This is a genomic window from Nitrincola iocasae (assembly GCF_008727795.1).
GTDB classification, from domain to species: domain Bacteria; phylum Pseudomonadota; class Gammaproteobacteria; order Pseudomonadales; family Balneatricaceae; genus Nitrincola; species Nitrincola iocasae.
This window is the reverse complement of record NZ_CP044222.1, coordinates 3,397,094-3,453,676: the sequence shown is the minus strand read 5'-3', so window position 1 is coordinate 3,453,676 and position 56,583 is coordinate 3,397,094. Positions and strand designations below refer to the sequence as shown.

Annotated in this window: 57 protein-coding genes (1 of these 57 running past the window's edge); 31 read left to right on the top strand and 26 right to left on the bottom strand. The window is 51.6% G+C overall.

Annotated features, from left to right (window positions below; translation table 11 throughout):
- The 6 genes from recJ to nfo all read left to right on the top strand — a co-directional run bounded on the left by recJ (position 1) and on the right by nfo (position 5,952).
- Positions 1–1,737, top strand: coding sequence for a single-stranded-DNA-specific exonuclease RecJ (gene recJ, locus F5I99_RS15920; protein WP_151057699.1), 1,737 nt, complete (start codon positions 1–3; stop codon positions 1,735–1,737).
- A gap of 104 nt (positions 1,738–1,841) precedes the next feature.
- Positions 1,842–2,405 (top strand): alkyl hydroperoxide reductase subunit C, encoded by a 564-nt coding sequence (ahpC, locus tag F5I99_RS15915; RefSeq protein ID WP_151057697.1) that lies wholly within the window; start codon positions 1,842–1,844, stop codon positions 2,403–2,405.
- Between the two features lie 92 nt (positions 2,406–2,497).
- Positions 2,498–4,066: an alkyl hydroperoxide reductase subunit F gene (gene ahpF, locus F5I99_RS15910; protein ID WP_151057695.1), complete on the top strand. Its 1,569-nt coding sequence runs from the start codon at positions 2,498–2,500 to the stop codon at positions 4,064–4,066.
- Positions 4,067–4,144: 78 nt separating this feature from the next.
- The gene (locus F5I99_RS15905) at positions 4,145–4,420 is read left to right on the top strand and encodes a hypothetical protein (RefSeq protein ID WP_151057693.1); all 276 of its coding nucleotides are present in this window, start codon (positions 4,145–4,147) and stop codon (positions 4,418–4,420) included.
- Between the two features lie 262 nt (positions 4,421–4,682).
- Positions 4,683–5,048 carry a glutaredoxin family protein gene (locus tag F5I99_RS15900; RefSeq protein ID WP_151057691.1) on the top strand — a complete coding sequence of 122 codons (366 nt, stop codon included), beginning with the start codon at positions 4,683–4,685 and terminating at the stop codon, positions 5,046–5,048.
- A gap of 52 nt (positions 5,049–5,100) precedes the next feature.
- Entirely contained in the window at positions 5,101–5,952 is an 852-nt protein-coding gene (nfo, locus tag F5I99_RS15895; RefSeq protein ID WP_151057689.1) for a deoxyribonuclease IV, read from the top strand.
- Between the two features lie 115 nt (positions 5,953–6,067).
- Here nfo and F5I99_RS15890 read toward each other — a convergent pair whose 3' ends face one another.
- Positions 6,068–6,505 carry a hypothetical protein gene (locus tag F5I99_RS15890; RefSeq protein ID WP_191905875.1) on the bottom strand — a complete coding sequence of 146 codons (438 nt, stop codon included), beginning with the start codon at positions 6,503–6,505 and terminating at the stop codon, positions 6,068–6,070.
- Complete coding sequence (locus F5I99_RS19995; protein ID WP_225307672.1) at positions 6,502–6,783, bottom strand: T6SS effector amidase Tae4 family protein; 282 nt, start codon at positions 6,781–6,783, stop codon at positions 6,502–6,504. The genes F5I99_RS15890 and F5I99_RS19995 overlap by 4 nt, the downstream gene beginning before the upstream one ends.
- Before the next feature lie 685 nt (positions 6,784–7,468).
- Here F5I99_RS19995 and F5I99_RS15880 point away from each other — a divergent pair.
- The 6 genes from F5I99_RS15880 to F5I99_RS15855 all read left to right on the top strand — a co-directional run bounded on the left by F5I99_RS15880 (position 7,469) and on the right by F5I99_RS15855 (position 14,553).
- On the top strand, positions 7,469–10,366 hold the full coding sequence (locus F5I99_RS15880) for a bifunctional diguanylate cyclase/phosphodiesterase (RefSeq protein WP_151057683.1): 2,898 nt from the start codon (positions 7,469–7,471) through the stop codon (positions 10,364–10,366).
- Positions 10,363–11,007: an NUDIX domain-containing protein gene (locus F5I99_RS15875; protein ID WP_151057681.1), complete on the top strand. Its 645-nt coding sequence runs from the start codon at positions 10,363–10,365 to the stop codon at positions 11,005–11,007. Before F5I99_RS15880 ends, F5I99_RS15875 begins: the two co-directional genes overlap by 4 nt.
- Complete coding sequence (locus F5I99_RS15870; protein WP_151057679.1) at positions 10,997–11,437, top strand: DUF1249 domain-containing protein; 441 nt, start codon at positions 10,997–10,999, stop codon at positions 11,435–11,437. Before F5I99_RS15875 ends, F5I99_RS15870 begins: the two co-directional genes overlap by 11 nt.
- A complete protein-coding gene (locus tag F5I99_RS15865; RefSeq protein ID WP_225307440.1) occupies positions 11,434–12,093 on the top strand; it encodes a YqiA/YcfP family alpha/beta fold hydrolase in 660 nt (219 codons plus the stop codon). Before F5I99_RS15870 ends, F5I99_RS15865 begins: the two co-directional genes overlap by 4 nt.
- Before the next feature lie 12 nt (positions 12,094–12,105).
- Positions 12,106–14,004: a DNA topoisomerase IV subunit B gene (gene parE / locus F5I99_RS15860; RefSeq protein WP_151057677.1), complete on the top strand. Its 1,899-nt coding sequence runs from the start codon at positions 12,106–12,108 to the stop codon at positions 14,002–14,004.
- Positions 14,005–14,085: 81 nt separating this feature from the next.
- Positions 14,086–14,553, top strand: a complete 468-nt coding sequence (locus F5I99_RS15855; RefSeq protein ID WP_225307439.1) for an LEA type 2 family protein — start codon at positions 14,086–14,088, stop codon at positions 14,551–14,553.
- 3 nt (positions 14,554–14,556) lie between these two features.
- On the opposite strand, the gene F5I99_RS15850 is transcribed toward F5I99_RS15855, so the two are convergent.
- Positions 14,557–14,700: an entericidin A/B family lipoprotein gene (locus F5I99_RS15850; protein WP_191905874.1), complete on the bottom strand. Its 144-nt coding sequence runs from the start codon at positions 14,698–14,700 to the stop codon at positions 14,557–14,559.
- Positions 14,701–14,816: 116 nt separating this feature from the next.
- Between F5I99_RS15850 and F5I99_RS15845 the strand changes: the two genes are divergently transcribed.
- Together F5I99_RS15845 and F5I99_RS15840 are read left to right on the top strand one after the other, a co-directional pair.
- Entirely contained in the window at positions 14,817–15,653 is an 837-nt protein-coding gene (locus F5I99_RS15845; RefSeq protein WP_151057675.1) for a Rossmann-fold NAD(P)-binding domain-containing protein, read from the top strand.
- A 102-nt stretch (positions 15,654–15,755) separates the two neighbouring features.
- Entirely contained in the window at positions 15,756–16,298 is a 543-nt protein-coding gene (locus F5I99_RS15840) for a rhodanese-like domain-containing protein (RefSeq protein ID WP_225307438.1), read from the top strand.
- Here F5I99_RS15840 and F5I99_RS15835 read toward each other — a convergent pair.
- From F5I99_RS15835 to F5I99_RS15815, 5 genes are all read right to left on the bottom strand, one after another.
- Positions 16,295–17,215: a helix-turn-helix transcriptional regulator gene (locus tag F5I99_RS15835; RefSeq protein WP_151057673.1), complete on the bottom strand. Its 921-nt coding sequence runs from the start codon at positions 17,213–17,215 to the stop codon at positions 16,295–16,297. The two genes, F5I99_RS15840 and F5I99_RS15835, sit on opposite strands and share 4 nt — an antisense overlap.
- A gap of 104 nt (positions 17,216–17,319) precedes the next feature.
- The gene (locus tag F5I99_RS15830; RefSeq protein ID WP_151057671.1) at positions 17,320–18,486 is read right to left on the bottom strand and encodes an MFS transporter; all 1,167 of its coding nucleotides are present in this window, start codon (positions 18,484–18,486) and stop codon (positions 17,320–17,322) included.
- 176 nt (positions 18,487–18,662) lie between these two features.
- Positions 18,663–21,407 (bottom strand): DUF2339 domain-containing protein, encoded by a 2,745-nt coding sequence (locus F5I99_RS15825; protein WP_151057669.1) that lies wholly within the window; start codon positions 21,405–21,407, stop codon positions 18,663–18,665.
- A gap of 93 nt (positions 21,408–21,500) precedes the next feature.
- Positions 21,501–22,679, bottom strand: a complete 1,179-nt coding sequence (locus F5I99_RS15820; protein ID WP_151057667.1) for a vWA domain-containing protein — start codon at positions 22,677–22,679, stop codon at positions 21,501–21,503.
- A gap of 18 nt (positions 22,680–22,697) precedes the next feature.
- Complete coding sequence (locus F5I99_RS15815; RefSeq protein ID WP_151057665.1) at positions 22,698–23,543, bottom strand: AAA family ATPase; 846 nt, start codon at positions 23,541–23,543, stop codon at positions 22,698–22,700.
- Between the two features lie 174 nt (positions 23,544–23,717).
- Between F5I99_RS15815 and F5I99_RS15810 the strand changes: the two genes are divergently transcribed.
- Positions 23,718–24,797, top strand: coding sequence for an NAD(P)-dependent alcohol dehydrogenase (locus F5I99_RS15810; RefSeq protein ID WP_151057662.1), 1,080 nt, complete (start codon positions 23,718–23,720; stop codon positions 24,795–24,797).
- A 44-nt stretch (positions 24,798–24,841) separates the two neighbouring features.
- On the opposite strand, the gene F5I99_RS15805 is transcribed toward F5I99_RS15810, so the two are convergent.
- From F5I99_RS15805 to F5I99_RS15760, 10 genes are read right to left on the bottom strand one after another with little or no spacing between them, the layout of a single operon-like run.
- Positions 24,842–26,539 carry a complex I subunit 5 family protein gene (locus tag F5I99_RS15805; RefSeq protein ID WP_151057660.1) on the bottom strand — a complete coding sequence of 566 codons (1,698 nt, stop codon included), beginning with the start codon at positions 26,537–26,539 and terminating at the stop codon, positions 24,842–24,844.
- The gene (locus tag F5I99_RS15800; RefSeq protein ID WP_151057658.1) at positions 26,536–28,032 is read right to left on the bottom strand and encodes a complex I subunit 5 family protein; all 1,497 of its coding nucleotides are present in this window, start codon (positions 28,030–28,032) and stop codon (positions 26,536–26,538) included. Before F5I99_RS15800 ends, F5I99_RS15805 begins: the two co-directional genes overlap by 4 nt.
- Positions 28,029–29,492, bottom strand: coding sequence for a complex I subunit 5 family protein (locus F5I99_RS15795; RefSeq protein ID WP_151057656.1), 1,464 nt, complete (start codon positions 29,490–29,492; stop codon positions 28,029–28,031). Before F5I99_RS15795 ends, F5I99_RS15800 begins: the two co-directional genes overlap by 4 nt.
- The gene (locus tag F5I99_RS15790; RefSeq protein ID WP_151057654.1) at positions 29,489–29,794 is read right to left on the bottom strand and encodes an NADH-quinone oxidoreductase subunit K; all 306 of its coding nucleotides are present in this window, start codon (positions 29,792–29,794) and stop codon (positions 29,489–29,491) included. The genes F5I99_RS15795 and F5I99_RS15790 overlap by 4 nt, the downstream gene beginning before the upstream one ends.
- Complete coding sequence (gene mbhE, locus F5I99_RS15785; protein WP_191905873.1) at positions 29,784–30,740, bottom strand: hydrogen gas-evolving membrane-bound hydrogenase subunit E; 957 nt, start codon at positions 30,738–30,740, stop codon at positions 29,784–29,786. Before mbhE ends, F5I99_RS15790 begins: the two co-directional genes overlap by 11 nt.
- Positions 30,733–31,089 (bottom strand): monovalent cation/H(+) antiporter subunit G, encoded by a 357-nt coding sequence (gene mnhG / locus F5I99_RS15780; RefSeq protein ID WP_151057649.1) that lies wholly within the window; start codon positions 31,087–31,089, stop codon positions 30,733–30,735. Before mnhG ends, mbhE begins: the two co-directional genes overlap by 8 nt.
- Positions 31,086–31,364 (bottom strand): monovalent cation/H+ antiporter complex subunit F, encoded by a 279-nt coding sequence (locus F5I99_RS15775; protein ID WP_151057647.1) that lies wholly within the window; start codon positions 31,362–31,364, stop codon positions 31,086–31,088. Before F5I99_RS15775 ends, mnhG begins: the two co-directional genes overlap by 4 nt.
- Positions 31,361–31,864 (bottom strand): Na+/H+ antiporter subunit E, encoded by a 504-nt coding sequence (locus F5I99_RS15770; RefSeq protein WP_151057645.1) that lies wholly within the window; start codon positions 31,862–31,864, stop codon positions 31,361–31,363. Before F5I99_RS15770 ends, F5I99_RS15775 begins: the two co-directional genes overlap by 4 nt.
- Before the next feature lie 21 nt (positions 31,865–31,885).
- Positions 31,886–32,788, bottom strand: a complete 903-nt coding sequence (locus F5I99_RS15765) for a ChaN family lipoprotein (RefSeq protein ID WP_151057643.1) — start codon at positions 32,786–32,788, stop codon at positions 31,886–31,888.
- Positions 32,788–33,114, bottom strand: coding sequence for a hypothetical protein (locus F5I99_RS15760; protein ID WP_151057640.1), 327 nt, complete (start codon positions 33,112–33,114; stop codon positions 32,788–32,790). Before F5I99_RS15760 ends, F5I99_RS15765 begins: the two co-directional genes overlap by 1 nt.
- Before the next feature lie 108 nt (positions 33,115–33,222).
- Between F5I99_RS15760 and parC the strand changes: the two genes are divergently transcribed.
- Positions 33,223–35,499, top strand: coding sequence for a DNA topoisomerase IV subunit A (parC, locus tag F5I99_RS15755; RefSeq protein WP_151057638.1), 2,277 nt, complete (start codon positions 33,223–33,225; stop codon positions 35,497–35,499).
- 18 nt (positions 35,500–35,517) lie between these two features.
- Here the strand turns inward: parC and F5I99_RS15750 are convergent, their stop codons facing one another.
- A complete protein-coding gene (locus F5I99_RS15750; RefSeq protein ID WP_151057636.1) occupies positions 35,518–37,167 on the bottom strand; it encodes a hypothetical protein in 1,650 nt (549 codons plus the stop codon).
- 166 nt (positions 37,168–37,333) lie between these two features.
- Here F5I99_RS15750 and F5I99_RS15745 point away from each other — a divergent pair, with 166 nt between their 5' ends.
- The 11 genes from F5I99_RS15745 (at position 37,334) to lipA (ending at position 47,227) form a co-directional block, all read left to right on the top strand.
- A complete protein-coding gene (locus tag F5I99_RS15745) occupies positions 37,334–38,590 on the top strand; it encodes a glutamate-5-semialdehyde dehydrogenase (protein ID WP_151057635.1) in 1,257 nt (418 codons plus the stop codon).
- A 3-nt stretch (positions 38,591–38,593) separates the two neighbouring features.
- A complete protein-coding gene (nadD, locus tag F5I99_RS15740) occupies positions 38,594–39,253 on the top strand; it encodes a nicotinate-nucleotide adenylyltransferase (RefSeq protein WP_225307437.1) in 660 nt (219 codons plus the stop codon).
- A gap of 7 nt (positions 39,254–39,260) precedes the next feature.
- Entirely contained in the window at positions 39,261–39,608 is a 348-nt protein-coding gene (gene rsfS, locus F5I99_RS15735; protein WP_151057633.1) for a ribosome silencing factor, read from the top strand.
- A 2-nt stretch (positions 39,609–39,610) separates the two neighbouring features.
- On the top strand, positions 39,611–40,078 hold the full coding sequence (rlmH, locus tag F5I99_RS15730; protein WP_151057631.1) for a 23S rRNA (pseudouridine(1915)-N(3))-methyltransferase RlmH: 468 nt from the start codon (positions 39,611–39,613) through the stop codon (positions 40,076–40,078).
- A 9-nt stretch (positions 40,079–40,087) separates the two neighbouring features.
- Positions 40,088–41,977 carry a penicillin-binding protein 2 gene (gene mrdA / locus F5I99_RS15725; RefSeq protein ID WP_151057629.1) on the top strand — a complete coding sequence of 630 codons (1,890 nt, stop codon included), beginning with the start codon at positions 40,088–40,090 and terminating at the stop codon, positions 41,975–41,977.
- The gene (rodA, locus tag F5I99_RS15720) at positions 41,970–43,112 is read left to right on the top strand and encodes a rod shape-determining protein RodA (protein ID WP_151057627.1); all 1,143 of its coding nucleotides are present in this window, start codon (positions 41,970–41,972) and stop codon (positions 43,110–43,112) included. Before mrdA ends, rodA begins: the two co-directional genes overlap by 8 nt.
- 67 nt (positions 43,113–43,179) lie before the next feature.
- The gene (locus F5I99_RS19905) at positions 43,180–44,058 is read left to right on the top strand and encodes a septal ring lytic transglycosylase RlpA family protein (protein ID WP_151057625.1); all 879 of its coding nucleotides are present in this window, start codon (positions 43,180–43,182) and stop codon (positions 44,056–44,058) included.
- A gap of 85 nt (positions 44,059–44,143) precedes the next feature.
- A complete protein-coding gene (locus F5I99_RS15710) occupies positions 44,144–45,301 on the top strand; it encodes a D-alanyl-D-alanine carboxypeptidase family protein (protein WP_151057623.1) in 1,158 nt (385 codons plus the stop codon).
- 19 nt (positions 45,302–45,320) lie between these two features.
- Positions 45,321–45,596: a YbeD family protein gene (locus tag F5I99_RS15705; protein WP_151057621.1), complete on the top strand. Its 276-nt coding sequence runs from the start codon at positions 45,321–45,323 to the stop codon at positions 45,594–45,596.
- Positions 45,597–45,659: 63 nt separating this feature from the next.
- Positions 45,660–46,244 (top strand): lipoyl(octanoyl) transferase LipB, encoded by a 585-nt coding sequence (lipB, locus tag F5I99_RS15700; RefSeq protein WP_233282136.1) that lies wholly within the window; start codon positions 45,660–45,662, stop codon positions 46,242–46,244.
- Positions 46,245–46,252: 8 nt separating this feature from the next.
- On the top strand, positions 46,253–47,227 hold the full coding sequence (gene lipA / locus F5I99_RS15695; protein ID WP_151057616.1) for a lipoyl synthase: 975 nt from the start codon (positions 46,253–46,255) through the stop codon (positions 47,225–47,227).
- Positions 47,228–47,291: 64 nt separating this feature from the next.
- On the opposite strand, the gene F5I99_RS15690 is transcribed toward lipA, so the two are convergent.
- The 7 genes from F5I99_RS15690 to F5I99_RS15660 are packed head-to-tail and all read right to left on the bottom strand — an operon-like array spanning position 47,292 to position 51,891.
- A complete protein-coding gene (locus F5I99_RS15690) occupies positions 47,292–47,678 on the bottom strand; it encodes a CBS domain-containing protein (protein ID WP_151057614.1) in 387 nt (128 codons plus the stop codon).
- A 15-nt stretch (positions 47,679–47,693) separates the two neighbouring features.
- Positions 47,694–48,047: a P-II family nitrogen regulator gene (locus F5I99_RS15685; RefSeq protein WP_151057612.1), complete on the bottom strand. Its 354-nt coding sequence runs from the start codon at positions 48,045–48,047 to the stop codon at positions 47,694–47,696.
- On the bottom strand, positions 48,044–49,531 hold the full coding sequence (locus tag F5I99_RS19900; RefSeq protein WP_151057610.1) for a DUF1538 domain-containing protein: 1,488 nt from the start codon (positions 49,529–49,531) through the stop codon (positions 48,044–48,046). Before F5I99_RS19900 ends, F5I99_RS15685 begins: the two co-directional genes overlap by 4 nt.
- Before the next feature lie 54 nt (positions 49,532–49,585).
- Entirely contained in the window at positions 49,586–49,990 is a 405-nt protein-coding gene (locus F5I99_RS15675) for a CBS domain-containing protein (protein ID WP_151057608.1), read from the bottom strand.
- Positions 49,991–49,993: 3 nt separating this feature from the next.
- Entirely contained in the window at positions 49,994–50,347 is a 354-nt protein-coding gene (locus tag F5I99_RS15670; RefSeq protein WP_151057606.1) for a P-II family nitrogen regulator, read from the bottom strand.
- Positions 50,337–51,137 (bottom strand): DUF1538 domain-containing protein, encoded by an 801-nt coding sequence (locus tag F5I99_RS15665; protein ID WP_151057604.1) that lies wholly within the window; start codon positions 51,135–51,137, stop codon positions 50,337–50,339. Before F5I99_RS15665 ends, F5I99_RS15670 begins: the two co-directional genes overlap by 11 nt.
- A 10-nt stretch (positions 51,138–51,147) precedes the next feature.
- Entirely contained in the window at positions 51,148–51,891 is a 744-nt protein-coding gene (locus F5I99_RS15660; RefSeq protein ID WP_151057602.1) for a DUF1538 domain-containing protein, read from the bottom strand.
- A 271-nt stretch (positions 51,892–52,162) separates the two neighbouring features.
- On the opposite strand from F5I99_RS15660, the gene doeB2 reads away from it, so the two are divergent.
- From doeB2 to F5I99_RS15640, 4 genes are all read left to right on the top strand, one after another.
- On the top strand, positions 52,163–53,332 hold the full coding sequence (gene doeB2, locus F5I99_RS15655) for a N(2)-acetyl-L-2,4-diaminobutanoate deacetylase DoeB2 (RefSeq protein ID WP_151057600.1): 1,170 nt from the start codon (positions 52,163–52,165) through the stop codon (positions 53,330–53,332).
- 156 nt (positions 53,333–53,488) lie between these two features.
- Positions 53,489–54,763, top strand: coding sequence for an aspartate aminotransferase family protein (locus F5I99_RS15650; protein ID WP_151057598.1), 1,275 nt, complete (start codon positions 53,489–53,491; stop codon positions 54,761–54,763).
- The gene (gene doeA / locus F5I99_RS15645; RefSeq protein ID WP_151057596.1) at positions 54,760–56,079 is read left to right on the top strand and encodes an ectoine hydrolase; all 1,320 of its coding nucleotides are present in this window, start codon (positions 54,760–54,762) and stop codon (positions 56,077–56,079) included. Before F5I99_RS15650 ends, doeA begins: the two co-directional genes overlap by 4 nt.
- A protein-coding gene (locus F5I99_RS15640; RefSeq protein WP_151057594.1) for an NAD-dependent succinate-semialdehyde dehydrogenase crosses the window boundary here: on the top strand, positions 56,079–56,583 show its start. Its footprint extends 857 nt past the window's final position; 505 of the gene's 1,362 nt are visible here — the first part of the coding sequence; the start codon lies at positions 56,079–56,081; the stop codon falls past the right edge of the window. The genes doeA and F5I99_RS15640 overlap by 1 nt, the downstream gene beginning before the upstream one ends.

Below are 56,583 nucleotides of genomic sequence, written 5' to 3'. Positions count from 1 at the left end.
ATGTCTTCTGCATTGATACAACGCCGCACCTCAACTGTTGATTCCGTTGCTGCACTGGATGCCCTTCATCCTGTTCTGGCACGGGTGTATGCGGCACGGGGCATTACTGATCCAACCCAGATCGGGCGTAACCTGCATGAGTTGTTGCCCGATACCCGGATGAAGGGGATGGCGACCGCTGTCGCGCGTCTGGTCGATGCCTTGCACAAGCAGGAGTCGATCCTGATTGTTGGCGATTTTGATTGTGATGGAGCGACCAGTACGGCCTTGGCAATGCTGGCACTGCGGATGATGGGTGCAAAGAAAGTCAGCTATCTGGTGCCTAACCGTTTTGAATTTGGTTATGGCCTGAGCCCAGAGATAGTCGAGGTGGCGGCCCGGCAGCAACCGCAACTGATCGTCACGGTCGATAACGGTATTTCCAGTGTAGACGGCGTTGAGCGGGCCACACAGCTCGGGCTGGATGTAATTATCACTGATCATCACCTACCTGGGGATAAGCTTCCGGCGGCCTGTGCCATCGTCAACCCCAATCAGTACGGCTGTGAATTTATCGCCAAGTCCACTTGCGGTGTCGGGGTGATTTTTTATGTCATGATTGCCTTGCGCCGGTCACTACTGCAGCAGGGCTATTTTGAACAACGGGGTATTCAGGCGCCCAACCTGGCGAGTCTGCTGGATTTGGTTGCTTTGGGTACTGTGGCTGATGTGGTGGCGCTGGAGCACAATAACCGCACCCTGGTTCATCAAGGCTTGTTACGTATCCGTGCCGGCCAGGCTCGTCCAGGCATTCTGGCACTGCTGGAGGTGGCCGGACGGCGTCGGGAGCAGTTGATGGCGGCGGATCTGGGCTTTGCTATCGCGCCTCGGCTGAATGCAGCTGGGCGCCTGGAAGATATGTCGATTGGTATTGAATGCCTGTTGTGTGATGATCCGCAGCAGGCGCAGGAGTTCGCTCAACTGCTTAATGATCTGAATATTGAGCGGCGCAGTATTGAGCGTGAGATGCAGCAGCAGGCTCTGGATATACTCGCCGACTTGCCGTTGAGTGAGACCGAAATGCCCTGGGGCGTTTGCCTGTTTGATCCTGGGTGGCACCAGGGGGTTGTGGGTATCCTGGCATCGCGTATCAAGGAGCGACTGCATCGCCCGGTCATTGCGTTTGCCCCGGGAGAAGGGGATGAGGTTAAAGGATCAGCACGTTCCATTCCAGGGTTTCATATTCGTGATGGACTGGATGCTATAGCGGCGCGTCATCCTGGGTTGTTACGTAAATTTGGCGGCCATGCGATGGCGGCTGGCTTATCCCTGGCACAACAGGATCTGGGGGCTTTTCGTCAGGCGTTTGATCAGGAGGTCAGAGCACGTTTGGCATCACAGGATCTTCAGCGTATTCTGATGACAGACGGCCCCCTGGCTGAAACTGATTTGAATCTGGAACTGGCGGCATTGCTGCAGGATGCCGGTCCCTGGGGGCATCAGTTCCCGGAACCTGTGTTTGATGGCGAATTCCGGGTGTTGCAGCAGCGTATAGTCGGTTATCGTCACTTGAAACTGGTGGTTATGCCAGTCGGAGGCTCGCTGGCAGTAGACGCGATTACCTTCAATGTGGATACTGAACTTTGGCCAGATGAGTCTGTTCAACAGGTTCGCATGGTTTATCGCCTGTCTCGCAATGAGTTTCGCGGACAGGTCAGTCTGCAATTGATGGTGGATACAGTGATCCCGATATCCTGATAAATAAAATCAATCGATCTGTTAATATATATTAATTTCCCAAAGCTGGAAAAGTTTCCTATTATGGTGTTGTTGAATAACGACAACCTTAACAGGAGAACAAAATGTCACTGATTAACACTGAAGTTAAACCTTTCCACGCCACGGCTTACCATAAGGGTGAGTTTGTTCAGGTCTCTGATGCTGACCTGAAAGGTAAGTGGTCAGTCGTATTCTTCTACCCAGCTGATTTCACCTTTGTATGCCCGACTGAGCTGGGTGATCTGGCAGATTTCTATCCGAAACTGCAGGAAATGGGCGTTGAAGTATACTCTGTGTCTACTGATACTCATTTTACCCACAAAGCCTGGCATGATGCGTCCGACACCATCAAAAAAATCCAGTTCCCGATGCTTGCTGACCCAACAGGTGTTATTTCACGTAACTTTGATGTGATGATCGAGGAAGATGGTCTGGCACTGCGTGGTACTTTCGTGATCAACCCTGAGGGTGAAATCAAAGTTGCTGAGATTCACGATCTGGGTATTGGCCGTTCGGCTAAAGAACTGGTGCGTAAAATCCAGGCTGCTCAGTATGTAGCTGAACATGATGGCGAAGTTTGCCCTGCTTCCTGGCAACCAGGTGAAGAAACGCTGTCACCTTCTCTGGACCTCGTTGGCAAGATCTAAACTCTGATCTGCTGCTAACTCAGCCGGTCCAGTACCTGGGCCGGCTTCTATCCCCGCCGAATTTAATTTCCTTATCGTTAAAGGACGGTCTCATGTTGGATGCGAATCTTAAGAAACAACTGGACACTTATCTGCAGAATATCGTTAATCCGATTGAGATTACTGTGTCCACTGACGAAAGTGCAAAATCGAAAGAGCTGCTTGGCTTGTGTCAGGAAATAGCTGAGCTGAGTGACAAAATCAGCCTTAAGCAACTGACCGATGGCAGTGAAAGAACCCCGAGCATGGCAATTGCGCCGGTCGGTGAAACTCCACGGGTACGTTTTGCCGGTATTCCGATGGGGCACGAATTTACCTCGCTGGTACTGGCTCTGTTACAGAGCGGTGGTTATCCTTCCAAAGCTGAAGCGGCGTTGATTGAGCAGGCCAAAAGCCTGCAAGGTGAGTTTCATTTTGAAACCTATATTTCGCTCTCCTGCCAGAACTGCCCGGATGTGGTTCAGGCACTGAACCTGATGGCAGTACTTAATCCAAATGTCACCAGTGTGATGATCGATGGCGCCTTGTTTCAGGATGAAGTGACCGAGCGGGAAATTATGGCCGTGCCAACGGTTTTGCTGAATGGCAAGCCCTTTGGTCAGGGACGTATGACGCTGAAAGAAATACTGGGTAAGGTCGATGCCGGTGCTTCCAAGCGTGAAGCTGCCGACCTGAATAAAAAAGAGCCTTATGATGTGCTCATCGTCGGTGGTGGGCCCGCCGGTGCTGCGGCTGCCATCTATGCTGCACGTAAAGGTATACGCACAGGTCTGGTTGCCGAGCGTTTCGGTGGACAGGTTATGGACACGGTGGGTATTGAGAACTTTATCTCGGTGAACTACACCGAAGGCCCCAAACTGGTTGCCAGCCTGGAACAGCATGTTAAAGAGTATGACGTTGAGGTTATGGATAATCAACGTGCGAGCAAGTTGCGTCGTGAAAAGCTGATTGAAATCGATCTGGAAAATGGCGCAACGCTGAAGAGCAAGTCCGTCATCCTGGCAACCGGTGCGCGCTGGCGCGAAATGAACGTACCGGGTGAGCAGGAATACCGTGGTAAGGGTGTCGCCTACTGCCCGCACTGTGATGGTCCGCTGTTTAAAGGCAAGCGTGTCGCGGTGATTGGTGGCGGAAATTCCGGTATTGAAGCGGCCATCGACCTTGCTGGTATTGTTGAGCATGTGACCGTGCTGGAGTTTGGTGACACGCTGCGTGCTGATGCCGTGCTGCAAAAGAAAGCGGCTTCCATGGCCAATATCACCATCATTAAAATGGCACAAACCACACAAGTGCGTGGTGATGGCAAAAAAGTGATCGGTCTGACCTATAAAGACCGTAACGATAACCAGACCTATGATCTGGATGTGGCGGGTATCTTTGTGCAAATCGGACTGGTACCGAATACCGATTGGCTGAAAGACACTCTGGAACTGTCACGTTTTGGTGAAATCGAAGTTAATAGCCACGGCGAAACGCATATTCCGGGAGTGTTTGCCGCCGGTGATGTCACAAACGTGCCTTATAAACAGATTATCATTGCCATGGGCAATGGCTCTGCAGCGGCGTTAGGTGCTTTTGATTATCTGATCCGCTCATCAGTGGAAGACGAAGCCGCTGCCTGATCGTAACAGCGTTCCCCCCCTTTATAGCCCGGTTGCCCAGTCTTCCGGGCTTTTTCTTTAAAGGGGGGCGATTGCTCAGTGCCACGCGGGGTAGTGGTATCGCTTTGGTGTGACACGCTGTTCGTCATCCATGACCGCTCGGCTGCCACCTTGACCGCCATGGACGGCGGGAATGCCGAAAATGCAGGAGCATTTTTCGGCCCTGGTGGCAGACGGTCTCACCAAAGCGATATCACCACCCAGCCCACAGCCCTGTGCCAGTTTCAGGATAAAAATCACCGTTATGGCATGGAACACCGAATTAAGCCCATGATTCGGAGATATGGCAAAGAGCTTTGGCAAGTGCCAGTTTGAAACCGGCTTTCCGCTGGCACCCAAGTTGATGAGGGCTGATGGGATCGAATTTGGCTGACCCTGTGCGCCATGGATGGCGCGCTGGAGCCTCCAGGGATGGGTTTACGGCGAGTCAGACAGATCCGATCCCATTGGCCCTCTAAGCCACGTCGTTATGAGTGCAAGATAGTGAGATTACCCTGGATGAGCCTCGGTTTGCCTGCTAAAACCACCAGATTCTGTTAAACTCTGCGCCTTCGATTTAACGGCAGGTGAGACGATTATGTTAGTAAAAGCGTTACGAAATGGCTTGGGGAATTTGATTATCTTTATCGACTTTATTACCCGTCCGCGCAAGATGCCTCGTCCGGCTGAGTTGCAAGCTGAGGTTGACCAGGCCACACAGAAGCTGGCGCTGTATCAGTTCCGTGCCTGCCCATTTTGTGTAAAAACCCGTCGCTCACTGCACCGACTGAATCTGAATGTGGCTTTACGTGATGCCAAGAATGATCCACAGGCACGTGAGGAACTGCAACAGCAGGGTGGCAAAATTCAGGTGCCTTGTCTGCGAATTGAAGAAGCTGACCGGGTTACCTGGTTGTACGAATCAGCGGCTATCAATACGTACCTTGAACAACGTTTTGGCTAATAGGCTATTTACCAGGTCAGTGTAATCAACATCCAGGTGACAGGAGATTTTTGTGAGTGAGTACTGGATCGGCGCGCATGTCAGCGCCTCAGGGGGTGTTGAAAATGCACCTGAGAATGCGCAGGCCATCGGGGCTAATGCCTTTGCTCTGTTTACCAAAAATCAGCGCCGCTGGGACGCCAAACCCTTAACTGAAACCAGTATCTCCGCCTTTAAGCAGCGCTGTGCTCAGTATGGTTTTAGTCCAGAGCAGGTGCTGCCGCATGATAGCTATCTGATTAACCTCGGGCACCCTGATGCCGAGGCGCTGGCTAAATCACGGGCGGCTTTTGTGGATGAAATACAGCGCTGTAAACAGCTGGGACTGGTCTGGTTGAATTTTCATCCCGGCAGTCACCTGCGTGAGATCAGTGAGTCGGAATGTCTGACCCGGATAGCAGAATCAATCAACCAGGCCTTGGATCAGACTGTGGGTGTGACGGCGGTACTAGAGGCAACCGCTGGCCAGGGAAGCAATTTGGGCAATCGTTTCGAGCATCTGGCAGAGATTATAGAGCAGGTCACAGATAAAACGCGCATCGGCGTTTGCATCGATACTTGTCATATCTTTGCGGCTGGTTATGATCTGCGCACCCCTGAAGCCTGTGAGCAAACCTTTGCTGAGTTTGAACGACTGGTGGGGTTTTCCTATTTGAAGGCAATGCATCTGAATGACTCCAAGGGAGGCTTGGGAAGTCGTATTGATCGCCACCACTCACTGGGGCAGGGCGAAATTGGCTGGCCGGTATTCGAGTACCTGCTACAAGATCCACGTTTTCAACGCATGCCCTTGATACTCGAAACCATTGAGCCAGCCATCTGGCCTGAAGAAATTCAGCAGTTACGAAATTTTTCAGCTGTTTGACCTGATAAACTCATATAGGGCTTTACTATTTATGTCATCTTTTATGTAGGTCCTGCATGGTTTGGTTGTCTAGCTATGAAAATAAAGGTGCCATGTGAGCTTCAAAACTTGAGTGTTAGGGTGACTGGAGAGCGGCTGTAAGGTGTTTTTCCAATTGTAGAGAAGACTCAAAGTGATAGCCTACATCGGGAATGATAAGATGGTTCCCTTTCCAAACGAAACTGACGAGATGGCGGCTTCCTTGTTGCGTTGTTTCAAGGTCAGTTTCTACAGTTCGAAAATATTCGATATTTTCGCCTGAGGTAAGTTTCCCTTTGAAAGATTTAACAACAGTTGCGTTGATTTTCCACGTTGCATAAGAATCATCCTCTTGGACTTTGGTCATTCCTTCGACTTCCAAAACGACGGTTTCATCTGTTGAATTGACATTCTCCATGATTAAGTCAATAGGAGGCCCCGAGTAATTCGTGGATAGCGAACAACCCGCTATGATTAGAATCATGATCACCCACAAACTAAAAGAAATCAGTCGAGTGTAATGCGAACCAATCATAAGCACCTCCAAAGATTAATACTCTGGGCTCTTGCGAAATACTCGCTAAATCGTATTTGGGAACCATTCCAAATGTCGAAATGTCCGGTTGCATCTGACCAATCAGAAACATTAAACTGAATTATACCTTGGTGTCCTCTAACAGCAGCCCGGAAATCGCTTACATCGCCCCTCGTTAATTCGATTTCGGGGCTTCCGTAAACAGTCCGTAAGTATCTTTCCATTTCGAGAACGCGGTACCCGTACCATTTTCCATCAGCACCGGATACAGTACTCAGACCAGCAACCCCCCCCTTTGGATTGGGTCTCCCGCATAATTAAATCCTCGACTCAGTCGAATCACGCAAGTGTTGGTAATCCAACTAGCATCTACTCGCCCTCCGATATCTTTTTTGACTTGTGCGGCGGTACCGTTGGGGTAGTTATCCCACATCTTTTTGAGTGATGGCAGTGGTTTTGGCATGAATTACTCCTTTTATACACTTATAGTTATATAAATGAGGCAAAGGCGGATATCTGCTAAGACTTAGGTTTGCTGATGCGGTTACCCATTTCAGACTTTAAACCCATTCAACAATTCGCTATGGCTGTCCTCTTTCAACAGTTAATTACTATTAGAGTAACCACAGTTGATTTTCCCATGTCGGGGTGAGGTATCATGAATAGAAAATACGTTGATTGTAGATTGGCCAGTTTCCCATTTGCGGGTGACCAATATTAAGTGAGTCCTTGGCATATAGCGTCCTTATAGCCGATCCTTGTTTACAGTGTGTCTGATCTTATTTCGTTAACACCGCAGCATACTTACTTCCTATGCTTTGGAAACTTTAACACCGCTGTGGCCTGACTCGCAAGGGCGATCTAAGGAAAGTGCGTGGGGGAGGGTGAAACCTCTTGTCTGGTCAGCATTGCCATAAAAGCTTATGATGCAGGGATTTTTCCGTTAGTGTCGGTTGGTGAAGTATGCAGCTGTCAAAAAAATCCCGTACCCTACCGCGCCTGCATCTGATAGGCACGCTGTTGATTGTGACGCTGCTGACACTTATCCTGTCGGGCTTCTTTACCTGGCAGAAAATTGTTGAACATAATGCTTCCATTCATCGCCTAGAGGCATCTTCGTTACTGCAGTTGCAGGAGCGTTTGCGGCGAGAGATGCAAGCGGTTAAATCCTCCATTGCTTTTACTCAGTCTCAGACAGAAAACCTGTTGCGCCAGCGTCTGGTGGAGCAGGTGGATATGGCCTGGAATATGGCGGATGCGCTGTACAGACAACAACAAGGTAAGCAGTCTGAGGCTGAGTTGCAGCAACTGATAGTGGAAGCACTTCGGCCCATACGCTTCTTTAATGGGCGCGGTTATTATTTTATTGATGAAATGACTGGCCGGTTTGTGCTCTTGCCTACAGCTCCCCACTTCGAAGGACAGTTGCTGCCGGATAATCAGGATGATACCGGTCGTTTTATTATGCAGGGGTTGATTGATGCGGCACGCCAGCCAGTAGGCGAGGGCTTTTCCGCCTATCGCTGGTATCGGCCGGATAATCCGGATGCCATGGCGGATAAGTTGGCTTATGTGCGTCACTTCGAGCCTTATGACTGGTTGATCGGTGCCGGTGATTACACCTATGAATGGGATCTTCTACAGCAGCAGATGATGATCAAACAGATACGTAACCGGCGTATTGGTGAGACAGGCTATACGGCCATTATCAATACATCAGGGCAAGTATTGCTGTCGATTGACAGTGCACATCTTGAGCAACAGACCTCGGTGCAGCATAGTGATTTGGAACAGCAGGCCATCAGTCAGATGCTTGAAATAGCTGGACAGGGTGGTGGGTTCATGCGCTATCTCTGGTCTGACCCAAATACCGGTAATCCAGCCTGGAAAGTAGCACTGGTGGAACCGGCCGGACACTGGGGCTGGATACTTATATCGACCATTTTTGAAGATGAAGTCAAGGGTATGCTGCAGAATGAAGTGCAGGCCTTTGAATCCTTGGCAACTCACTCATGGAAAACTTACCTCATAGCAATTACTTTTTCACTAATTGTGGCTTTGCTGGGATCACTGTTTTTTTCCCGCTGGTCGTCGGGTTTGTTCAAAGCTTACCATGCCGAACTGGATGCTCAGCGTAAAGCGCTTAAAGATAAAGCCACTGAACTGAGCCGCAGTGAGAACAATCTGTCGACCATATTAAACAGTGTGGAGGCATATATTTTTATTAAGGATACCGGCTATCGTTACTCCTATGTAAATCGAAACATGGAGAAACTACTGGGCTTGCCGATTGAGCAGATACTGGGTCAGCAAGATGCGACTTTTTTTGATACAGAATCTGCTGCACAGACGGCTGAAGATGATATCAGAGTCATTCAGCATGCCCAGCGAGTGGCTACAGAAGAGGTGCGCACCCTGCGGGGCAATGGTAACAACCATGTTTTTATGACGGTTAAATTACCACTGCGAAGTGATGCCGGTAAGGTCTATGGCCTTTGTGGTATTTCTACCGATATTACCGAACGCAAAGCCATGGAGGATAAAATCCGCCATCTGGCCTTTTATGATGCCCTGACTGGTTTGGCTAACCGACGCTTATTGATTGACCGGCTGGAACTGCAGCAGCGGAGAAATGAGCGCAATCGGGATTATGGAGCTTTGTTGTTTATCGATTTGGATAACTTTAAAACGCTGAATGATACGCTTGGTCATGATACCGGTGACCAGTTGTTACAACAGGTTGCTCACCGCGTGAGTTTCTGCGTTCGTGAAGAAGATACCGTTGCCCGTTTCGGTGGCGATGAGTTTGTGGTGATGCTAGGTAGTCTAAGCACTGATGAGTCTGAAGCGGGCGCCATTGCGCGTAAAGTGGCCGATAAAATACTCGATACGCTGCGCCAGGAGTACCGCTTTGAGGGACAGTATCATTACAGTACCCCGAGTATCGGCATCACCCTGATTAATGGCAGTGTGGCAGCTGATGACTTGCTTAAGCAGGCCGATCTGGCGATGTATAAAGCCAAGGAGGCGGGACGTAATCGTCTGTATTTCTATGATCCGGCCATGCAAGAGGCTATTTCCTCAAGGGCTCAGATGGAATCTGAATTACGTGTGGCTATTGAGCAGGAGCAGCTAGTGCTCTACTACCAGCCACAGGTCAATGCGGTTGGCGAATTGACTGGTGCTGAAGCTCTGGTTCGCTGGGAGCATCCGCAACGTGGGTTAGTAGGGCCAGTTGAGTTTATCTCTGTAGCTGAAGCTTCCGGGCTGATTTTGCCGCTGGGTCACTGGGTACTGGAAGCCGCCTGTCGGCAGTTGTCTGACTGGGCTGAACGAGAACAGACCCGAGACCTGACGCTGTCAGTTAATATCAGCACACATCAGTTTAAACAGGCTGATTTTGTCGATCAGTTATTGGCGTTGGTGGCGCAGTATGCAATTAATCCACAACGGCTTAAACTGGAATTGACAGAAAGCCTGTTGATTGATGATATAGACTTTGCTATTGAGCGTATGCGCTTTCTGAAACAGCAAGGCATAGGTTTCGCCTTGGATGATTTTGGTACGGGTTATTCGTCTCTGGCCTATATCAAACAGTTGCCTCTGGATCAGTTGAAAATCGATCGTTGCTTTATTGATGGCTTGCCCTCTGATGCCAACGATGCGGCAATTACACGTATTATTATTAGTCTGGCCAGTGAGTTAAAACTCTGGGTAGTGGCAGAAGGGGTGGAAACCCAGGCGCAGCGAGACTTTTTACTCGATGTGAACTGTACCGGTTTTCAGGGTTACTGGTTCGGTCGTCCGGTATCTGCCGAAGATTTTCTGCTTAATGCACTTGAACAGCAGGAGGGAATATGAAGCATTGGCAGCCAGCGTTTACGCGGCAGGATGTAAGCGTTAATGAAGATCGTTGTGTTTATAACGGTTTTTTCAAAATGCATCAGTTGCAACTCATGCATGCGCGTTTTGATGGCGGCCAGGAAAGCGTGACGCGGGAAATCTTTCGCCGCGGCAATGCTGTTGCTGTGCTGTTGCTGGACCCCCTGCGTGAAGAACTGGTATTGATAGAGCAGTTTCGTCCCGGCGCCTTAGCTGCTCCAGGTGGTCCCTGGTTGCTGGAACTGGTCGCTGGCATGATTGAAACTGATGAGACAGCCAAGGCGGTCGCTGAGCGTGAAACTCAGGAAGAAGCCGGACTGGCCGTACAGCACCTGACCCCTATCATGGGCTATCTTCCCAGTCCTGGTGGTATGGATGAATGGATTCATCTGCTGTATGGTTTTGTTCATGCCAATGCGGCTGAAGGTTTGCATGGTCTGGCTGATGAAGGTGAAGATATTCGTGTGCTTCGATTACCTGTTACCGCCGTATTTGAACTGCTTGATGCTGGACAGTTGAACAATGGTGCGATCATCATCGCGGTCCAGTGGCTGAAGCTTAACTACCCGAGTATCCGTGAACGCGGTATCGAGTTAATGCAGAGAGATAATGAAGCGTAAATATGTACCCGACCTGACCCGTCAGATGGCGATCTGTCAGGGAAACTATGCCCGCCTGCTCAAACTGCTTCCGCAGCAGCAGGTGATGTGCCGAGAATTCGACCTGTGTCACAATGCACAGCAGGTGCACGTGACTCTGCAGGTCGATGAAGTGTTTCGTTATACCAGCACGGTGATTATGCGCCAGTCACAGCCAGGCGGATCACGCTGGCTTGAAGCACCGGAACTGGTGATCCGTCTTTATCATGATGCCGGTATGGCCGAAGTGATCTGTGCCCGTCGACGCCGTCAACTCAGTGGTGTGTATGGTTATCCCAATCCGGATATGCACCAGCCGGATGAAAAGCATCAGTTAAATCTTTACCTGAGTGAGTGGCTCAATCAGTGCCTGCGTTATGGTAAAGAACAGGAGCAGGTACTGCTTTCATGAGTCCCGCATCACTGATGTCAAATGCTACGCATAAACCTCTGTTGATCTATGTACACGGCTTTAACAGCTCGCCTGAGTCCTGGAAAGCACAACTATTGCAACAGCATCTGTCAGCACCGGACGGACCTGCCGACCTGTTGGTGCCTAGTCTATCGCACTGGCCCGCTGAAGCCGTTCGTCAGTTAGGTTTGTTGATAGAAGCGGCGTGGGATCGTGACATTACTCTGATTGGCAGTTCCCTGGGAGGCTTTTACAGCACTTGGTTGACTGAGCAGCAGCCGAGACTACGCAGTGTGTTGGTGAATCCGGCGGTGAATCCGGATCGTCTGCTGGCAGATTGGCTGGGCGAGAACGAAAATATTTATACCCATGAGCGCTATCATCTGACCCGTGAGCATCTGAAACAGTTGCAAGCATTGCGCGTTGAGCAACTGAATCATTCTTCACGCTATCTGTTGCTGGTGCAAACGGCAGATGAAACACTGGATTACCGTGAAGCTGTGGAAAAATACCAACACGCGGTGCACTATGTGCAACCAGGGGGCAGCCACGGTTTTGAGGCGTTTGATAGACTCATTCCGGCCGTAGTGGCTTTTGCCCAGGGCCGTGTCGAGTTACCGCCCCTTATCTCTTTACCTGATGTAGTCGAAGGTTAAACAGGAAAACGCATGACCAAACAATATAATGCCGATGCGATTGAAGTTCTCAGTGGTCTTGATCCGGTCAAACGTCGACCGGGGATGTACACCGAAACCGATCGACCCAACCATCTGGCTCAGGAAGTTATCGATAACTCTGTGGATGAGGCGTTGGCTGGCCATGCCAAAGAAATTGATGTTGTCCTGCACGAAGATGGTTCACTGTCAGTTACAGATGATGGCCGCGGCATGCCAGTGGATATCCATCCGGAAGAGGGCGTCAGTGGAGTAGAGTTGATTCTGACCCGGCTGCATGCCGGGGGTAAGTTTAATCATGATAACTACAGCTTTTCCGGTGGTTTGCACGGCGTGGGCGTGTCGGTGGTTAATGCCCTGTCTAAACTGCTGCATGTGGAAATACGACGTGACGGCCAGGTGCACCGGATCGGCTTTGCCGATGGTGATAAAGTCTCTGAGCTGGAGGTGATTGGTAGCTGTGGCAAGCGCAATACCGGGACAACCGTTCGCTTCACCCCGGATCCGAAATACTTCGACAGCCCAAAATTCAGTTTAACCCGGCTTAAACATAACCTGCGTGCCAAAGCCGTGCTCTGCCCGGGTCTGAAAGTCAGCTTTACCGATATGAGCAGCGGCAAGAAAGAGCAGGAAGTCTGGCTCTATGAAGCCGGTCTGGAATCCTATCTTAAAGGTACCACCCAGGTATGGGAAACCCTGCCGGAAGAACCGTTTACCGGTAGTCTGACCGGTGAAGAAGACGCCGTAGACTGGGCGTTACAATGGCTGGTGGATGGTGGAGAAATCACCGCTGAAAGCTATGTTAACCTGATTCCAACAGCTCAGGGCGGCACCCACGTCAATGGTCTGCGTACCGGTCTGCTGGAAGCGATGCGCGAGTTCTGTGAGATCCGTAACCTGTTGCCACGTGGTGTTAAACTGGCCCCCGACGATATCTGGGACAAGTGCTGCTACATTCTGTCAGCAAAAATGCGTGATGCGCAGTTTTCCGGACAAACCAAAGAGCGACTATCCTCACGCGGGATAGCCGCTTTTATCTCCGGAGCCGTGAAAGATGCCTTCTCGCTCTGGTTGAACAAGCATGTGGAAGAGGGCGAGAAGATTGCTGAGCTGGTAATCAATAACGCCCAGAAGCGCATGCGTAGCAATAAAAAGGTAGTGCGTAAAAAAATCACCCAAGGGCCAGCGCTGCCAGGCAAACTGGCCGACTGTTCCGGTGCCGATACCGATCGTTCCGAGCTGTTTCTGGTCGAAGGGGACTCCGCTGGCGGCTCTGCCAAGCAGGCACGCAACCGCGAGTTTCAGGCAATCATGCCGTTGCGTGGCAAGATCCTTAATACCTGGGAAGTGGATTCCTCTGAAGTACTCGCCTCGCAGGAAATTCATGATATCTCAGTCGCCATCGGCGTGGACCCTGGTTCAGACAAGCTGGATGGACTGCGCTATAACAAAATCTGCATCCTTGCCGATGCCGACTCCGACGGTCTGCATATCGCTACACTGCTGTGCGCGCTGTTTGTACAGCATTTCCGTCCATTGGTTGAGGCAGGCCATGTTTATGTAGCCATGCCGCCCCTCTATCGCATCGATGTAGCCAAAGAGGTGTTCTACGCCCTGGATGAAGAAGAGCGTGATGCGATCATCGACCGGATTCGGGCCGAGCGTCGTAATGCCAAAATCGGCGTGCAGCGTTTCAAAGGGCTAGGTGAGATGAACCCACTGCAACTGCGTGAAACCACTATGTCACCGGATACCCGTCGACTGGTGCAACTGACGCTGGAAGCCGCCGACGGCACCCTGGAGTTGATGGACATGCTGCTGGCGAAAAAACGCTCCGGTGATCGCAAGATTTGGTTGGAGAGTAAGGGGAATTTGGCTGAGGTGGTAGTTTAGCCTCAGGAAACTGTTCAGCTAAGGCTCATCCGCTAGATGTTCTTATAGACACTGGTCTGTCTGTAAATAAAGGAATACAGGGTGAGAAGAGTACTTCGGCTAATGGGTTTATTGACTGTGCTGCTCGGGCTGAGTGCCTGTGCGGCACTGTCCGGTAGTTATGAAAAACCACAGGTTAATATCACCTCCTTCACACTTGCGCCCAATAGGGTTGGCATGGCGCCACGCTTTGATATAGGTATACAGATCATTAATCCCAATCGTTCCGCGTTACCCTTTCGCGGCATGACCTATGCAGTTGAGATAGAGGGCTACCAGATTCTCAGTGGCGCAACGCCGGATATTCCGACAGTACCGGCCTATGGGCAGGCCGATTTCGTCATACAAGCCAGTCCCGATCTGTTTGGTAGTGCTCGACTGTTAGGTGACCTGTTCAGTAACAATCAACGTAGTTCTTTGGAGTATGGTTTCAGCGCCCGGCTGGATGCCGGACGCCTGCTGCCGATGATCAACATTGAGGAGAGTGGACAACTGCGGTTGACGCCTTGACTCTCAGCTGCTTCCAGCACGTTCAATTTTTTCACCACCGCGTTGGATGTCTTTGCCCAGCCCTTCAACGGTATTGCAGCCGCTTAGGGTCAGGCTGCCAAGCAGCAGTATTAATGTCAGCAGCATCAGGGAGGTTTTTTGGATCATGACTGTTTTCCTGTAGGTAGTTTGAAGCCAACGCTCTGAATTTAACCGCTTTAATAATATCATGCTTGTGAATAAATCGGGTATGGCTTCATTTTAGCATGGCGCAAGAGGTCAGAATGCAGCAGAAAACACTATTGCTAGTGGGCTTGGGTGACCTGGGTGGGCGTATTGCTTACTTGGCTGTTCAGCAGGGGCTAGAGGTGCAAGGCATGCGTCGCGGCACTGATACGCCGCCAGGTGTGACGTTGATCCAGCATGATGCGGCGAGTCCCTGGCCGGATCTGCCCTGTGCACCGGATGATGTGGTGCTTTGTCTGTCACCCTCTGGTTCGGGTGTGGCAGCCTATCAGCAAGCCTATCTCGAGGTGGCGCAGCAGGCGGCTAAGGCACTCAGAGATCAAGCGCCTGCAGCGCATGTCTGGTTGATTTCCTCAACCGGTGTTTACGGCCAGTCAGGGGGGGAGTGGGTGGATGAACAGGCTGAGCGCTGTCCCTCGCGTGACACGGCGCGGGTGTTGCTGGAAACCGAAGACTACTGGTTGGCACAACCCCAGCCTGTAACACTGCTGCGGCCCTCCGGCCTCTATGGCCCTGGACGTTACTACCTGCAGCAACAGGCCCGCCAGGGTGTACTGCCCCCGTCAGAGCCACCGATCTACACCAATCGTATCCATATAGATGATGCCGCGCGTGCGGTCATGCATCTGATCAATTGTCGCCAGCAAGGCAAGGCGCTTGCCTCAGCCTATAATCTAACCGATACCTGTCCCGCCAGCTTGCATGAAGTGCTCAGTTGGTTGCAGCAGCAACTGGGCGTGGAGGCAAGGTCGACTGTCCCGATTCACCGCGATAGCAAGCGGATCTGTCATCAACGCCTTAAAGCCAGTGGTTTTGTCTGGCACTATCCGGATTATCGCGCAGGCTATTCGGCGCTTTTAAGTCAGCAAGCCTGATTTAAATCCAGACGTTGCCACTGTACGACCAAGGATAGATTGCGGTCGAGTGATAACTGCCATAATATTAACTTAATCTAATTTAAAGATGAGGAATGTATTGTGCGTAAATTGATTTTGGCTGCTGTTCTCTCTTGCCTGCTGGCTTCGCCGGTCTGGGCGATGGGATTAACCCCGGAAGAAACCTATGCCCTGAAGCAGGAGCAAGGCGATCAGATGCTGTTTATTGATGTCCGCGATCCCGTAGAGGTGATGTTTATTGGCTCAACCGATGTCGTGGATGCCAATATTCCGTTTATGCAGGTTGATCGTTATGACTGGGATGAGGAGAACAACCGCTTTCGCATGTCAGTGAACCCAAACTTTGCCGCTGAAGTTGAAGCCCTGCTGGAAGCACGCGGGTTGGATAAAACGGCGCAGGTGATCACTATGTGCCGTTCAGGCAGTGAGCGTGGCGAGCCCAGTGCCCGTTATTTGCAAGAGCAAGGCTTTAGCAATGCAGGCTTTGTGATCAATGGTTTTCAGGGCGGTTCGGCAAAAGAAGGTCCTCAATCGGGTATGCGTGTCGTTAATGGCTGGCAGAATTCTGGACTACCTTGGGGCAGCCGTATGAATGCCGAAAAAATTTATCGTAGTCAGCGTTAATCCTTTAGCCGATATTGATTTGGGCTTATCCCTTGCAGGTTAGAAAACACCTTTGAAAATCGGGATGCACTGCTAAATCCACACTGCTCAGCAATGATGGAGATAGGAAGATCAGTGTTTTTCAGAAGACTGGAGGCGTGTTCTATCCTGCATTTTAATACATAGCTATGAGGCGTGATTCGGAAGGTCTCCTTGAATGCCCTGGCGAAATGATACTTGCTCAAGCAGGCCAAGTCTGCGAGCTCTGCCAGTGCAAGTTCGTTACCAATATTATCATGTATATAGTCAATCAGGTCGTGCTTGCGTTTCAAGCTCAACATCGGCAATCGATTTATAGCTTCAGTATTGAATTTACAATAACGTTTTAGAATGTATGCAGAGAAGGTTTCGATTAATTGCTCTATATACAAGTGCGATGAATTACAGGGATTTTTTAATTCACTCTTAAGTTCACCGGCTAATCCAGCCATAAATGAATCCTGAATATTCATTCTATGATCTAATGCTATGGATGAAGTGTTAATAGAAAAGACATCCAGGGCATTAGCGTGTAATTTTTTTGGCGTTATATGGATTCGAAAAATCGATGGGGTATTAGTAGCATGTGTAGTAACTGAGCGCCAGTTGATACTGTTTTCATTGGCGGGCGCGATATACCAATCATTGGTTCGCTTGGTGTATTTTCTCCATAAGCCGTGATTATACTGATATTCACCTTGTTCTTCTGCAGATTCATATAATACAAACTGATGTTCTGTGGTAGCGGGCCGGTCACTCTCAATAGGCTGATTAGATTGTGTATGCCAACCAATAAAACAACCGTCCAGACACAAACCACTGGAGCTTAGCAGTAGTTCTCCTGGAATATGGCGGGTGTATCCGCATCCTTGTACTAATTCGGTGCTGGTTGAAACCATTACCTTGCCTTAATAGGTCGCTTAATAGCAAATTAGCATAAATAGGATGTAGCATAAACACAAGCTGGCCAGCTAACCTAATCAACAAAAAGTAATGATAAGAATCAGCGTTTATATACGGTTAGGCTAATTAAAAAAGCTGTGAGGCACAAAGCGGCTGCTGCAATTAATAAGGTGCTAAAAGAGCCAATATCATACATCAGCCCGAAGGTGATACCGGCTACCATCGTGCCGCCATAGGCCACGGCACTGTATATCCCCATCAACCGCACTCTCTGGTTCTGATCAAGCTGGGTTAGAATGGATACCAGGCAGGTAAGTCCGAGTTGATTGACAAAACCCCAGATGAGGCACCCGGCAAGTAATAACCAGTAATTCGTTGCCAGAACAACAAAAGACAGGTAAACCAGTGCCAGGCTGAAAAGGGTGGGTTTAATGAGTTTTTGCGGCGTGTGTTCATCCAGTCGCTTCCCAGTCAGTCCTGCCACTCCGAAGCCTATGCCATAAACCAGTACCGTTAGGCCAGAAAAAGAGGTGGAGTAGTGTAACGTCAATTGAACATGGCTTCCCAAAAAGGTGAAAACGCCATAGAAGCTGACCATGTAAAGGAAACAGATCAGATAGGTCGGTAGGGAGGCGGGTATCTTGAATGCAGAGCGTAATGACGTTGGTTCTGTTCTGTTGCCAGTCTCAGCGTTGGGTAACCACAAAAAACCCAGGGTGGCTGCCAGACTCAAGCTACTGACTAAGAAATAAGCATAACGCCATGATAGCAAGTCGGCGATGAATGCACTCAATGGCACCCCTGCGACCATGGCTAAAGACCAACCCGTTATGACCTTTCCTAAGGTAGCAGACTCTTTTCCTTTAGGTGCGACTACCGCTGTCATAGAGTAGAGCGTCGGTAACAGTATTCCTGCACCTAATCCAGCAACGGCCTGACTCGCTAATAGCATTTGCCAGTTCCCTGCCAGACCCGTAGATAAAATGCCTAGGGTGAGTACTGCTCCAGATACCATGAGAGCTGTCTTATACCCAAATCTTTGCACATACCCAGTAAGAAATAGTCCGGTTAAGGCCAGTGCACCTCCATAGGCAGCTACAGCCCGTGCAGTTTGACCAACGCTTGAGCTTAGGCTGGAGCTGATGTCGTGCATCACCGGGCTCATTAGAAAAGCATTAGAACCAACCACGCTTACGCCCAGTAATAGCACAAGGGTCTGGATAACGAATTGATGATTAGCCTTATGTGAAGACTCCAAGCTGGTCATGACTTATCTCCTACTGGCTAACCCGAAGACTATTGAATCTATGCATCTTCGTTGTTCAGTAACGGGTTTTCATCCTCTGCATTGACTCCAATAATTTATATCAATCAGCTACAAGATAGCTGTCAGATCTTGCTGTGTTCTTGTCAGAGCTTGCGCAATTTGCGGTGTTTTTATTTTTACCGGTTTGCCGGTGTGGATGCCTCCGGAGGTTCACTGACAGCCGCCCGGCGGAGACTCAACCACTGATGTACAAACGCCAGTCCCAGCAAACACAGTCCCAGTCCCATGAACGAAGCAACGCGCAGCAGGCCGATTAGGTCGGACATGTCGATCAGGAAAATTTTGGCGATAGTGATCAGTAACAGCAGCATGCCTGCCTGATACAGGTGTATCCATTGGCGTAGTGAGCCTATCAGAATGGCGCTGGCCGCCATGAGTAACCAGACCAGTGAATAGCTGTAAAGCTCGCCACTTTGCATCGGTAGATCAGTAGACAAGCTGCCTTGCCAGAGATGACGGACCTCCAGGGTGATAAAAATCCAGCTGCCGATGCCAGCGAGCCCCCAGAAGCCGGTGCGGTATTCCTGTAGATACCAGCGAGCCGCCAGTACAAAGATCAGTATTGGAGCGCCATAGGCTAGCAGCAGACCGTTAAATATAGGTGTGCTGCTCAAATCGATTCGTGGGTTGAACGCTGGGTTGAGCGAAGTGAGGAGCACCAGGTAGTTGAGTACGGCGGCTAACAGCAGCAGACGCGAAGCGAACAGGCAGAGCGCGTGGGTATTCTCGGCCAGCGCACTGCGGTAATAATACACCAGTCCGATTGATCCCCAGATCAGGGTGTTGAAAGCCGCTTCGGTGAAACTGTAGTGGTGTATAAAGAGTGCGCCATCATGCAGCCAGTAGCGCAGCAGCATCGCCAGGAACAACACCAGCAGGTGCAGACTGGCACCTTCCAGCCAGCGCGATAGTCGCTCTTGATGGTTGATTCGGCTGGCAACCAGTACCAGCACCAGGCAGCCGCCATAACTGAGCAGGGAGGTGTCATATTGCTGCAGCACCCAGGGTTGCAGTGTCAGGCGGGCCAGGATCAACATGATTAAGGCTTTCATCACCCAACTGAGCAAAGCATCAGGCTGCTGTTGTTGCAGCCAGGCCAGTGACACCACCTGCGCTGCCAGTGCCAGCGTCAGGGTAGCCGGTTCCAGCAGGATGACTGCGGCGAGGGAATAGCCCAGATGACCGGCGAAAATCAGCCAACTGCGGCTGCGATCCTGTTTTGCCCGCTGCTGTGCACGGCCAATATAGGCGAGGCCACACAAGAGTGATGCGGCGCTCCAGAACCAGTCTTGTAACAGGTTACCGGCTAGTTGCCAGGCCAGTGCCAGCGCAATCAGCGGCGTGAGTACGCCTAACGACAGCACCAATGCCGGGTAGCGGCAGTGGCTGCGCAGTTGCCAGAAGGCCTGTGCTCCATAGGCCAGTGTCCAGAGTAGCAGTAGCTGCAATAACTGCAGTTGTTGTTGTGGCAACAGCGGTCTGAATACCAACCCGAATTGCCAGTCGGTATGCAAGTGGGCGACAACCAGGCTGGAGAATAACAGTAGGGCACTGCACCAAGGCAGGAGCTTCAGGCTTTCATTGAAGCGGCTGGCGAACAGCAGTAACAGCAGCAGCGGTGTCCAGTACCATAGCGCCGAATGCCAATCAGGGCGCAGGGCAATACTGATCGTTTGTGCCAGAATGATCAATATTAAGCTGATGAACAGGTGTTGCTGTGAGGTGCTATCAAAACGCAAGAAAGCTTTGATTGAGCGGCGACGGGGTTGATCCGCAATGGGCTGCGTCAGGCGGAAGTTGAGCGTAGGAATACTAAGAAACAGATAGGCACTCAGGGTCAGGTAGAGCCCCGTCCATTCCAGTGAACGGCCGCTGAGTTGCACTAACCACCACCAGCTTAGTGTACCCGCCAGGGTGAGTACAAATAGCCAGTTTCTCTGTACATAGCGCTGTAGAAACAGTGACGATCCGGTAATAATCAACACATAGATCAGCACAGGTAACAGATCACTACCGCTGCCGCCCAGCATCAGGGGAACCAGATAGGCACCGGTGATGCCGATCAGTGCCAGCACCGGACCATGCCATACAGCCAGTAGCATACTGCCCAGAGAGACCAAAGCCAGCAGGGCAAATACCAGCATCGGTGGCCAGAGGTGATAGAGGTGCAGTGCCGATAGAATGACGCTGTAGAGCACTATGCTGGCTCCCCCTGCCAGTGCGGCAACAGCGGTATAAGCGGTGTGGGTTTTACGTCTGAGCCATTCGGCGGCAACCAGTAATCCCAGCCCCAGCAGAATGCCGAGCAGAATCCTTGCTTGTGGCCCTAGCAAGCCTTGCTCCATTGAATAACGGGCAAGGAAAATGCCGGATAAGCCGACGCATAACCCGCCCAGCCAGACCATCCAGTTGGCTTTGAGCGAAGACTGGCCTGCCGGGGTTGCGTCTTCTGCCGGTTTAACCTGTGTTTGTGGCTTGGGATTCGCAGGGCTAGTGCCCCAAGGATCTGTTGTTGGTGTTTCAGACTCTACGGATTCAGCGGATCGGGTTTCAGGGGCTGCTGTATCGAAGTCAGCATCCGGTTCAGTAGCTGTTGCAGGGGGTTCAGGGCTGGCGATCTGGCTTGCCGCCATCTTGGCGCTAAGCTGAGTGGCTAGATCCGCTTGTGTGTCAGTCTGGCTGGTCTGTGGTCTGGCCGGTTGCTGAACGTGGCTGGTATGTTCAGGTGGACGCTGGTGTTGCAGTTCTGCTAGCGTTCGCTGGAGTTTTTTCAGGGTGAAGAAATTAGTCCAACTCAACACTATGCTGGAGAGCATTAATAGAAAGAACACCACTGCCATGACCAACCATGTATCATACATAGCTCAACCGCTTCCCTAAGGTTTATCAAAGACCTAACTCTAGAATGCTTGCCGCTTAACTGCAACTCTGATTACACAGCTGGTTGCTCAGGATCATGTTTTACTTAGATGTCTCATGGCTGCATCAAGGCCTTCCAGCGTCATCGGAAACATGCGCTGTTGCACCAGTTGCTGCACCATGCCAATCGACTGAGTGTAGGGCCAGTAGCCTTGGGGCACGGGGTTGAGCCAGACCAGGGATGGCCAGGTATCAGTCACGCGCTGCATCCAGGTTTTTCCCGCTTCGGTATTCATATGCTCAACACTGCCACCAGGGACAGCGATCTCATAGGGTGACATGGAGGCATCACCAACGAAAATAACCTTGTAGTCCTGAGCATATTTATGCAGCAGATCCAGTGTGGCGGTGCGCTCATTGAAGCGTCTCCGGTTATCTTTCCACACGGATTCGTACAGGCAGTTATGGAAATAGAAGTGTTCCAGGTGTTTAAACTCGCTACGACAGGCACTGAACAGCGCTTCGATCAGGGCGATATGATCATCCATGGAGCCGCCGATATCGAGTAACAGCAGGACTTTCACCGCATTGTGTTTTTGCCGCACCATTTTCAGATCCAGATGCCCGGCATTTCTGGCGGTGGCGCGAATAGTGCCGTCAAGGTCCAGCTCTTCTTCAGCTCCGGTGCGGGCAAATTTACGCAGGCGTTTCAGTGCCACCTGAATATTGCGGTTTTCCAGATTCTGCTGGTCATCCAGATTGCGAAACTCACGCTTTTCCCAGACCTTAACTCCACGACGGTGGGTCGATTTACCCCCGATACGAATGCCTTCCGGGTTGTAACCCCCATGACCAAAGGGTGAGGTGCCGCCGGTGCCGACCCATTTATTACCCCCGGCATGCCGTCCCTGCTGTTCTTCCAGGCGTTGTTTCAGGGTCTCCAGTAGTTTGTCCAGGCTGCCAAGGCTTTGCAGCTCAGCCTTGTCGGCTTCGCTCAGATGACGCTCGAAGGTCTGACGCAGCCAGTCATCCGGGATCAGTTGCTCCACTGTGGTCTCTAACTCGCCGATGCCCTTGAAGTAACTGGAGAAGGCCAGATCAAAGCGATCATAGTACTTTTCATCCTTGACCAGGCAGGTGCGTGCCAGCAGATAAAAACCATCCAGGTCGGCAAAGGCCAGATCGGCCTCCAGGGCACGGATAAGGTCCAATAACTCTCTGGGAGTCGCAGGAATTTTAGCTGCGCGTACCGCTTGGAAAAAATCGATCAGCATGGTGTTTCCTTGGGCTGATCAGCGCTGCTGGCGCCGAATCATAAAGGCCAGGCGCTCTAGCAGTCCGGCATCCTGTTCGTTTTTGATCAAGGCTCCGCAAAGCGGTGGAACCGCTGATGCGCTATCCTGTTCCAGTAATACCTCGCGTGCCAGGTTGTCGGCCATGAGTAGCTTGAGCCAGTCAACCAGTTCGGAGGTGCTGGGTTTTTTCTTTAATCCGCTAATATCCCGCAGGTCATAAAAGACTTCCAGGGCTTTCTCTACCAGCTGTTTCTGAATGGAAGGGAAGTGCACCTCAATAATCTGGCGCATGGTGTCCTGGTCAGGAAAGCGAATATAGTGAAAAAAGCAGCGCCGCAGAAACGCATCCGGTAGCTCTTTTTCGTTATTTGAGGTGATGATCACCAACGGACGATGAGTGGCTTTAATCTGCTGCTGGGTTTCATAGACATAGAACTCCATGCGATCGAGTTCCAGCAGCAGGTCATTGGGAAATTCAATATCGGCCTTGTCCACCTCATCAATCAGCAGAACGGCAGGCTGGTCGCAGGTAAAGGCCTCCCAGAGTTTGCCCGGGACTATGTAGTTGCTGATGTCATGCACCTTGTCGTGGCCCAGCTGCGAATCACGCAGACGAGATACCGCATCATACTCATACAACCCCTGTTGTGCCTTGGTGGTGGATTTAACATGCCAGGTAAACAGTGGCATATCCAGCGCCGCTGCCACTTCTTCAGCCAGCAGGGTTTTGCCTGTACCCGGCTCACCCTTGATCAGCAGGGGCCGCTGTAGCGTAAGCGCGGCATTCACCGCTATCTGCAGTTCGTTTGTCGCGACGTAGCGTTCGGTGCCTTTGAATTGCATCTTGTCTCTTCCATTCAGATCCATCAACTCGAACAGCCAGTGTACTGTGTGTCTGCTTGTGGCTCAAACACTCTTCGCTGCGGCTAAATGGCAGAGTTGATGGCCATGATCTACAGTTAAGGTGATTAATAAAAACCTTATAAAAAGGATTGCTAAATTTAAGGAGATACAGAGATGGCGATGATGATGAAAGCGGCTGTGTTCGTTGAACCCGGCCGCATTGAAATAGATGATAAACCGGTACCGGAGATAGGCCCGAATGATGCGCTGATCCGGGTGACCACAACGACTATTTGCGGTACGGATATACATATTCTTAAAGGCGAATATCCGGTTGCCAAGGGCCTGACTATCGGGCACGAACCGGTGGGGGTAATAGAAAAGCTGGGTGCTAATGTACAGGGGTATCAGGAAGGGCAGCGGGTGATAGCGGGCGCTATCTGTCCGAGCTTTACCTCCTATGCCTGTCAGGATGGTTGTTCGTCACAGGATGGCGGCAGTCATGCCCATGGATACAAACCCCTGGGCGGCTGGCGCTTTGGTAATACCATTGACGGGGCGCAAGCCGAGTACCTGTTAGTGCCAGATGCTCAGGCTAATCTGTCACCTGTGCCGGATGGGCTGACCGATGAACAGGTGCTGATGTGCCCGGATATCATGTCAACTGGCTTTGCCGGAGCTGAAGCGGCCAACATACGTATTGGTGACACTGTAGCGATATTCGCCCAGGGACCTATCGGCTTGTGTGCCACCGCTGGTGCAAAACTGCGTGGAGCCAGTCGTATTATTGTTGTCGATGGCATCGATGAGCGTCTGAAAATAGCCCGGCAGATGGGTGCTGATATTACCCTGGATTTTCGGAAAGTGGATGTGGTGTCTGAAATCCTTAAGCTGACCCATGGTCGTGGTGTCGATGCTTCCATTGAAGCGCTGGGGTTGCAGTCAACCTTCGAAGCGGCTTTGCGGGTGCTGAAGCCGGGCGGCACGCTGTCCAGCCTGGGTGTGTACTCTAGTGATCTGTCGATTCCACTGGATGCCTTTTGTGCCGGGCTGGGTGATCACAAGATCATCACGTCCCTCTGCCCGGGTGGTAAGGAGCGCATGCGCCGCCTGATGGATGTGATTGCATCCGGGCGTGTGGATCTGGGGCCGATGGTGACCCATCGCTATAAGCTGGAAAATATCACTGAAGCCTATGAGCTGTTTTCACACCAGCGCGATGGGGTGTTGAAAGTGGCGATTCAGGCTAGTTGAGGCCAGTTTAAGATAAAGTGGCAGGCCAGATTCCGGTCTGCCTTCTAGCCCTGTGTCACCGCCATAATCAGCGTTGCCACGACTATCACAACACCGAATAACCAGGCGATCTGGCTTTTTGCCAGTTGCTCAGGTAACGGCAGGTTGTAGAGGGTTTTCAGTGATTCCACACCAGGTAGCCAAGTGGGTAGCACTGGCACTTGATTTAGTTGCTTAAGCTTCTGCCATAGCGCCGCTATTCCACGCTCCAGTACTACCACCAAATCACCCTGTGGCAATCGCCAGGCGGGTCCATTGCGGCTGATCAGCCAGCCAATAGCCAGTGTAATTGCTGGTACCCAGAGCAGACCCACATAGGCATCAGGTTGTTGGTAAAGTGGTGTTATATGGAGCGGGCCAGCCAGCAGTTGCGGTGCCAGTGCGCTGGCTATTAAAGTGGCGGCAAAGCCCAGTTGCATGCGCTTGTCAGCATATTCTGGCTGGTGACTTCGCTGTTGCCAGAGAAGCCATAAAAAACGCAGCATCAACCCGGTTGTAGCCACGGCACTGAGGGTCAGGCCAGGGATCAACCAGCCGGGTAGCCCGTCTTGATGTAGCTGCGCTTTCAGCAGTAACTTGGCCTGAGCACCACTGGCAAATAGCCCAACCAGTGACAGCGCAGGCAGCAGCATTCCCAGTCCCAGCAGAAACACAGGGATGCCTTGGTATGCATCCTTAAAGCTGACCGATAAAAATAAAGCACCTTTGGTCAAGGCATGGTGCAGGGCATAGAACGCCAGTACCGGCAGCAGCATGGTTGTCAGGTCAGGGAGAATAAACAGGCAACCCAAAGACAGCGTCATGATGCCCATCTGACTGATGCTGGAGTAGGCCAATACCGCTTTGGGTGAAGCTTGCATCACCCCAATCAAGCCCGCACCAAAGGCAGCCAGCAAACCGACAAAAATCAGTATTAACCCCCAGATGGGTTCTTGCATATAGCCCAGTGGCAACAAACTGATCCAGGCAAATAGGCCGGCTTTAATCATAGCACCGCTCAGTATTGCACTGGCGGGCGTGGGGGCAACCGGATGGGCCAACGGCAGCCAGAAATGCAGTAATGGCAGGCCCGCTTTGACCCCGAATCCACTGAACAGACAGAACACAATCAGCCCGGCATCAGGCGATTCAGCAATCGCAGCCGCTATATCCTGAGATAGCAGTGAGCTATGTTCGGTTGCCGCACTGCCGAGGAATAAGCCCACCAGAAGCAGCATTTCTCCCATGAGTGCCATAATCAGATAGATTCTGCCTGCACGCATGGCGGCCTTGTCTTGCTGATGAATTACCAGTCCATAGGCGGCGAAAGTCATTAGTGCAAAAAAGCTATAAAAACTGATGATATCCGCGCTGATTAACAAGCCAAGATTGCCGGTTAATGTCAGCAACCAGAGTAGCCAGAAACGCCCGGCGGCTGGATCTTTACGCAGATAGCCTAAACCATAGAGTGCACTGAACAGCCACAGCAGGCTGGTAAAAGTTAAGAAGGTTTTGCTGATAGGCAGCGTTTGCCAAACGCTGCCGAGTAACAGCGCTGACAGATTCAGTTGCTCTACTGGCATAAAACTCAGCAGCAGCGCGGGCAAGGGCGCTATCAGTGCGGCATAACCAAGCCATGATTGTAGCCTTGGCAAACAGCAGACCAGCGCCAGTAAAAGTGGTAACAGGGGGGTAAACAAGAGCAGCCACTGGGTCAGCGTCATGGCAGATACTCCCGCAGTGTGATCAGTTCAGCCCAGCTCAGCGGGCTGATAGATGAGCCGGCAAACAATCCTGCGGCCAGGCTTAGCCCGGCTGTAACCAGTGTTGGAATCAGTAGCCAGGGTGTAGTGTCGCGCCAGCCGACGATTATTTCATCGGGCCAGTTGCCCTGCTGTGGGTTGAACCAGATACGTTTAAGTACCGGCAGAAAATAGGCGGCATTGAGTAAGCTGCTGCCCACCAGCACATAAACAACCCAATCCAGGCCAGCATCTAACGCCCCGGTTCCTAAGTACCATTTGCTGACAAAGCCTGCAACGGGGGGGATACCGATCATACCCAGCGCACCGATGGTAAAGGCTGCACTGGTCATGGGCATACGCTGCCCGACACCATCCAACTGATGAATTTTATGGATTCCCAGCGTTTCGGCATAGTTCCCGGCACAGAAAAACAGGGTCACCTTCATCAGCCCTTGATGTAGCAGATGTACCAGCCCGCCAATACTACCGAGCGGGCCGAATAAGCTGATACCCAGTATGATGTAAGCCACCTGGCTGACGGTGGAATAGGCCAGGCGTTTTTTGAGATCACTCTGTTGCAGTGCCCTTAGGGAGCCATAAATAATGGTGAAGGCGGCTAATAGTGTCAGTGGCCAGAGCAAACCCTGCTGCCAGGCCAGCTCAATACCGTAAATATCATAGACAACCCGAATAATGCCAAAAGCCCCAGCTTTGACCACGGCGACAGCATGCAGCAGAGCGCTGACAGGTGCCGGGGCCACCATGGCGACAGGAAGCCAGCCATGGAATGGAAACAGCGCCGCTTTTACACCCAGGCCGATGATTAACAGGGCGAAAATCAGAGTCATCCAACCTGGCCAGGAGCCTATCAGTGCGGCTGTTATTTCAGTCTCACCAAAAGGAATATCGCCACCGAGGGCGTAGAGACCCACGATACCGGTCAGCAGTACAACACCACCGCTTAGCGTATAAATCAGATAAGTACGCCCGGCGGCTAATGCCGCTGTTGTGCCGCGATGTACCACCAGCGGGTAGGTGGACAGCGTCAGGAGCTCATAAAAAATCAGGAAGGTGAACAGATTGCCTGCCAGTGAAATACCCATGGTACTGGCAACACAGAGGCTGAAAAAGCCGAAAAAGCGGCTGCGATTCGGGGAGTTTTCCAGATAGCCTATGGCATAGATGGTGGTAAACAACCAGAGTACCGAAGATAACCCGGCAAACAGCATCGCCAAGGCATCTGCGCGCAATACCATGGACAGTCCGGGCAGCACCTCCAGACTGATCTCTGGCGTGTGCTGCTGCAATACAAAGTAAATTAGCAGCGCGATTAAGGCCAATTTTAATATGGCTGCTGCCAGGTTAAGAGCGCTGCGTGTTTTATGCTGCTGCTCTGGCAGAATGAAAATGACCATAGCTACTATAAATGAGGTCATCAGCGCGGCGAGTGGGAGAACGTTAATCCAGTTCATGGCAGCGAGTCCCTGAGAGGTCCAGGCAAGCTGATCAGTTCAAGTGGCAGCATGGCCATAAAGCCCAGCAGTATACTGCTGGCGGATAAACACAGTGCGATCAGTTCAAGTGATAAGGCGGGTTTGGCGAAGGTGTCGCCCTCACCTGTTTCCCGGTAGGTATAAGCAAACACACGAAAAATATACGCCGCAGAGAGTAAGCTGCCGAGTAACATCACTAGCGTCCACCACCATTGCTGTGAAATCAGGCTGCTTTGCAGTAACAGCCATTTGCCACTGAAGCCACCACTGGGAGGCAGACCCATGATGCTGACACCAGCCAGACCAAAGGCAAAAATATTCATTGGTCGATAACGACTCATTCCTGCCAAGGCGGTAAGTTCGGGTTTACCGGTACAAAGAATCAGATTGCCAGCTGCCAGAAACATCCCTGCTTTGGCCAATGCATGGGCGAGCAGCATGAGTATGCCACCCTGGTAAGCCATGATTGTGGCTTCCGGGTACTCAGCCGTCAGTAAGGGAAACATCAGCAGCATATAGCCTACCTGGACCAGGGTGGAGTAGGCTATGACCATCTTCAGTTGTTGTTGATGCATCGCCATCCATCCCCCCCATAAAATAGCCCCACTACCGAACACCCCCAGCAATTGCGACAGGGCGGGTGTCTGGCGGTAAATATCCAGCTCTATCCAGAAGCGCAACAGGATATACAAAGAGGCCTTGATGACCAGTGCGGACAGGAGGGCGCTGACGGGTGTCAGCGCACCGCCATGTGCCGGAGGTAACCAGGTATGCAGTGGAAATACTGCTGTCTTAAGCATTAGCCCTGCCAGGATTAATGCTATGGCAACTTGTGATGTCGCGCCCGCCTGCCAATGGGAGGCCAATCCATCCAGTGCCAGCGTACCGTGAGCGCCATACAGCAGGGCGACACCCAATAGATAGCCCATGGACCCCAGTAGCGCTGCATACAGATAGCGGATTGCTGCTTCCAGGGATTTTTCATCGGCGGCAAAGGCTACCAATCCGACGGCTGATAAGGTCAGTAACTCCAGACAGACATATAAGTTGAAACTATCGGCAGCCAGCCAGATGCCATTCAGTGAGGCGCAAAGAAACCAGAACAAAGGCCAAAAACCATCGAGCTTCTCGCGCGTCAGGTATTGTTGAGCGTAAAGAGCACAGACGGTGCTTACCAGGGTGCTCATCAGTACAAACAGCGTGGCCAGACCATCGGCTCGCAGGGCAATGCCCAGTGGGGCTTGCCAGTCTCCCAGAGCATAGGTTACCGGTCCGGTATTTTGTACCAGCAGTAACAGTGAGAAGGACGCGATCAGTTGCGCCGAAATACCCAGCAGTGACGCGACTGATCGCAGTCGTCCAGGTAACAGCATCGTCAGCACCGCACCGGATAGCGGTATAATCAGTAACCAGGGTATCGGGGAGGATATCAGGCTCATAGTCTGTCATCCTCGGGCAACTGTGTGGTGTTCTTGAGTTGAAACCAGCGCCGGATTAATAACAGTGCTAAGGCGGTTGCTGCTACAGCGACAACAATACCGGTCAGCACCAGTGCCTGCGGTATCGGATCAGCCTCACCACGTCCCTGCTGAGCAAAGCCCACCAGTACGAGGAAAGTGCCACTGCCTAACAGATTGAAAGCGATCAGACGTCGTAGCAAGTGGCGGTGATAGATAAAGCCGAACAGGCCCAATCCACACAGGCCAATACCCCCTAGTGTAAAAATCAGATCACTGCTCATGCGTCGAGTCCTTATCGGCTGACTTTGCTGCTGCATTAGTTACGCTAAACAGGCTCAAAAGAATCAAACCAATAGACAGGGTAAGGGCTAACTCGATGACCAGAATAAATAGTCCGGCAGTTGACTCCGGGTAGGTCAGAAAGGGCCGGTCAGCAAGCATGACGCTGGTGCCAAGTGTCAGAAAGACACAGAAACCCAGTACTATTCCAAATTTCATTACTCGGTGGCTGAGATGTGCTGACAGGCGAATGCCAGAGAGGTGCAACAGGATAAATGCAGCGGCCAAAACCGCTCCAGCTTGAAAGGCACCTCCGGGTCGGTCAGCACCGGCCCAAAGCAGGTAGGCCGAGGTGATCAGCATGGCCGGAATGAGCAGGGCTAAATTGGCATGCAGTAGTGGGTTGGGTAACCCTGGTAGACTGTCAGGCTCCGGATGGCGTGATTTCAATGTCATTCCGACCAGTATTGCCAGAACCAGTACAGCGACCTCTAACAGGGTATCGTAACTGCGAAAGTTGAGCAGCACCGCTGTGATCGGGTGTTCTACACCACTGTCTGGCATGGCCTGGGCTACCTGCTGATGCAGCGCAACTTGCATGTCAGGTTGCTGCAAGACCGCCCACAAAAGTACCCCTACCAATGACAACGCTGCACTGATGGCCAACCAGAATCTAGGGTGATTTAAGTGGATGTGACCTGGCTGAAGGTTGCCTGTTTTTTTCAGGTGCCCAAGGGTGTCGAGCAACAGTACGCCAGTGATGCCAGCACCGATAGCCGCTTCCGCAAGAGCAATATCAGCGGCATCGAGTCTGATCCAGGCCAGTGACAAGAGAATGCCAAGTAAAATGAAAAACACTACGGCACGAAAAATATTTTGGCTCATCAAGCTGATCAGCGCCACGGACCAGAGACCCAACACCAGCGCCCAGTCGATCAGCTCATTCATCGGCACTGTCCTGGCTGGTTTGTTCCTGTCTGGTGTGCTTGTCATCCGGCCCCGGCTGTCGTGTGGGCATGCCCTGAGCATGTGCCTCCCAAGCGACCAGGTGACCGCTAAGGGCGCTGGCCAGCATGACCAGCAGCCAGATCAACAGCAGTTTGAGGGTCAGGGACACTGAAAAATTGCTCGGGATCAGCCCCAGTATGATTAACCCCAGCCCGAGATTATCGGCTTTGGTCAGTGCGTGAATGCGGGTATAGGTATCGGGGAAGCGCACCAGTCCGATGGAGCCGACAATAAACATCAGACTACCGCTGATCAATAACACCGCTTGTAGCAGTGTTGTCGCGCTCATTCTGACTTCTCCTGGGGAGCTGAAGCTTTCCAGACTCGGCTGACAAAGGCCACCGTGGCCAGCATGGCCAGCAGTGCCAGAATCAAAGCGGTATCCCGTGCTGCATTCAGTTGCTGAAGTTCAGCCAGTACCAGCAAGACTGCAACCCCGGTGGTGCCGAACAGCTGTGCAGCCAGTAATCGGTCGGCCAGCTTCGGTCCACGGAGAACCCTTAGGGCGCCAATCAGTAAAGAAGTCAGCAGTAAAGTAAGCGTAATCAGATAAATACTGGTCATCCAACCTCCCGGGCAGGTAGCAAGCGAATTATGTGGCTTTCAAGCTTGCGTAAACTTTTACGGGTGGTGTCCGCTGAATCCAGAGAGTGAATCAGCAGCCCATCAGCGCCTGAACGCACACCGAGCGAGCCGGGCATCAGGCTTAAGCTGCTTATGAATAACCAGCGAGGTAAGCCTTCCAGTGAGGTTTCAAAGGAGAGCATGGTGGAGGCTAAGGGCAGTCGGGGTGAAAGAATGCGTCTGGCGATGTCTAATCCGGCAATCAACGAGGTGCTGAAATAATACACCAGGAAACCGGGCAGTGCCGGTAGACAGAGTCTGTGAATACCCGGTGTACTCAGGCTAAAGCTGACATAGACGCCTAGAAGGATGGCTGGTAGTCCGATAATCCAACTGCCTGAATCACCCCCTGTCAGGGTCCACCAGAAGCCTGCCGCCAGTAACAGGCGCCAGAGGAGTGCCATGGGGTCGCTAATGACGCTGCTTATCACCTTTGTCATAGATGGTTTATCCTGGCCATTTTACTGAAATGCGGCACAATGATCCTGCTCAGGCATCGCTGGGGTGAAGAGTAACAAATCTGCGCTCTGTCCCTCAGCCGCGTAGTCCGGATAGGTTTCTTCTAAATAGTAAGTCGGATCGGTTTGCTCGCTTAACGCTACCATAATCAAACTGGTTGAAGAGAGCGTCTCCGGCAACCAGCGCGCAACGCCCGTGTCGTTACGGGTATGCTGGGCTCCTGCAATCAATACATTGATCTTGTCGACTTGAGTGGTGGCTTGCATACGGCGGGCCATCTGCTGATCCCGGGCCAGCTGTACCTGTAGCATCTGTATCAGGCTGGTGCGTGGTAACTGTGCACAATGGCTGGTGTAGATTAGCTCCATCATATAACGGGTATGCGCTGTATCCAGGTAACCTTCAGGCGCTCCCAACTGATAGGCCTGCATTTGCGCTGCACGTGGCAGGTCTGCGGCAACTACCTGTTTGGCCTGATTCAGCGCAAATTGCAACTGCGGCGCATAGCGCTCCCAGGGCCAGCCTGCTGACCAGTCTAGTGCCTCGGCTGTGACACTATCACCACGACCTGACCACTCATCAATCTGTGCTTGTTGATCAGAATTGGCCATCTCAAACGCTACGCTACCGAGACGGTTTTGTTGAGCCAGCCGGGTTAAAATCTGCAGTTGTAGTTGATGATGATCGGGATGGTCATGCTGTTCTCCCAGCAGTAGCCAACTACCGACTGGCAGACTGCTCAGGAGGTTATCCAGATCAATAAATGCCCGTGGCTCGCTATGCCAGAGTTTTCCCACTAACGGGTTGTTGACCTGCTCTGGTGCCAGCCAGCGAGTATCAGCCAGGGCGGCAGTGGAAAACAGCAGAGCCAGCCCGAGTAACAGTCTGTGACCGAGTCTGTGCATTAGAGTTTTCCTTTGGGCTTAACGTCCAGATAGTCGCGCTGAATCACGGTTTCCAGTGCATTCACGGCCATTACCAACTCATCGAAGGTTTCTCTGCATTGCTTGAGTTGTTTGATCTGATCGCTGGACGGTACCGAATCATGAGACAGTTTGGCAATTTCCAGTAGCTCGGCGATATAGGAACCCCGGGTGTGTGCCACCATGGACAAGAGCGGTTTCAGGTCCTCAAGACTGAGTTCCGGGATCATCGGGTTGATGATTTCGCGGTTAATTTCACGGCGAAATTTTTCCAGTTCCAGCATCAGGCGGTTGTTTGTGACAGTCATCGGACTTTCCTCTAGGGTAGTGATAGCCTTATTATGGTAACAGGGTTGCAATTGTGAAGCCTGTTTGTTGATATTTACGGAAAAAAACCGACTCTGACCGGAAATCTAATGCCAATAGAAACCACATTTAACGGTGAAACCGAAAGTTTACCCCTACGCACTTTCAGTGAGAAAGCCTACCTGGATTATTCCATGTATGTCATTCTGGACCGTGCTCTGCCGCACATAGGTGATGGCATGAAGCCAGTGCAGCGCCGCATTATTTATGCGATGTCGGAACTGGGGTTGAAAGCGACGGCCAAACACAAAAAATCGGCGCGTACCGTCGGTGATGTGTTAGGTAAGTTCCACCCACATGGCGACTCTGCCTGTTATGAAGCGATGGTGTTGATGGCGCAGCCATTCAGCTACCGTTACCCGTTGGTGGATGGGCAGGGCAACTGGGGGTCGCCGGATGATCCCAAGTCGTTTGCCGCCATGCGTTACACCGAATCACGCCTTTCCCCCTATGCTGAAGTGCTGCTGAAAGAGCTGGGTCAGGGTACAGTAACCTGGCAGCCTAACTTTGATGGCACGCTGGATGAGCCTGAATTCCTCCCGGCCCGATTGCCAAATGTGTTATTAAACGGCGGCACGGGTATCGCTGTGGGTATGGCAACTGATATTCCGCCGCATAATCTGCGCGAAGTGGCGGCGGCTTGTGTGTACCTGCTGGATCACCCGCAAGCGAGCGTTGAGCAGCTCTGTGATATTATCCCGGGTCCGGATATGCCCACTGAGGCCGAAATTGTCACCCCTAAGGCTGACCTGGAAAAGCTTTACTGCACCGGACGTGGCTCATTAAAAATGCGTGCTGTGTATATCCGCGAAGACGGCGATATTGTCATTACTGCACTGCCTTACCAAGTCTCGGGTAATAAAGTGCTGGAGCAGATCGCCGCACAGATGCAGCAGAAAAAACTGCCGATGGTCAGTGATCTGCGTGATGAGTCTGATCACGAAAACCCCACCCGTCTGGTCATCGTGCCACGCTCCAACCGTATCGATGCCGAACAGCTCATGGCGCATCTGTTTGCCTCTACTGATCTGGAGCGCAGCTACCGCGTCAATATGAATATGATCGGTATTGATGGGCGTCCTCAGGTGAAGGATCTGCGCCAGATACTCACCGAATGGCTCAGTTGGCGCACCGAAGTGGTACGTCGCCGACTGACGCATCGCTTGCAGAAGGTTATGGATCGTCTGCATATTCTTGAAGGCTTGATGATCGCCTACCTCAATATTGATGAAGTGATCCGGATTATTCGTGAAGAAGATAATCCCAAGCAGGAGATGATTGCACGCTTTGGTATCACGGCGATTCAGGCCGATGCCATTCTGGATCTGAAGCTGCGCCATTTGGCCAAGCTTGAAGAGTTTAAAATCCGTACCGAGCAGAATGAGCTGGATGAGGAGCGCAAATATCTGGAAGAGACGCTGGGGTCAGCCGACCTGATGCGCAAATTGATTCGCCAGGAAATCGAAGAAACAGCCGAAGAGTTTGGAGATGCACGTCGTTCACCACTGGTACAGCGTGAAGAAGCTCAGGCATTCAGTGAAAAAGATCTGTTGTCGGCTGATCCGGTCACAGTAGTGCTGTCAAAGCAGGGCTGGATCAGGGCAGCCAGAGGGCATGATATCGATGCGGCCGGTTTAAGCTACAAATCGGGTGATGCCTTTAAGCTGGCGTGTCCCGGACGTATGAATCAGCCGACCATCCTGCTGGATTCCACTGGACGCAGTTATACCCTGGATACGCATACTCTGCCTTCTGCCAGGGGACAAGGTGAGCCGGTGACCGGAAAACTGTCGCTGCCAAAAGGCGCCAGTATTGATGGCATGATCTGTGCGGCTGAACGTGAGCGTGTATTGCTGGCATCTGATGCGGGTTATGGTTTTATTACCTCTATAGCCGATTTGAGCAGTAAAACTAAAAATGGTAAAGCCGCGTTGAGTCTGCCGAAAAATGCCCAGGTACTCAGTCCGGTGAGAGTCAGTGACCTGCAGCAGGATTTGCTTGCGGCAGTGACCAGTGACGGGCGGATGTTAGTGTTCCCCGTCAGTGAGCTACCGGAGCTAAGTAAAGGCAAGGGTAATAAAATCCTGAATATTCCTTCCGCACGTGCTGCGGCTCAAGAAGAGCTGCTGGTTGCGATAACGCTGTTGTCGCCGGGCGATTTGTTACAGGTTAATTCGGGGCGTCAACACCTGAAACTGAAAGCCGCTGATCTGGAACATTACCGGGGTGAGCGTGGGCGTCGCGGCAACAAGCTGCCGCGTGGATACCAGCGTGTGGATGGTTTAGAGGTGATCAAAGCGGCTGGGGAGGATACCCCCAGCAGCTGACAGGTTGCTAACTATTAGCTAAGAAGGTTCACGCTGGCTGAGTTTAATCATCAGGTGGCGTGACTGCTTTTCCAATAAATCCTGATAGGATTTACTGATCTGCAACACCAGTACCTTGTCTTCATCTTCCCGGCGAATGCTGGCACCATCCAACAGGGTGCGCTTCAGATCCGGTGCTTCGGTGAGTGCGGTATGGCTAATCAGCTCGTTGCTCTGGGTAGTGCGGGTGAGGAAACGTGCCTCTTCCAGTAGTCGCTCCAGCTTTTCTGCCTTACCTCGCACCAACGCCATGTGCAGGTTCATCACGGGGCGGAACTGGCGGATGCGTGACTGATTGTACTGTTTGTATAAATGCGTGAACAGCATGGCCGCACACATGGCATTCACGCCGTGGGTGTCATCGGCCTGGGGCTGATCAAAAATCATCTGTAGATCAGCATTGCTCGCTTTAACCACCCGTCCGTTATAGATGACAGCCACTGAGTTGGCCAGCATACGGTAAGTTTTCAGCAGCGATTGATGCTCTTCCTCCTCGACCAGTTCAGAATGTGCACTGGTGGCATCGATCAGCAGCAGATAGCCAGCCTCTTCGGCCGGCAACATCAGCTCCAGATCCTGCTCAAAAGCATAGAGGTTTAACTGTTCTTCATCCTCATCCAGCGCGCTGAGTAAGGGGTTGTTACGCAGACGAGACGTTTCTTCAACCGGGGGTGCAGATTTCTGCTCTTCCAATTCAACGTAAGCGTCATCATCCTGGCTATCCGGGTCACGCATATGCCCGGCTGTGGCTGGTGTGAATCGGGGAATGGGGCCACGTTCGCGCTCAGGTTTCAGTAGCGACACCAGTTCCTGATCATTCAGTTCCTCGTCACGGGCACTAAAGCTGATGAAGGTATGGTCTGCCGGGTCGGGTTTGTCGCGCTCAGCAACAAAACGATCGGGTGTTGCCGGTTTATCTGCTGGGTGCTCAAGTGTGGGGGGGGGCTTTATCTTCACCGGTTCAGGTGGCAATACCGGGGACAGTTCCAGATCGTCGATATCATCCGGATCAAGAATCGGCAGGCTGTCCGAGCCGTTATCTTCTTGACTAATTTCCTGCATCACCTGGTCAAATTGGCGCTCGGTGGGGGTGTCCTGATGCTCGATATCTGCGGTTGCTACCCTGACAGGACGCAGGCTCAGCCAGATGCCCATAAGCATAAGCAGCAGCGTAGCCATGGCAGCCAAGAGAATCATTAACTGCTGACGCTTTAGCACGGCCAATAAGGAATCTGGGTCGGCCCAGACAGTCAGTTCACCAAGTGATTCCTCGTTACGTATCAGCGGCACGTTCAATGAACGGCCTTGATGCTCTCCACTGATGCCAAGCACATTGCCTTGGTTGTCAGTCAGGCGCATACCCCGGATCATGGGTTGATTGGCCAGTTCATTGAGCAGATAGTTTAGGCTGATTCTGTCTTCGCTCATGACCAGGGGTTTGAGCAGCAACGCAGCGCTTTCTGCCAAGGCGCCACTGCTGAGCAGGGCTTCTTCTTCGGCAATCCGCTGGTTGTCCATCTGGATCAATACCAGGGTGGTGATCAGACCCAGAGTAAATGCCAGAATGGCGGCCAGTATAGCGCGCATTGGGCGTGGAGCCTTGTCGGTGTTGGGTGGCACTGTTTGCATAACAGGGTGGCTTCCGGAAAGACCTTAGAACAAGCGTTGAATGATACCAGTTCGTGGCCAGTAGTCACACAGAGGAATGGATACTTTGACGATTGACTTAAATGCGAATGACCCCCGCTCCCTGGCAGGCTATAATGGTTGTTTTTACGCGTTACGGATAGTCTGGATGAATACACAAGAGTATATGATTGCGTTGGGCCAGCAAGCTCGGCAGGCCGCCAGCCAAATGGCCAGTGCAGACACAGGGCAGAAAAACCGGGCATTGCTTGCCATGGCAGCCGCTCTGGATGCCGCTCGACCTAGGTTAGAGCAGGCCAATGCTGAGGATATGCAAGCCGGGCGTGCTAAAGGCCTTGATGCAGCCATGCTTGATCGTCTGGAGCTGACTTCGGCGCGTATCGATAATATGATCGAAGGGCTGCATCAGGTGGCGGCGTTAGCCGATCCAATCGGTGGTATTACCGGTATGAACTACCGGCCGTCAGGCATTCAGGTGGGTAAAATGCGGGTGCCCTTGGGTGTGATCGGGATTATTTATGAGTCTCGGCCTAACGTCACTGCGGAAGCCGCCAGTCTGTGCATCAAATCGGGTAATGCGACGATTCTGCGTGGTGGCTCGGAGGCGCTGAAGTCCAATCAGGCAATTGCTGAGTGCATTATCAGTGGCTTGCGTGAGGCGGGTTTACCGGAAACGGCGGTGCAGGTTGTCGCTACCACTGATCGGGAGGCCGTGGGCCAGTTGATCAGTATGCCTGACTATGTCGATGTAATTGTTCCGCGCGGAGGCAAGGGATTGATTGAGCGCATCGCTAAGGATGCTCGCGTGCCGGTAATCAAACATCTGGATGGCGTCTGTCATGTCTATATCGATAGGGCCGCTGACAAGGTCAAAGCGATCAATATCGCCTTGAATGCCAAAACCCACCGTTACGGCACCTGCAATACCATGGAAACCCTGTTGGTGCATAACGAACAGGCTTCTGCTGTATTGCCGGATCTGGCTGAGCGTTATCAAGCTTCTGGGGTGGAGTTGCGCGGCTGTCCTGAAACGTTAAAATTACTGCCACTGATTAAAGCGGCAGACGAGAGTGATTGGTCAACAGAGTATCTGGCCCCGGTGCTGGCCATAAAAGTTGTTAGCAGTCTTGAGCAGGCCATCCAGCATATTAATCAGTATGGTTCACACCATACCGATGCGATCGTTACGGAAAGCTATACCGACGCCCGGGTGTTTCTGCGGGCCGTGGATTCCAGTTCAGTGATAGTGAATGCCTCCACCCGTTTTGCTGATGGTTTTGAATATGGTCTGGGTGCGGAAATCGGTATTTCTACGGACAAAATTCATGCCCGTGGTCCGGTTGGATTGGAGGGGCTGACATCTGAGAAGTACGTCGTTCTGGGAGATGGGCATGTCCGGCAGTAATCAATGCAGATAAATGAGCCCTTTGTGTTTATGGGGGGCACCTTTGATCCTGTCCACCATGGCCATCTAAGAACTGCACTGGAAATTCAGCAGTGGTTGCAGCTTAGTCAGGTCACGATGATCCCGTCAGGCGCGCCAGTTCATCGTCAGCATCCTGGCTGTTCAGCCGAACATCGGCTGACCATGGTCAGGCTGGCGGTGGCTGACGCCGCGAGTTTGTGTGTCGATGCACGTGAGGTTAATTCATCGAAGCCTTCCTATTCTGCTCTGACACTGGCGTCATTACGAGATGAGCTGGGGCCGGAGCGGCCGATTTGCATGGTCATGGGTATGGATGCCTATTTAACTCTGCCACAATGGAAAGACTGGCATACTTTTTTATCACTCTGTCATATCATTGCGGTCGCGCGTCCCGGTTATCGGTATCAGCCAGTCGCGCAGATGGATGAGTTTACCCGGCAGCATGCGATCAAATCATCGCATCTGCTAACAGAAAAGCCCTGCGGTGGTGTTCTAATTCACGAACTGACGCCCTTGGGAATCTCAGCAACACAGATACGTGAACTGATCAGTCAAGGGCAATCGCCGCGCTATTTGATGCCTGATCAGGTATGGGAATACATTAAACAACATCAGCTTTACGGCTATAAACGAGGTAAATAGATTAGTGATGCAAACTGAGCAACTGATCAAAAAAGTGCAGGCAATTTTAGACGATATGAAAGCCAGGGACCTGGTTGTCCTGGATGTAACCGGCAAATCCAGCGTGACAGATTTCATGCTGATTGCCAGTGGTACATCCCGTCGTCATGTGGTTTCCATGGCCAGTGAAGTTATGGAAAAGGTCAAAGCAGAAGGTGTGCAGCCCATCGGTTCGGAAGGGCAGGAAAGTGGCGACTGGATTCTGGTGGACCTGGGTGATCTGGTGGTCCATCTGATGATGCCAGATGCGCGCAGCTTCTATGATCTGGAACGCCTGTGGCGGCACTCCCCGGAAGATGCTGAAGCCATTTCCTGATTATGCGGATACGTTTACTGGCTGTGGGTCAGAAAATGCCGGGCTGGGTCGAAGCTGGCTATCAGGAATACAGCAAACGCCTGCCAGCTGACTTTCAGCTGGAACTGGTGGAGCTGCCTCCTGGCTACAGAGGGAAGGGCGCTGATCCGGCACGTGCAATGCGTGCCGAAGGTGATGCTATGCTGGCGGCTTTAGGCAAAAATGAACAGGTTATCGCCTTGGATGTCCAAGGCAAACACTGGTCGACAGAAAACCTTGCCAGCCATGCCGAAAACTGGCGCATGCAGGGGCGTAATGTCAGTCTGTTGGTGGGGGGGCCGGATGGTCTGGACCCACGTTGTCTGCAAGTGGCTGATCAGAAGTGGTCATTGTCAGCCTTGACGCTGCCTCACCCATTGGTGCGAGTACTGCTTGCTGAACAACTCTATCGTGCTTGGACCCTGCTTCAGGGTCATCCCTACCATAAATAACAGGTTATTATGCAGCAGGCGGAAACACTCAAGGATTACAGTCGAGAGGCGCGAACTTTCAAGCGTCGGGCGCTGTTGGCATTTGTCATCGTTACCCTGGTGTTTATGGTGCTGGTGGGTCGTGCCTACTTTCTGCAAGTGATGGAGTATGATCGCTACTCCGCAATTTCTGATCGTAATCGCATACAGTTACAGCCTGTGGCCCCGCGACGGGGGCTGATTTACGACCGTCAGGGTATCCTGCTGGCTGATAATCAGCCGACCTTCAGTGTGACGCTATTGCGTGAAGAAATTCGTGACATGGATGAGACGCTGGCGGCATTGGCCGAACTGATTGACGTCAGTGAGCGTGATGTGGAGCGCTTTCGCCAGCGTCTGCAGCAGCGTCGTCGTCCCTATGAGTCAGTACCCTTGCGCTTTCGTTTAACCGAAGATGAAATTGCAAGAATATCAGTCAACTATCATAAATTACCCGGTGTGCAGGTCGAAGCTGATCTGATTCGTTATTACCCTTATGGCGAGTCCCTGGCCCATGTTTTGGGTTATGTGGGGCGGATTAACGAACGTGATCTGCAAACTCTGGATCCAGTCCAGTATGCCGGTACTAATTACCTGGGAAAACTCGGTATTGAGCGTTTTTATGAGCCGATATTGCATGGTGAAGTCGGATCGCGGAAAGTTGAAACCAATGCCCGTGGTCGTGTATTGCGTGTTCTGGAACAGAATGATCCAGCGCCCGGAGCTGACATCAAGTTGAGTCTTGATCTGCGGCTGCAGCAGTTTACAGAAAAGCTCTTGGAAGGAAAGCGAGCTTCTGTCGTCGCTCTGGATCCGAAAACCGGTGGAATCCTGACGCTGGTCAGTACACCCGCCTATGACCCTAATCTGTTCGTAATGGGCATTTCCAATACGGATTACAATGCGTTGCGCGATGATGTCGATCTGCCCTTGTTCAATCGGGCGGTGCGTGGTGGCTATCCACCTGGCTCAACGATTAAACCTATTATGGCGATGGCAGCAATAGATTCTGAAACGGTTCAGCCTGATTATACCATCTGGGATCCTGGCTATTATCAGATCACCCCTGGTGGTCGGCGTTATCGTGACTGGCGCCGTGGAGGGCACGGGCGGGTGAATATGAATCTCGCTATAGCTCAGTCGGTAGATACCTGGTTTTATGATGTCGGCCACCGTATGGGAAATGAGTTGATGGCGCGTTATCTACGTATGTTTGGCTTTGGCGAGGTTGCCACCCTGGATACACCCGAAGCGATACGCGGTGTTCTGCCCTCGGCTGATTGGAAGCGCGGGAACCTCGGAGAGCCATGGTATCCCGGTGATTCGGTGAATATGAGTATTGGTCAGGGTTTTTTTGTTGCAACCCCCTTACAGCTGGCTGTAGCCGCTAATGTACTGGCTAACCGGGGTAAATGGATGCAGCCCCGCTTGCTGATGGGGGTAGTTGAAGAAACTGATGAAGGTGAGTCGCTGACCCTGCCGGATATGGTCAAAGAGCATCCTGTACCGGATGATGTAGCCATTAAACATCCTGAGTATTGGGATTCAGTTATTCAGGGCATGGTTGATGTTATGCATGGACCAACAGGAACGGCAAGGCGTGTTGGTCAGGGATTGGAATACAAAATGGCAGGTAAGAGCGGTACTGCACAAGTGGTCGCCATACCGGATGACGGGCGGTATAAGCCAGAGGAATTGAGTGAACGCCATCATGATCATGCGCTGTTTATTGCCTTTGCGCCGGCTGATGATCCACAAATTGCCATTGCCGTGGTGGTAGAAAACGCTGGGGGCGGCTCCAGTGTGGCTGCGCCTATAGCGCGTCAAGTGATGGACGCCTGGTTGCTGGATCGCTATGAACTGGAGGCTGAGGATGAGTAGTCGCGATTTCCAGAGGACCATGCCAGGAGCAAGTAATCACTTTCAGCGAACGCCGGGATGGTGGAGTTATACTCACCTGGATGCCTGGTTGCTCTTGCTGTTGCTAATTCTATGTGGCTTTGGCCTGTTCGTACTCTACAGTGCATCGAGTCAGGATATGGAGTATGTGCAGCGCCAGGCAGTCCGTATGGCTGCTGGTTTCACCCTGTTGGGTTTTTTGGCACAAGTTCGGCCTCGCTCTTTTATGCTGTTGGCTCCCTGGCTTTATCTTATTGGTGTGGCCTTGTTGATTGCAGTGATGTTGTTTGGTGTGTCGGCTAAGGGTGCACAGCGCTGGATCGCCCTGCCCGGATTTCGTTTTCAGCCTTCTGAGCTGATGAAGCTGGTGCTACCGATGGCGATGGCTGCTTTTCTGGTGCGTGATCATTTACCCCCGACATTAAAGCGTCTGGTCGTTGCTGTAATTATTATGGCCATACCTACGGTGCTGATCATGAAGCAGCCTGATTTGGGTACCAGCTTGCTGATTGCCAGTTCGGGAATCTTTGTTATTTTGCTATCCGGTATTTATTGGCGTTATGTGTTAGTGGCTCTGGGTCTGATGGCTGCCGCTTTGCCAGTCTTTTGGAACATCATGAAACCCTATCAGCAACAGCGCGTGATGACATTTTTGAATCCGGAAAGTGACCCGCTGGGATCAGGCTGGAACATTATCCAATCAAAAACGGCGATAGGTTCTGGTGGCATCTCTGGTAAGGGGTGGTTAGAGGGTACGCAGTCACAGCTGAATTTTTTGCCTGAATCCCATACTGATTTTATTATTGCCGTAATTGGTGAAGAGCTGGGGCTGTACGGTATTGCTCTGCTGACACTGCTTTATTTGCTGATTATAGCGCGCGGTATGATTATAGCGGCGCGGGCGGCTGACAGTTATTCCAGGCTGCTGGCTGGAGGCGTGACCTTGACCTTTTTTGTCTATGTGACAGTCAATATTGGTATGGTTAGCGGCTTGTTGCCGGTTGTCGGAGTACCCTTGCCGATGATTAGCTATGGGGGAACATCGATTGTGACACTGATGGCTGGTTTTGGCATTCTGATGTCAGTCAGTGCACATTCAGGGGTGCAAAGGCATTGATGCTGGAGAGTAAAATGATCAGGCAAAGTGTAAAACCGGGACTGGCAAGTGCTGATAGGGGTTGCAGATGCGTGCAGGGCTTATAAGTTTATTGCTTGTTGTGATGCTGGCGGGGTGTTCGTCACGACCGAGTCCACAGGCACCCGTTACTCATCCGACAGACCCCTCAGGTCGTTACAGCATGACCCATGACAAGGCACCGGCGACCCCGCCTGATGTTAGTAAAGTGCCAGATGCTGTGCCTCGTTACGAGCCCTTGAGTCGTGGTGGAAACCGCAGCCCTTATGAAGTGTTTGGTAAAACCTATACGGTGATGCCAAGTGCAGAGGGGTATCGGGAAAGTGGTATCGCCTCCTGGTATGGCATGAAGTTTCATGGCCACCTGACCTCCAATGGTGAGGTGTATGATATGTATGAAATGACAGCCGCCCATAAGAGCCTGCCAATTCCTTCATTCGTTCGGGTTACAAATCTGGATAACGGAAAAAGTGTTATTGTCAGAGTGAATGACCGAGGGCCATTTCATCAGGATCGGCTGATCGATCTATCCTATGCGGCGGCTTATCGTCTGGATATCCTGCAGCGAGGCACAGGGCGGGTTAAGGTTGAGGCTATCACGCCGCGTCCTTCAGGGCAGATGCAGGCTCCGACGTTGGCAGCAGGCCCTGTAGCACCCGCTGTATCAACTTCGCTGAAAGCCTCACATGATCGGCGCTATTTGCAGATAGGTGCATTTGCCAGTGAGGAATCAGCTCGTAGGGCACAGCAGCAGGTCATGCCCTTTGCGGCGGGTTTTGCGGTCGGAATTTACACCGCCAACCCCTCTGGTTCGCCGATTTATCGTGTTAAGATAGGGCCGCTGAATGTGGGTGAGCCGCTGGACAATCTGATTGCCAGTCTGGCGGGTGCGGGTTTTCATTCTCCCCATCTGGTTGCAGAACCTTAATACTGACAATGTGTTGAACCATGCTTTTTTTCGGAAGTCTATTTGCTGACCTTCGATGAGTTAACCGAAACGGATGCCAAAACCGATGAATACAAGATTTTTGAGTCGTACGCTGCTTGCCCTGTTGTTCAGTCTGCTGGCTTTTGCCCAGGTGCAGGCATCGATGATTCCAGCCCCCCCGCAGGTTGCAGCGCGTTCTTATGTGGTGATGGATGCGGCTACTGGCCAGATTATTCTGTCTAAAGATGAACATGAGCGCTACCCGCCAGCGAGCCTGGTAAAGATCATGACCAGCTATATTGCGGAGTTGGAACTGATCAATGGCAATCTGTCTGAAGATGAAATGGTCAATGTCAGTGAAAAAGCCTGGCGTACTGGCGGCTCTCGTATGTTTATTCAGGAAGGCACGCAGGTTAAATTAATTGATCTGTTGCGGGGTATTATCATCTCTTCTGGTAACGATGCGTCTGTCGCTATGGCTGAACATATTGCCGGTAGTGAAAGAGCGTTCGCTGATCTGATGAACCAGCATGCCCGCCGCCTGGGTATGACCAACACCAACTATGAAAATGCCACAGGCCTGCCATCGGATAACCAGTATGCTTCTGCTTACGATCTGGCGATACTGGCGCGTGCACTGATCACAGATTCTAAACAATATTATCCGATTTATGCCGAAAAACACTTTGAGTTTAATGATATACGTCAGCCCAATCGTAACCGCTTGTTGTGGCGTGATGATACGGTAGACGGTATCAAAACCGGACACACCGATGAAGCCGGCTACTGCCTGGTGTCTTCAGCCGTTCGTGATGGTATGCGCCTGATCAGCGTGGTGATGGGCTCTGCCAGCGAAGAGACGCGGGCGCAGGAAACCCAGCAGCTACTGGCCTATACTTACCGTTTCTACGAAAGTACTGAGCTTTATGCCGCCGGTCAGTCGATCAGCGATCAGCGAGTCTGGGGCGGCGAAGTCGATAACCTGAGCATGGGTGTACTCGAAAACCTTTCGCTGACTCTGCCGCGTGGGCAGCAGGATCGTCTGGAAGTGCTGCTGGATCTGCCACGCAATATCCAGGCACCTGTTGCTGTGGGCGATGCTATCGGCTCGGTGGTAGTATCACTGGATGGCGAAGTGATTTCAGAGACCCCTTTGGTGGCGCTGCATGCGGTTGAGCCTGGCAGTTTTTTCAAGCGGCTGTGGCACAGTATTTTGCAGTTCTTTATGAATCTGATCAACTAGAGCTGAGGTGGCTGAGGCTATGACTGATTCACCCGAAGCACCTAAAATCGAATTTCCCTGTGCGGACTATCCGATCAAAGTAGTGGGCAATAATGACAATGACTTTTATGGTTTTGTGGTCGAGACAGTGAAAGGTTTTGATCCTGGCCTGGACCTGGAAAAGGTCAGTGTTCAGGATAGTCGCAACGGTCGGTTTCGTTCAGTGCGTTTGAAAATCAAGGCCACCGGAGAGGAGCAGTTGCAAGACTTGTTTGCAGCATTGAAAGCTTCTGGTCGTGTACATATGGTACTTTGATCCGTGCCTGATCTAATCGTGCGAACACTCGGGCTGCAGCCTTATGAGCCGGTGTGGCAGCAGATGCAGCAGTTTACGGCTCAGCGTCAGGCGGAAACGCCAGATGAAATCTGGTTGTTACAGCACCACCCGGTATTTACCCAAGGGCAGGCCGGTAAAGCCGAGCATCTGCTCAATCCCGGCCCTATACCGGTGGTTAAAACAGACCGTGGCGGTCAGGTGACCTACCACGGTCCGGGGCAATTGATCGCTTACCTGCTGCTGGATTTGCGCCGCAAAAAACTGGGTGTCCGGGACGTGGTTACCCTGATGGAAGAGGCCGTCATTGCGCTGCTGGCAGATCATGGGCAAGTCGCCGTTGCACGTGCCGATGCTCCAGGTGTGTATGTTGATGATTGTAAAATTGCGTCACTGGGCTTGCGGGTTCGGCGCGGTTGCTCTTTTCATGGTCTGGCATTGAATGTCGATATGGACCTGCAACCCTTTGCCAGAATCAACCCGTGTGGCTACGCCGGTATGCAGATGACCCAGTTGCGAGATCTCTGTCCGGACACTGATATTGACAGTGCGGCTAAAAACCTACTAAATTACTTGGTTAAACGGCTCGACTACCCGCAGGTTGAGTTGGCTAATCATCTGGAAAGCTGAATACTATTATGTCTGATACTCCTGCAAAACTTGTCCGCGTCGAGCAAGGCGTCAAGCTCCGTGGTGCTGAAAAAATGGCTCGTATTCCGATTAAGGTCATTCCGACCGAAAAAGATGAGATGCCACGTAAACCGGATTGGCTTCGCGTCAGAATGGGCTCCAATGCTGAAGTGAAGCGGATCAAAGCCAAGTTGCGCAAGCACAAGCTGGCATCGGTATGTGAAGAGGCCAGTTGCCCTAATCTGGGCGAGTGTTTCAGTCACGGTACCGCCACCTTCATGATTATGGGTGATATCTGCACCCGACGTTGTCCCTTCTGTGATGTCGCACACGGTCGCCCTAATGCGCTGGCTGAAAATGAGCCGCTGGAACTGGCGGAAGCCATTGCCGATATGGGCCTGCGTTATGTGGTTATCACCTCAGTAGACCGAGATGATCTGCGTGATGGCGGTGCACAGCACTTTGCCGACTGCATTCGCGAAACTCGGCGTTTGGCTACCAATATACAGATAGAAACCCTGGTGCCGGATTTCCGTGGGCGTATGGATATCGCTCTGGAGATCCTGCAGCAAACACCGCCAGATGTGTTTAACCACAACCTGGAAACTGTGCCGCGTTTGTACAAGAAAGTCCGTCCTGGTGCTGATTACGCCTGGTCACTGGAGCTATTGAAACGCTACAAGGCCTTACGTCCTGAAATCAGAACCAAGTCGGGTTTGATGGTGGGTGTTGGTGAAACCAATGAAGAAATTATTGAGGTAATGCGGGATCTGCGCGCCCATGATGTCAATATGATCACCATCGGTCAGTACCTGCAGCCAAGCCGTAATCACCTGCCGGTTGATCGCTTTGTTACCCCGGATGAGTTCGATGAGTTTGGCCGCATCGCCAAATCACTTGGCTTTAGCCATGTTGCCAGTGGCCCTCTGGTACGCTCGTCTTACCATGCTGATCTGCAGGCCAAGGGTGAGAAGGTCGGTTAAAACCGGCTACGAAAGCTACCGGTATCTGAGTTATTTAACAAGATGTACCAGATACCGGTAGCGATTACTCAAGATCGTTCAGTAATGTCTGCACGATATCGTTCATGCATAACAGTCCGACCATCTCGTTATCCTTCAACACCAGAATGCGCTTGACCCGACTTGTGATCATCAGTGACGCGGCGTGTTTTACCGATAGGCTCTGCCCTACTGAAATAACAGGTTTGGCACACACATCGTAGACATTGATCAGATCGATATCGCCGCTTTCGGCCACTACCGTTTTGACAATGTTGGTATAGGTAATCAAACCATAGGCATCATTGTCATTGGTTTTTTCCACTACCAGTGATTTCAGCTTGTGACGCTTCATCAGGCTCAGTGCGTCACGCAGTGTTGCAAAGGGTGAAACGGTTATAACATCGTTCACCATGACATCTTTTACCAGCATGAAATGCCTTCCTTTTTAGAGGTTTTCTTTCAGATGTTGCTCAAATTTTGCCAGTTGTGACAGGTCTATTCCGCCAAGGTGCTCCAATGGAAGGGTAAACACCACGCCATGGGAGTCATTGTTTTTCTTATCGACAATGAGCGTCTGGATGGATTTGAGAATCTCCAGCGATAAGCCCTTTTCCAATACCATAATAATGATCGATTGACTGCCTTCATAGGTCATGCCGAAGAAGGTTTTTTTCGCATCACTGCCGATTCCCCGACCCGATAACAATGTGATGCCACCGGCACCTAATTCACGTGCACCGTCAATCACTTTTTGCTCGTAGTCTTCAGACACGATTGCTGTCAATACAGAAAATTTCATGATTCAGCCCTGTTGAATTTATTCAGCCAGTCAACGGCGATGGCGTAGCACATGACTGTAACGATTGGAAAAATGGACGCAAATGCGATCAAGCCAAAGCCATCGATCAATACATTTCGCCCTTCAATATGTGTGGCCAGTCCGATACCTAGTGCCGTTACCAGTGGAACGGTTACCTCTGAGGTGGTTACACCACCCAGGTCAAAAGCCAGTGCCACGATGTATTTTGGACACAACATGGTCAGCAGGATTACCAGCGTGTAACCGCCAATAATAAAGTAGTGAATCGATCCGCCGCTGATCAGTCGGAAAACACCTATTGTAATGCCAACCGCTACCCCAACGGCAACCAGGAGACGAATGACGTTACCCTTTATTTTACCTGCAGCGGCTTCTTCAGCTTGTTGACCCACAGCAATTAAAGCCGGTTCAGCCATGGTGGTTGCAAAGCCGATCATAAAAGCAAACAGATAAATATATGCATAACTGTTCAGTGAAATGAGCTGCTCTGCCATGCTGTTGCCGATCGGAAAAAGTCCGATCTTCAACCCGACAACAAATGCATACAGACCGATAATCACCAACAAAAAACCAAAGGCAATTTTAGGTGGGTTGGATAAGGGCCGCTTGAGAATAATGTATTGGAAAAATAGAATGGTGATCAGGATGGGCAGTACATCCCGGAACATGGTCAGGAGATCTAGCAGCCCTTGCACTACAGGGTGAGTTACGGCGAGTTCCACACTCTGCACAGCCTGAGCCGAAGCGCTGTCGGCATCTATGGCATAAACAAAAATACCATAAAGCTGCACGCTGATCATTGGCACCATCACCGCCAGCGCAACCAAACCAAAGCCATCAATCAGGGGGCTACGTCCACGAATTGAAGAGGCCAAGCCGATCCCCAGTGCAGCAATCAAGGGGACGGTGACAATGTTAGTGGTGACACCGCCAGAGTCATACGCCAGCCCAACGATCTCTTCGGGTGCAAAGAAGGTGACGCCGACCACGATGATATAACCAATAATCATATACCAATGTATCGGGTGGCCGAAAATGATGCGAAAAACCCCTAGTGCAATGATAAAGCCAACTGAAGTGGCAACTAACAGGCGAAGCACCAGCGCATCGATGCGGCCTTCGCTGATCTCTTGTGCCTGGCTGGCAACGGCGATGAGTGCCGGTTCGGCGACCACGGCTGAAAATCCCAAGGCAAAACCAAAGCACAGCAAAATGGGTACTGACCCCTTTTTGGCGAATTGGTTGGAGAGACTTTTGCCGACGGGGAAGATGCTCAGCTCCAGACCCTGCAGAAACAGCGCGACGCCGACAGCAACGACGAGTAAACCAAAGGCCATGCTCAGGCTGTTTTCCGGTAGTTGCTGTAAAATAGCCAACTGAAAGAACAGCACGACAACAACGATCGGTAACAGGTTCTTTAAGGCGTGTAAAAATGCATGTGCAAAATTATTCAGGTACAGCAAGTCAGCCTCTCAAACAGGGTAGTGGGTGTCTGGCTTGTTTATGCTTGGATCCTGTCACAGGTTGGGCAGCCCGCTCAGAACCAGATCATCATAGTTAATCACTCCGATAATATCATCTTCTTTATCGACTACTGGTGCGACAGCTAGCCCAAACTTATTGAATAAACGCGCGCAGAAACGTATCTGCATCTGGCTACGTATACACAGTGTAGGTTTCGACATGATTTCATAGATATTAACCCGTTCTGGTGACAGGTTTTTTGCCAGTACTTTTTTGGCTATATCTGAGAGTAATACGATACCGTACTCATCCTGTTCGTCACGTTTGTCTACAATTAATACCCGTGCGTTACTACGCTGCATTAGCGTGACGGCATCTTCAACTGTGAGTAAGCCGTCAACCCTGCAAAAATGTTGATTCATCACATCCTTGACGGTTTTGATGGTGCCTTTAGACATAGCTTAATCCTCTTTATCATCAAACTGCATGGCCAGCTTTTTAATCTGGTGTTTAACACCCAGCGCATCTTCTACATCGATTTGTAGGGCTATGCCGGTGCCTGGTGAATCATCAAACTCACCGACTTCGGCAATTTTTTCCAAAATCTTGCGACAACGGTGTTCCTCAACCAGGAATAGCAACACGTCACGACTGCTGGTGATCTCAAGACCAAATATCCCGCGGGTTTTATTCAACCCTTCGCCGCGGGCATTGTTGATAATCGTTGCTCCTGTAGCACCCGCATCTCTGGCGGCATCCAGCAGGGCATCAGTTTTGTCATCGTCGACAAACACCAGAATTAATTTAAAGCGCATCAGTGGTCTCCTTGGGTCGGGTGTCCCGTTCCCGATGATTACGATTACGTTTTTCCAGCCATGCCGCCAGCTGCGCATAGCCCATTACAGTAATAATTGGAAACAGGCAGGCCAGCGCAATCATGCCGAACCCATCCAGCAGCGGGTCTCGTCCAGGTATAGAGCTTGCCAATCCAAGGCCCAGCGCTGCAATAATGGGTACTGTAATCGTGGAAGTGGTTACGCCACCGGAATCAAACGCCAGCGGAATAATACTTCGCGGTGAGCGTAGTGTTTGAATGATCACCAATACATAGGCGGCCAGAATAAACCCTTGCAGTGAGGTGCCTGTAACAATTCGCCAGCTTCCCAAAGTAATTCCTGTAGCCATACCTAGTGCAACGGCGATCCGCAGCATGAGTGGGTTAATGGTTCCGCCAGAAATTTCGCCAGCCTTAATAGCAACGGCGATAAGTGAGGGCTCAGCAATCGTGGTGCTGGCGCCGATGGTGAAAGCAAAAATATACACCCAGTAATAGTCACTCCAGTGACGCTGGGCGCCATCAGCCAGTGCGGGTAAAAAGGATTGAGATGTCAGTTGTTCCGCCATCATGCTGCCCATCGGAAATAGCGCCTTTTCCAGCCCCAGCAGAAACAAGCTCAACCCAAGCAGAACCATGGCAAAGCCGGCCAATACGGAGGCTAGTCGATGAACTTTTTTTCGTATGACCAGATATTGGAAGCCGAAAATGATGGCGGCGATGGGGGCAATATCGAGTGCTGTGTTGAAAAAAATGGTTAAAAATTCCATCAGTCGTGCCTCATAAAGTCAGCCGCCCATAAGCCAGCACAAAGATGATCGGCATGACTGAAGCTAAAGCTATCAAGCCAAACCCATCCAGCATCGGGTTGCGTCCCTTGATTGACGATGCCAGTCCGACGCCCAGGGCTGTTACCAGAGGGACAGTGATGGTTGAGGTGGTCACGCCGCCTGAATCATAGGCGATACCAATGATTGCATCCGGCGTGATCAAGGTTAACAGCATGACCAACACATAGCCTGTAATAATGATGTAGTGTAGCGGCCAGCCCTTGAGTATGCGTAATACCCCCAGCATTACGGCGCTGCCGACAGAAATAGCTACGACCAGTCGTAACTCCATGGCAAAGCGGCTTTGTGCCTGCGAGTTCTCATCAATCAGCCCGCCTAGGGCGATGACTTCAGCGGCCTTGCCAGCTACCGCAATCAATGCCGGTTCGGCGATGGTCGTTCCAAAACCCAGTGCAAAAGAGAACAGCAGTAGCCAGAAAACTGAGGACTTTTTTGCAAAGGCATGGGCAAGACTTTCGCCAATAGGGAAGAGTCCAAGTTGTAATCCTTTGATAAACAGCGTCAGGCCCGCCAGAACACATATCAGCCCGATAATCAGGTCAACATAGCTGGTTCCCTCCGGCAGTGGCTGACGAATCACAATGAGCTGAAAAAAAGCCATGACCAGTATTACAGGAATCAGATCTCTGAAACTGTCTCTGGCTTGTCTGGCAAAGCTGATGAGTAAATCCATAAACTGAAAGCTAAAACCTGCTGGGTGTCGGTAGGGTGAATCGTCTGGGTTTATTAACATTAATATTAGCTAAATATTATCATAAGGTTATTTAAATCGGCATGAAAATTATGGCTATTATTATAAGGAGTGCTATTGAGCATAACTTTTTAGGAAAACCAGTGGCATCTGCTTCATCCTCTGCTATCTTTAGTGCTAAGAAATAAAATTTCACAGGCTGATGTTTACTCGGCCTGGTGTAGTTAGTGGGAAACCGTTAGGAGTTACAGATTTGACCGCACTTTGGGACCAGCATATTCAACAAGCCATTTCACTGCGTCGTGAACTGCATAAACAACCTGAGTTAACCTGGCAAGAAGTGGCGACGGCCGAGCGTATACGTCAGGAGTTAACCGCGCTAAATATACCCTGGGAAGCCTGTGCCAAGCATGGCACGCTGGGTCGGTTGGCCCAGCATAAGCCGGGCCCTCACATTGCCTTGCGCGGTGATATGGATGCGCTACCTATAGATGAAAAAAGTGGCATGCCTTGGAGCTCTCAGAGCCCCGGCTGTATGCATGCCTGCGGGCATGATGGTCATACTGCTACCTTGATGGCGGCCGCTTATTGGCTTAAGGCTCATGAAGAGCAACTGCCTGGGCCGGTGACGCTGTTGTTTCAACCAGCAGAAGAAGGTGGTCATGGCGCGCTGCGAATGATCGAGGAAGGGGCTCTAAAGGGTATAGATGTTATTTATGGTTGGCACAACTGGCCAGCCATTGCGTTTGGTCAGGCGGTGTGCCCGGATGGAGCGGTGATGGCGGGTAACGGCACCTTTCGTCTGACGGTAACTGGACAGGGCGGACACTCCAGTCAACCGGAGGCGTGTCAGGATCCAGTGTTGGCGGCGTCGGCGATTGTTGTGGCGCTGCAACAGATCGTCAGTCGCCGTTTGCCACCCCAAGATGCTACAGTGTTGAGCGTCACATCAGTGGATGCGCGCAGTTCACCTACCGTGATTCCAGATACGGCGGTGATTGAAGGGGGCTTTCGTATTGCACAACCAGCCACGCGCAAGGTACTGTCGTCATTGATTGAAGAAATCTCAACGGCAACTGCCAGAGCTTATGGCACGCAGTGTCAGGTGGAAATTTTTCCGCGCTACGATGCCACCATTAATCATCCGGAGCCAGCGGCAAACTTTCGCCAGCAACTGGAGTCAGAGTTTGGTGAGCAGGTGTTGAGCCAGTCTACCCCCTTGCCGATTATGGCCTCGGAGGACTTCAGTTACTATCTTAAGGAAATACCCGGTGCATTCGCTTTGATCGGGAGCGATGATGGTCAGTTGCAGCATGGACGACCTTGTCATAATGCGCAATACGATTTTAATGATGCCCTGATATCCAGGGTGACGCGGGTATTTTCAAGACTTGCAGGCGCTCCGGTTCCGGAGCAGACCTGACCCTGATAGCAACCTCGGATGTTTCCCGGTTGCTGCTAGTCCGGGCAGCTGAATTGTCAGCGGCCTAACCAAATGCTGTCTGGTTAGAAAAATAATTGACGACCAGACAGAATCTATAACGGGTTCAAACCCTTGTCATGATGAAGGAGGATTTCCATGCAGGTATTCGAAAAGTGGGAATCAGAGATCCGCGGTTACTGCCGTATTTATCCAACCGTGTTCAAATCCGCTTCAAACGCCCGGCAGGTCGATGAAGCAGGCAAATCTTATATCGATTTCTTCGCCGGTGCAGGGGTGCTTAATTTCGGGCATAACAACCCCTTGATGAAAAAGGCGTTGATTGAATTTATTGAGGCGGATGGGATCGCGCATAGTCTGGATACCAGCACGACTGTTAAGCGTGATTTTCTCTCAGCCTTTGCTGAAACCGTGCTGGTCCCGCGAGGGATGAACCACAAAATGCAGTTTATGGGGCCTACCGGCACCAACGCGGTTGAAGCGGCGTTAAAACTGGCTCGTCGGGTTACCGGGCGTAAAACTGTAGTGGCTTGCACTCATGGCTTCCATGGCATGACCTTAGGGTCACTGGCGCTGACGGCAAACAGTTATTTCCGCAACGCGGCCGGTGTACCGCTGGAACATGTGATACGTATGCCATTTGGTTGCGAAACCCCTTGCCGTAGCTGTGAAATGGGCTGTGGCGTCGATTCAGTTGACCGACTGCGGGCACAGTTTGCCGACAGCTCCAGTGGTCTGGAACCACCAGCCGCCTTTGTGATTGAGCCGATTCAGGCTGAAGGTGGCGTGCATGTAGCCAGTAAAGAGTGGTTGCTGGCAGTACAGAAACTGGCTCACGATCTGGGGGCTTTGTTCATTCTGGATGATATTCAGGCGGGCTGTGGCCGTACCGGTAGTTACTTCAGTTTTGATGGCATGGGGCTGGATCCTGATATCGTTACCCTGGCGAAAGGCATCGGTGGCTTTGGCACGCCGCTGGCGATGAACCTGGTCAAACCTGAGCATGACAAGCACTGGTCTCCCGGTGAGCATACCGGGACTTTCCGTGGTCAGGGCTTTTCCTTTGTGGCCGGTAAGGTGGCGATGTCCTACTTCCACGACGACAAGCTCATGACTGAGGTTAAGCGCAAAGGCGAGCAGATGGCTGCTGCTTTGGATGCCATAGCCGCTACCAGCGCGGGTGCCTGGCAGGTGCGAGGCAAAGGCATGATGCAAGCCCTCGATATAGGTGACAGTGCGCTATCCAAAGCGATTGTTACTGAGTGCTTTAACCGTGGGCTACTGCTGGGTGGCTGTGGTACAGGCGGCATGGTGATTAAAATGATTCCGCCGCTGACCATACCGGATGAAGATCTGACTCAGGGACTGGAAATTTTTGCTGCAGCAGTCAAGGCGGCCAAGGAGGCTCAATGAAAAAACGCGATGATATGACGTTTCCGTTCGAAGAGTACGAGCGGCGTATCAACGAGTTAAGGCAGCGCATGCGGGAACGACTGCTGGATGCGGTGGTGATCAGTGATCCCGAAAATATCATGTATCTGACGGATTATCAGACCACGGGGTACTCCTTCTTCCAGGCACTGGTGGTGCCGTTGGAAAAAGACTCGTTTATGATTACCCGGGTGTTGGAGGAGTCAAATATCCACGCCCGTACCTGGGTTGAGATCACACGACCCTATCCGGATACCGGGGATGCTATCCAGATGCTGGTCGAGGCACTTAAGGAGTTTGGCTTAAGTGGGAAAAATATCGGTTATGAACGTAACAGTTATTTTTTCCCGGCTTACCATCAGGATGCTATTCACACCACCTTTACTAATGGCCGTCTGCTGGACTGCTTCGGTATTGTTGAAGAGGGGCGCATTACCAAATCCAAGTATGAGATAGAGGTGATGCGTAAAGCGGCGCTGGCTACCGAGGCAGGCATGCAGGCTGGCTTTGATGCCTGCACTGCTGATGTAACCGAAAATGAGGTGGCCGCAGCGATCAGCCATGCGATGTTTTGTGCCGGGGGGGAGTTTCCAGCCGTTATGCCCTACGTGACCTCCGGGCCGCGCAGCATGATAGGTCATGCCACCTGGGAAGGTCGCAAGATCGAAGCAGGTGAGCATGTGTTTCTTGAGGTGGGCGGCTGTTACCGCCGCTATCACACGGCGATGATGCGCACGGTGGTACTGGGTAATATGACCGACTCCTTTTACAAGGCCCAGGAAACCATGAAGCTGGCGCTGCACAAACTTAAGGAAGTGCTGCGCCCCGGTTTGACCGTATCGGATGCAGATAATCTGGTTCGCGCCATTATTACCAGTAATGATGTCGGTGGCCGGTTGATTACGCGTTCGGGCTACTCCATTGGTATCGCCTTTCCACCGAGCTGGGATGAGGGTTATATCATCAGTCTCAAACAGGGCGATTCCAGTGTGCTGCGCGAGGGTATGACCTTTCATATCATTCCATGGATGTGGGGTGTGGACGGCGATAAAACCGTGGGTATTTCGGATACCTTGCATATCACTGCTAAGGGTTGTGAATCCTTCTTTACCCTGCCGGAAGACTTTGTGGTCAAACCGGAATATGCACCGAAAGGGAAAGAAGGTAAAAAGCCAGCCAAAGAGAGCCAGAAAGAAGAGAAAGAGCTGTCTGCGCCCACTGATATGCAGTTGGTCTCCGCTCAGGCCAATATAAAAACAGCAGAGAAAATCAGTAAATCAAAGAAGGAGAGTGCTTGATGACAGTGCCCGTAATCAACCCGACCACTGGTGAAAAGTTGCAGGACTCGCCTGTACTGGATGCGGTGGCACAAGAAGCGACCCTGGTGCGTGCCCGAGAGGCTTATAGCAGTTGGAAGCATACCTCTTATGCCCAGCGTGCTGAAGTGCTTAAAGCGGTTGCGGCTAAACTGCGTGAAAACGTGGAAACCCTGGCACCGCTGATGACGCTGGAAATGGGTAAGCCGATTAAAGAGGCCCGGGGTGAAGTAATCAAGGCGGCTTGGTGTGCTGAGCATTATGCTGAACAAGCTGAGAGCTATCTCAGTAACCTGACATTGGAATCCGATGCCAGTCACAGCTATGTGCAGTATCTGCCATTGGGTACAGTGTTGGGCATTCTGCCCTGGAATGCGCCTTTCTGGCTGGCGTTTCGTTTTTGTGCTCCGGCGCTGATGGCTGGCAATACCTGCCTGATGAAGCATGATTTGCATGTGCCCGCCAGTGCGCAAGCCATTGCCGACC

What these genes read in the sequence shown, in the direction of transcription:
- F5I99_RS15810 (WP_151057662.1), top strand. Translation starts at nt 23,718, where the DNA reads ATGGCGATGATGATGAAAGCGGCTGTGTTCGTTGAACCCGGCCGCATT.
- F5I99_RS15705 (WP_151057621.1), top strand. Translation starts at nt 45,321, where the DNA reads ATGACTGATTCACCCGAAGCACCTAAAATCGAATTTCCCTGTGCGGAC.
- F5I99_RS15685 (WP_151057612.1), bottom strand. Translation starts at nt 48,047, where the DNA reads ATGAAATTTTCTGTATTGACAGCAATCGTGTCTGAAGACTACGAGCAA.
- F5I99_RS15870 (WP_151057679.1), top strand. Translation starts at nt 10,997, where the DNA reads ATGAAGCGTAAATATGTACCCGACCTGACCCGTCAGATGGCGATCTGT.
- F5I99_RS15890 (WP_191905875.1), bottom strand. Translation starts at nt 6,505, where the DNA reads ATGATTGGTTCGCATTACACTCGACTGATTTCTTTTAGTTTGTGGGTG.
- F5I99_RS15875 (WP_151057681.1), top strand. Translation starts at nt 10,363, where the DNA reads ATGAAGCATTGGCAGCCAGCGTTTACGCGGCAGGATGTAAGCGTTAAT.
- F5I99_RS15750 (WP_151057636.1), bottom strand. Translation starts at nt 37,167, where the DNA reads ATGCAAACAGTGCCACCCAACACCGACAAGGCTCCACGCCCAATGCGC.
- lipA (WP_151057616.1), top strand. Translation starts at nt 46,253, where the DNA reads ATGTCTGATACTCCTGCAAAACTTGTCCGCGTCGAGCAAGGCGTCAAG.
- F5I99_RS15710 (WP_151057623.1), top strand. Translation starts at nt 44,144, where the DNA reads ATGAATACAAGATTTTTGAGTCGTACGCTGCTTGCCCTGTTGTTCAGT.
- parE (WP_151057677.1), top strand. Translation starts at nt 12,106, where the DNA reads ATGACCAAACAATATAATGCCGATGCGATTGAAGTTCTCAGTGGTCTT.
- recJ (WP_151057699.1), top strand. Translation starts at nt 1, where the DNA reads ATGTCTTCTGCATTGATACAACGCCGCACCTCAACTGTTGATTCCGTT.
- F5I99_RS15770 (WP_151057645.1), bottom strand. Translation starts at nt 31,864, where the DNA reads ATGACAAAGGTGATAAGCAGCGTCATTAGCGACCCCATGGCACTCCTC.
- F5I99_RS15790 (WP_151057654.1), bottom strand. Translation starts at nt 29,794, where the DNA reads ATGAGCAGTGATCTGATTTTTACACTAGGGGGTATTGGCCTGTGTGGA.
- mbhE (WP_191905873.1), bottom strand. Translation starts at nt 30,740, where the DNA reads ATGAATGAGCTGATCGACTGGGCGCTGGTGTTGGGTCTCTGGTCCGTG.
- nadD (WP_225307437.1), top strand. Translation starts at nt 38,594, where the DNA reads ATGCAGATAAATGAGCCCTTTGTGTTTATGGGGGGCACCTTTGATCCT.
- F5I99_RS15815 (WP_151057665.1), bottom strand. Translation starts at nt 23,543, where the DNA reads ATGCAATTCAAAGGCACCGAACGCTACGTCGCGACAAACGAACTGCAG.
- F5I99_RS15800 (WP_151057658.1), bottom strand. Translation starts at nt 28,032, where the DNA reads ATGAACTGGATTAACGTTCTCCCACTCGCCGCGCTGATGACCTCATTT.
- doeA (WP_151057596.1), top strand. Translation starts at nt 54,760, where the DNA reads ATGAAAAAACGCGATGATATGACGTTTCCGTTCGAAGAGTACGAGCGG.
- parC (WP_151057638.1), top strand. Translation starts at nt 33,223, where the DNA reads ATGCCAATAGAAACCACATTTAACGGTGAAACCGAAAGTTTACCCCTA.
- F5I99_RS15745 (WP_151057635.1), top strand. Translation starts at nt 37,334, where the DNA reads ATGAATACACAAGAGTATATGATTGCGTTGGGCCAGCAAGCTCGGCAG.
- rsfS (WP_151057633.1), top strand. Translation starts at nt 39,261, where the DNA reads ATGCAAACTGAGCAACTGATCAAAAAAGTGCAGGCAATTTTAGACGAT.
- ahpC (WP_151057697.1), top strand. Translation starts at nt 1,842, where the DNA reads ATGTCACTGATTAACACTGAAGTTAAACCTTTCCACGCCACGGCTTAC.
- F5I99_RS15690 (WP_151057614.1), bottom strand. Translation starts at nt 47,678, where the DNA reads ATGCTGGTAAAAGATGTCATGGTGAACGATGTTATAACCGTTTCACCC.
- F5I99_RS15880 (WP_151057683.1), top strand. Translation starts at nt 7,469, where the DNA reads ATGCAGCTGTCAAAAAAATCCCGTACCCTACCGCGCCTGCATCTGATA.
- F5I99_RS15805 (WP_151057660.1), bottom strand. Translation starts at nt 26,539, where the DNA reads ATGACGCTGACCCAGTGGCTGCTCTTGTTTACCCCCCTGTTACCACTT.
- F5I99_RS15765 (WP_151057643.1), bottom strand. Translation starts at nt 32,788, where the DNA reads ATGCACAGACTCGGTCACAGACTGTTACTCGGGCTGGCTCTGCTGTTT.
- F5I99_RS15850 (WP_191905874.1), bottom strand. Translation starts at nt 14,700, where the DNA reads ATGATCCAAAAAACCTCCCTGATGCTGCTGACATTAATACTGCTGCTT.
- F5I99_RS15650 (WP_151057598.1), top strand. Translation starts at nt 53,489, where the DNA reads ATGCAGGTATTCGAAAAGTGGGAATCAGAGATCCGCGGTTACTGCCGT.
- ahpF (WP_151057695.1), top strand. Translation starts at nt 2,498, where the DNA reads ATGTTGGATGCGAATCTTAAGAAACAACTGGACACTTATCTGCAGAAT.
- F5I99_RS15820 (WP_151057667.1), bottom strand. Translation starts at nt 22,679, where the DNA reads ATGCTGATCGATTTTTTCCAAGCGGTACGCGCAGCTAAAATTCCTGCG.
- lipB (WP_233282136.1), top strand. Translation starts at nt 45,660, where the DNA reads ATGCAGCAGTTTACGGCTCAGCGTCAGGCGGAAACGCCAGATGAAATC.
- rodA (WP_151057627.1), top strand. Translation starts at nt 41,970, where the DNA reads ATGAGTAGTCGCGATTTCCAGAGGACCATGCCAGGAGCAAGTAATCAC.
- mrdA (WP_151057629.1), top strand. Translation starts at nt 40,088, where the DNA reads ATGCAGCAGGCGGAAACACTCAAGGATTACAGTCGAGAGGCGCGAACT.
- mnhG (WP_151057649.1), bottom strand. Translation starts at nt 31,089, where the DNA reads ATGAGCGCGACAACACTGCTACAAGCGGTGTTATTGATCAGCGGTAGT.
- F5I99_RS15795 (WP_151057656.1), bottom strand. Translation starts at nt 29,492, where the DNA reads ATGAGCCTGATATCCTCCCCGATACCCTGGTTACTGATTATACCGCTA.
- F5I99_RS15660 (WP_151057602.1), bottom strand. Translation starts at nt 51,891, where the DNA reads ATGGATTTACTCATCAGCTTTGCCAGACAAGCCAGAGACAGTTTCAGA.
- F5I99_RS15835 (WP_151057673.1), bottom strand. Translation starts at nt 17,215, where the DNA reads ATGGTTTCAACCAGCACCGAATTAGTACAAGGATGCGGATACACCCGC.
- F5I99_RS15845 (WP_151057675.1), top strand. Translation starts at nt 14,817, where the DNA reads ATGCAGCAGAAAACACTATTGCTAGTGGGCTTGGGTGACCTGGGTGGG.
- F5I99_RS15775 (WP_151057647.1), bottom strand. Translation starts at nt 31,364, where the DNA reads ATGACCAGTATTTATCTGATTACGCTTACTTTACTGCTGACTTCTTTA.
- F5I99_RS19905 (WP_151057625.1), top strand. Translation starts at nt 43,180, where the DNA reads ATGCGTGCAGGGCTTATAAGTTTATTGCTTGTTGTGATGCTGGCGGGG.
- F5I99_RS15665 (WP_151057604.1), bottom strand. Translation starts at nt 51,137, where the DNA reads ATGGAATTTTTAACCATTTTTTTCAACACAGCACTCGATATTGCCCCC.
- F5I99_RS15675 (WP_151057608.1), bottom strand. Translation starts at nt 49,990, where the DNA reads ATGTCTAAAGGCACCATCAAAACCGTCAAGGATGTGATGAATCAACAT.
- F5I99_RS15865 (WP_225307440.1), top strand. Translation starts at nt 11,434, where the DNA reads ATGAGTCCCGCATCACTGATGTCAAATGCTACGCATAAACCTCTGTTG.
- F5I99_RS15825 (WP_151057669.1), bottom strand. Translation starts at nt 21,407, where the DNA reads ATGTATGATACATGGTTGGTCATGGCAGTGGTGTTCTTTCTATTAATG.
- F5I99_RS15760 (WP_151057640.1), bottom strand. Translation starts at nt 33,114, where the DNA reads ATGACTGTCACAAACAACCGCCTGATGCTGGAACTGGAAAAATTTCGC.
- rlmH (WP_151057631.1), top strand. Translation starts at nt 39,611, where the DNA reads ATGCGGATACGTTTACTGGCTGTGGGTCAGAAAATGCCGGGCTGGGTC.
- F5I99_RS15900 (WP_151057691.1), top strand. Translation starts at nt 4,683, where the DNA reads ATGTTAGTAAAAGCGTTACGAAATGGCTTGGGGAATTTGATTATCTTT.
- F5I99_RS15830 (WP_151057671.1), bottom strand. Translation starts at nt 18,486, where the DNA reads ATGACCAGCTTGGAGTCTTCACATAAGGCTAATCATCAATTCGTTATC.
- F5I99_RS15670 (WP_151057606.1), bottom strand. Translation starts at nt 50,347, where the DNA reads ATGCGCTTTAAATTAATTCTGGTGTTTGTCGACGATGACAAAACTGAT.